The sequence below is a fragment of the Arthrobacter sp. NEB 688 genome, assembly GCF_013201035.1.
GTDB lineage: Bacteria > Actinomycetota > Actinomycetes > Actinomycetales > Dermatophilaceae > Phycicoccus.
In genome coordinates this window covers 2,262,927-2,320,597 of sequence record NZ_CP053707.1, presented here as the reverse complement: position 1 = coordinate 2,320,597, position 57,671 = coordinate 2,262,927, and the positions used below count along the sequence as shown (strand labels likewise).

Annotated in this window: 50 protein-coding genes (2 of these 50 cut by a window edge); 19 read left to right on the top strand and 31 right to left on the bottom strand. The window is 70.2% G+C overall.

All coding sequences use genetic code 11. The features are described 5' to 3' along the window. The 5 genes from HL663_RS10935 to HL663_RS10915 form a co-directional block, all read right to left on the bottom strand. A protein-coding gene (locus HL663_RS10935) for a WYL domain-containing protein (RefSeq protein ID WP_173028407.1) crosses the window boundary here: on the bottom strand, positions 1-28 show its start. The gene continues 941 nt to the left of window position 1, outside the view; only the first 28 of its 969 coding nucleotides appear in the window; it begins with the start codon at positions 26-28; the stop codon falls past the left edge of the window. Beyond that, on the bottom strand, positions 21-968 hold the full coding sequence (locus tag HL663_RS10930) for a helix-turn-helix transcriptional regulator (protein ID WP_173028406.1): 948 nt from the start codon (positions 966-968) through the stop codon (positions 21-23). Before HL663_RS10930 ends, HL663_RS10935 begins: the two co-directional genes overlap by 8 nt. A 104-nt stretch (positions 969-1,072) precedes the next feature. Then, a complete protein-coding gene (locus HL663_RS10925; protein ID WP_286176056.1) occupies positions 1,073-2,098 on the bottom strand; it encodes a PD-(D/E)XK nuclease family protein in 1,026 nt (341 codons plus the stop codon). Between the two features lie 65 nt (positions 2,099-2,163). After that, complete coding sequence (locus tag HL663_RS10920) at positions 2,164-7,521, bottom strand: DEAD/DEAH box helicase family protein (RefSeq protein WP_173028404.1); 5,358 nt, start codon at positions 7,519-7,521, stop codon at positions 2,164-2,166. A gap of 11 nt (positions 7,522-7,532) precedes the next feature. Next, positions 7,533-10,583, bottom strand: a complete 3,051-nt coding sequence (locus HL663_RS10915) for a hypothetical protein (protein WP_216842549.1) — start codon at positions 10,581-10,583, stop codon at positions 7,533-7,535. A 182-nt stretch (positions 10,584-10,765) separates the two neighbouring features. On the opposite strand from HL663_RS10915, the gene HL663_RS10910 reads away from it, so the two are divergent. Continuing rightward, positions 10,766-11,605, top strand: coding sequence for a protein NO VEIN domain-containing protein (locus HL663_RS10910; RefSeq protein WP_173028402.1), 840 nt, complete (start codon positions 10,766-10,768; stop codon positions 11,603-11,605). Between the two features lie 485 nt (positions 11,606-12,090). Here the strand turns inward: HL663_RS10910 and HL663_RS10905 are convergent, their stop codons facing one another. Both HL663_RS10905 and HL663_RS10900 read right to left on the bottom strand, forming a co-directional pair. Continuing rightward, the gene (locus HL663_RS10905; RefSeq protein WP_173028401.1) at positions 12,091-12,285 is read right to left on the bottom strand and encodes a hypothetical protein; all 195 of its coding nucleotides are present in this window, start codon (positions 12,283-12,285) and stop codon (positions 12,091-12,093) included. A gap of 69 nt (positions 12,286-12,354) precedes the next feature. After that, positions 12,355-12,654 (bottom strand): hypothetical protein, encoded by a 300-nt coding sequence (locus HL663_RS10900; protein WP_173028400.1) that lies wholly within the window; start codon positions 12,652-12,654, stop codon positions 12,355-12,357. A gap of 1,265 nt (positions 12,655-13,919) precedes the next feature. Here HL663_RS10900 and HL663_RS10895 point away from each other — a divergent pair. The 3 genes from HL663_RS10895 (at position 13,920) to HL663_RS10880 (ending at position 16,204) form a co-directional block, all read left to right on the top strand. Continuing rightward, entirely contained in the window at positions 13,920-14,228 is a 309-nt protein-coding gene (locus tag HL663_RS10895) for a hypothetical protein (protein WP_173028399.1), read from the top strand. Positions 14,229-14,959: 731 nt separating this feature from the next. Then, positions 14,960-15,199 carry an exonuclease domain-containing protein gene (locus HL663_RS10885; protein WP_173028397.1) on the top strand — a complete coding sequence of 80 codons (240 nt, stop codon included), beginning with the start codon at positions 14,960-14,962 and terminating at the stop codon, positions 15,197-15,199. A 75-nt stretch (positions 15,200-15,274) separates the two neighbouring features. Next, positions 15,275-16,204, top strand: coding sequence for a BRCT domain-containing protein (locus HL663_RS10880; RefSeq protein ID WP_173028396.1), 930 nt, complete (start codon positions 15,275-15,277; stop codon positions 16,202-16,204). Positions 16,205-16,599: 395 nt separating this feature from the next. Here the strand turns inward: HL663_RS10880 and HL663_RS10875 are convergent, their stop codons facing one another. Further along, a complete protein-coding gene (locus HL663_RS10875; protein WP_173028395.1) occupies positions 16,600-16,899 on the bottom strand; it encodes a hypothetical protein in 300 nt (99 codons plus the stop codon). Between the two features lie 28 nt (positions 16,900-16,927). On the opposite strand from HL663_RS10875, the gene HL663_RS10870 reads away from it, so the two are divergent. The 3 genes from HL663_RS10870 (at position 16,928) to HL663_RS10860 (ending at position 18,452) form a co-directional block, all read left to right on the top strand. Continuing rightward, on the top strand, positions 16,928-17,479 hold the full coding sequence (locus HL663_RS10870; protein ID WP_173028394.1) for a hypothetical protein: 552 nt from the start codon (positions 16,928-16,930) through the stop codon (positions 17,477-17,479). A gap of 75 nt (positions 17,480-17,554) precedes the next feature. After that, positions 17,555-17,938, top strand: a complete 384-nt coding sequence (locus HL663_RS10865; RefSeq protein WP_173028393.1) for a hypothetical protein — start codon at positions 17,555-17,557, stop codon at positions 17,936-17,938. A 343-nt stretch (positions 17,939-18,281) separates the two neighbouring features. Then, a complete protein-coding gene (locus HL663_RS10860; protein ID WP_173028392.1) occupies positions 18,282-18,452 on the top strand; it encodes a hypothetical protein in 171 nt (56 codons plus the stop codon). 59 nt (positions 18,453-18,511) lie between these two features. Here HL663_RS10860 and HL663_RS10855 read toward each other — a convergent pair whose 3' ends face one another. Then, complete coding sequence (locus tag HL663_RS10855; protein ID WP_173028391.1) at positions 18,512-19,486, bottom strand: WYL domain-containing protein; 975 nt, start codon at positions 19,484-19,486, stop codon at positions 18,512-18,514. Further along, positions 19,479-20,561 (bottom strand): helix-turn-helix transcriptional regulator, encoded by a 1,083-nt coding sequence (locus HL663_RS10850; protein WP_173028390.1) that lies wholly within the window; start codon positions 20,559-20,561, stop codon positions 19,479-19,481. The genes HL663_RS10855 and HL663_RS10850 overlap by 8 nt, the downstream gene beginning before the upstream one ends. A gap of 87 nt (positions 20,562-20,648) precedes the next feature. Between HL663_RS10850 and HL663_RS10845 the strand changes: the two genes are divergently transcribed. Next, positions 20,649-21,284, top strand: a complete 636-nt coding sequence (locus HL663_RS10845) for a DUF4230 domain-containing protein (RefSeq protein ID WP_173028389.1) — start codon at positions 20,649-20,651, stop codon at positions 21,282-21,284. Positions 21,285-21,307: 23 nt separating this feature from the next. Here HL663_RS10845 and HL663_RS10840 read toward each other — a convergent pair whose 3' ends face one another. The 5 genes from HL663_RS10840 to HL663_RS10820 all read right to left on the bottom strand — a co-directional run bounded on the left by HL663_RS10840 (position 21,308) and on the right by HL663_RS10820 (position 32,041). Continuing rightward, positions 21,308-22,369, bottom strand: a complete 1,062-nt coding sequence (locus HL663_RS10840) for a hypothetical protein (RefSeq protein ID WP_173026456.1) — start codon at positions 22,367-22,369, stop codon at positions 21,308-21,310. A gap of 186 nt (positions 22,370-22,555) precedes the next feature. After that, on the bottom strand, positions 22,556-23,839 hold the full coding sequence (locus HL663_RS10835; RefSeq protein WP_173028388.1) for a hypothetical protein: 1,284 nt from the start codon (positions 23,837-23,839) through the stop codon (positions 22,556-22,558). Next, positions 23,836-30,129 carry an anti-phage protein ProA gene (proA, locus tag HL663_RS10830; protein ID WP_173028387.1) on the bottom strand — a complete coding sequence of 2,098 codons (6,294 nt, stop codon included), beginning with the start codon at positions 30,127-30,129 and terminating at the stop codon, positions 23,836-23,838. Before proA ends, HL663_RS10835 begins: the two co-directional genes overlap by 4 nt. Positions 30,130-30,257: 128 nt before the next feature. Continuing rightward, positions 30,258-31,019, bottom strand: a complete 762-nt coding sequence (locus HL663_RS10825; RefSeq protein ID WP_286175555.1) for a DUF6994 family protein — start codon at positions 31,017-31,019, stop codon at positions 30,258-30,260. Positions 31,020-31,048: 29 nt separating this feature from the next. Further along, positions 31,049-32,041, bottom strand: a complete 993-nt coding sequence (locus tag HL663_RS10820; RefSeq protein WP_216842548.1) for a phospholipid scramblase-related protein — start codon at positions 32,039-32,041, stop codon at positions 31,049-31,051. A gap of 324 nt (positions 32,042-32,365) precedes the next feature. Here HL663_RS10820 and HL663_RS10815 point away from each other — a divergent pair, with 324 nt between their 5' ends. Next, a complete protein-coding gene (locus HL663_RS10815; protein ID WP_173028386.1) occupies positions 32,366-32,677 on the top strand; it encodes a hypothetical protein in 312 nt (103 codons plus the stop codon). A gap of 155 nt (positions 32,678-32,832) precedes the next feature. On the opposite strand, the gene HL663_RS10810 is transcribed toward HL663_RS10815, so the two are convergent. The 4 genes from HL663_RS10810 to HL663_RS10795 form a co-directional block, all read right to left on the bottom strand. Next, on the bottom strand, positions 32,833-33,624 hold the full coding sequence (locus tag HL663_RS10810) for a TY-Chap2 family putative peptide chaperone (protein ID WP_173028385.1): 792 nt from the start codon (positions 33,622-33,624) through the stop codon (positions 32,833-32,835). 945 nt (positions 33,625-34,569) lie between these two features. After that, positions 34,570-37,542, bottom strand: coding sequence for a vitamin B12-dependent ribonucleotide reductase (locus HL663_RS10805; protein WP_173028384.1), 2,973 nt, complete (start codon positions 37,540-37,542; stop codon positions 34,570-34,572). A 59-nt stretch (positions 37,543-37,601) separates the two neighbouring features. Next, positions 37,602-38,099: a transcriptional regulator NrdR gene (gene nrdR / locus HL663_RS10800; protein WP_173028383.1), complete on the bottom strand. Its 498-nt coding sequence runs from the start codon at positions 38,097-38,099 to the stop codon at positions 37,602-37,604. 294 nt (positions 38,100-38,393) lie between these two features. Further along, entirely contained in the window at positions 38,394-38,579 is a 186-nt protein-coding gene (locus HL663_RS10795) for a hypothetical protein (protein ID WP_173028382.1), read from the bottom strand. Between the two features lie 184 nt (positions 38,580-38,763). Here HL663_RS10795 and HL663_RS10790 point away from each other — a divergent pair, with 184 nt between their 5' ends. Beyond that, positions 38,764-38,928, top strand: a complete 165-nt coding sequence (locus HL663_RS10790; RefSeq protein WP_173028381.1) for a hypothetical protein — start codon at positions 38,764-38,766, stop codon at positions 38,926-38,928. 22 nt (positions 38,929-38,950) lie between these two features. Here the strand turns inward: HL663_RS10790 and HL663_RS10785 are convergent, their stop codons facing one another. Then, positions 38,951-39,802 carry a cobalamin-binding protein gene (locus tag HL663_RS10785; protein WP_173028380.1) on the bottom strand — a complete coding sequence of 284 codons (852 nt, stop codon included), beginning with the start codon at positions 39,800-39,802 and terminating at the stop codon, positions 38,951-38,953. A gap of 56 nt (positions 39,803-39,858) precedes the next feature. On the opposite strand from HL663_RS10785, the gene HL663_RS10780 reads away from it, so the two are divergent. Beyond that, the gene (locus HL663_RS10780; protein ID WP_173028379.1) at positions 39,859-40,449 is read left to right on the top strand and encodes a GNAT family N-acetyltransferase; all 591 of its coding nucleotides are present in this window, start codon (positions 39,859-39,861) and stop codon (positions 40,447-40,449) included. A gap of 655 nt (positions 40,450-41,104) precedes the next feature. On the opposite strand, the gene HL663_RS10775 is transcribed toward HL663_RS10780, so the two are convergent. After that, on the bottom strand, positions 41,105-41,536 hold the full coding sequence (locus HL663_RS10775) for a LysM peptidoglycan-binding domain-containing protein (protein ID WP_173028378.1): 432 nt from the start codon (positions 41,534-41,536) through the stop codon (positions 41,105-41,107). Between the two features lie 220 nt (positions 41,537-41,756). On the opposite strand from HL663_RS10775, the gene lexA reads away from it, so the two are divergent. Next, positions 41,757-42,470, top strand: coding sequence for a transcriptional repressor LexA (lexA, locus tag HL663_RS10770; protein ID WP_173028377.1), 714 nt, complete (start codon positions 41,757-41,759; stop codon positions 42,468-42,470). A gap of 12 nt (positions 42,471-42,482) precedes the next feature. Here the strand turns inward: lexA and HL663_RS10765 are convergent, their stop codons facing one another. Together HL663_RS10765 and HL663_RS10760 are read right to left on the bottom strand one after the other, a co-directional pair. Then, a complete protein-coding gene (locus tag HL663_RS10765; RefSeq protein WP_173028376.1) occupies positions 42,483-43,451 on the bottom strand; it encodes a succinylglutamate desuccinylase/aspartoacylase family protein in 969 nt (322 codons plus the stop codon). Next, positions 43,451-43,927: an ATP-dependent zinc protease family protein gene (locus HL663_RS10760; protein ID WP_173028375.1), complete on the bottom strand. Its 477-nt coding sequence runs from the start codon at positions 43,925-43,927 to the stop codon at positions 43,451-43,453. Before HL663_RS10760 ends, HL663_RS10765 begins: the two co-directional genes overlap by 1 nt. A gap of 23 nt (positions 43,928-43,950) precedes the next feature. Between HL663_RS10760 and HL663_RS10755 the strand changes: the two genes are divergently transcribed. After that, positions 43,951-45,150 carry a RimK family alpha-L-glutamate ligase gene (locus HL663_RS10755; RefSeq protein WP_173028374.1) on the top strand — a complete coding sequence of 400 codons (1,200 nt, stop codon included), beginning with the start codon at positions 43,951-43,953 and terminating at the stop codon, positions 45,148-45,150. Between the two features lie 9 nt (positions 45,151-45,159). Here the strand turns inward: HL663_RS10755 and HL663_RS10750 are convergent, their stop codons facing one another. Together HL663_RS10750 and HL663_RS10745 are read right to left on the bottom strand one after the other, a co-directional pair. Continuing rightward, positions 45,160-45,669 carry a GNAT family N-acetyltransferase gene (locus HL663_RS10750; RefSeq protein ID WP_173028373.1) on the bottom strand — a complete coding sequence of 170 codons (510 nt, stop codon included), beginning with the start codon at positions 45,667-45,669 and terminating at the stop codon, positions 45,160-45,162. After that, positions 45,666-46,640 carry an NAD-dependent protein deacetylase gene (locus tag HL663_RS10745; RefSeq protein WP_173028372.1) on the bottom strand — a complete coding sequence of 325 codons (975 nt, stop codon included), beginning with the start codon at positions 46,638-46,640 and terminating at the stop codon, positions 45,666-45,668. The genes HL663_RS10750 and HL663_RS10745 overlap by 4 nt, the downstream gene beginning before the upstream one ends. A 109-nt stretch (positions 46,641-46,749) precedes the next feature. Between HL663_RS10745 and HL663_RS10740 the strand changes: the two genes are divergently transcribed. After that, positions 46,750-47,703: a LysR family transcriptional regulator gene (locus HL663_RS10740; protein ID WP_173028371.1), complete on the top strand. Its 954-nt coding sequence runs from the start codon at positions 46,750-46,752 to the stop codon at positions 47,701-47,703. 7 nt (positions 47,704-47,710) lie between these two features. On the opposite strand, the gene HL663_RS10735 is transcribed toward HL663_RS10740, so the two are convergent. The 5 genes from HL663_RS10735 to HL663_RS10715 all read right to left on the bottom strand — a co-directional run bounded on the left by HL663_RS10735 (position 47,711) and on the right by HL663_RS10715 (position 53,190). After that, the gene (locus HL663_RS10735; protein ID WP_173028370.1) at positions 47,711-50,095 is read right to left on the bottom strand and encodes a ComEC/Rec2 family competence protein; all 2,385 of its coding nucleotides are present in this window, start codon (positions 50,093-50,095) and stop codon (positions 47,711-47,713) included. Next, entirely contained in the window at positions 50,092-50,994 is a 903-nt protein-coding gene (locus tag HL663_RS10730) for a ComEA family DNA-binding protein (protein WP_173028369.1), read from the bottom strand. Before HL663_RS10730 ends, HL663_RS10735 begins: the two co-directional genes overlap by 4 nt. Positions 50,995-51,094: 100 nt before the next feature. Next, positions 51,095-51,718: a glycerol-3-phosphate acyltransferase gene (locus tag HL663_RS10725; protein WP_173028368.1), complete on the bottom strand. Its 624-nt coding sequence runs from the start codon at positions 51,716-51,718 to the stop codon at positions 51,095-51,097. Continuing rightward, positions 51,715-52,578 carry a DegV family protein gene (locus HL663_RS10720; RefSeq protein WP_173028367.1) on the bottom strand — a complete coding sequence of 288 codons (864 nt, stop codon included), beginning with the start codon at positions 52,576-52,578 and terminating at the stop codon, positions 51,715-51,717. Before HL663_RS10720 ends, HL663_RS10725 begins: the two co-directional genes overlap by 4 nt. Positions 52,579-52,587: 9 nt before the next feature. Beyond that, complete coding sequence (locus tag HL663_RS10715; RefSeq protein WP_173028366.1) at positions 52,588-53,190, bottom strand: hypothetical protein; 603 nt, start codon at positions 53,188-53,190, stop codon at positions 52,588-52,590. 35 nt (positions 53,191-53,225) lie between these two features. Here HL663_RS10715 and HL663_RS10710 point away from each other — a divergent pair, with 35 nt between their 5' ends. Together HL663_RS10710 and HL663_RS10705 are read left to right on the top strand one after the other, a co-directional pair. Further along, on the top strand, positions 53,226-53,930 hold the full coding sequence (locus HL663_RS10710; RefSeq protein WP_173028365.1) for a response regulator transcription factor: 705 nt from the start codon (positions 53,226-53,228) through the stop codon (positions 53,928-53,930). Beyond that, entirely contained in the window at positions 53,930-55,222 is a 1,293-nt protein-coding gene (locus HL663_RS10705; protein WP_173028364.1) for a sensor histidine kinase, read from the top strand. The genes HL663_RS10710 and HL663_RS10705 overlap by 1 nt, the downstream gene beginning before the upstream one ends. A gap of 34 nt (positions 55,223-55,256) precedes the next feature. Here HL663_RS10705 and HL663_RS10700 read toward each other — a convergent pair whose 3' ends face one another. After that, complete coding sequence (locus tag HL663_RS10700) at positions 55,257-55,709, bottom strand: hypothetical protein (protein ID WP_173028363.1); 453 nt, start codon at positions 55,707-55,709, stop codon at positions 55,257-55,259. Between the two features lie 240 nt (positions 55,710-55,949). On the opposite strand from HL663_RS10700, the gene HL663_RS19140 reads away from it, so the two are divergent. The 3 genes in view from HL663_RS19140 to HL663_RS10685 are tightly spaced (each overlapping or abutting the next) and all read left to right on the top strand, a layout consistent with a single transcriptional unit that may run on beyond the window. Continuing rightward, positions 55,950-56,468, top strand: a complete 519-nt coding sequence (locus HL663_RS19140) for a hypothetical protein (RefSeq protein ID WP_216842547.1) — start codon at positions 55,950-55,952, stop codon at positions 56,466-56,468. Beyond that, positions 56,465-57,436 carry an FAD:protein FMN transferase gene (locus HL663_RS10690; RefSeq protein WP_216842546.1) on the top strand — a complete coding sequence of 324 codons (972 nt, stop codon included), beginning with the start codon at positions 56,465-56,467 and terminating at the stop codon, positions 57,434-57,436. The genes HL663_RS19140 and HL663_RS10690 overlap by 4 nt, the downstream gene beginning before the upstream one ends. Then, positions 57,433-57,671 carry the start of a ferric reductase-like transmembrane domain-containing protein gene (locus HL663_RS10685; RefSeq protein WP_173028362.1) on the top strand. The gene runs 367 nt beyond the window's last position, so the window shows 239 of its 606 coding nt (coding positions 1-239); it begins with the start codon at positions 57,433-57,435; its stop codon lies beyond the right edge, outside the window. The genes HL663_RS10690 and HL663_RS10685 overlap by 4 nt, the downstream gene beginning before the upstream one ends.

Here is a 57,671-nt window from a genome sequence, read left to right as displayed (position 1 = left end):
CGAGCTGCTGGACGAACGCCTCAACCACGGGCCACCGCCTCGAAGTGCGCGAGGACGTCGCGGCGCAGGTCGGCCGGCCCTAGGAGCCGCACGCGGGTGCCCATGGTGACGAGCCAGTCGGTGAGCGCCCGCCGGTTCGTGATCGTCACACGGAAGTGGTGCTTCCCGTCGGGCCGGTCCGCGACGTCGAGCGGCAGACGTAGCGTCTGCCGCACGTAGGGCAGGTGACCCGCGCCGACCTCCAGCTCGATGTCAGTCGGCGCGTGGATCCGCCACTGGTGCGGGTCGAGGGAGTCCTCCGGGTCCTCGATGTGCTCGGGAGCGCTGCCGGGGTCGTCGAGCGAGGGCTGCTCGATCTTCTCGATGCGGAACCACTTGACGGCTTCGTCGTGCTCGTCGCGTGCGCGGAGCAGCCATCGGCCACCGGCACTGTGCAGCCGCAAGGGCTGCACGCGCCGGAGCCGGCCGCCGTAGGTCATCTCGAGCACGCAGTGGGCGTCAACGGCTCTGCGGGCTAGCGCGAGCCCACCTGGAGGATCGGCGATCTCGGACGTGCCAGTTGCACTGTTCAGGGCCTCCTCGAGAACCGACTGCTCGCCGGGCGTCAGCCCGGCCCGGCTGGCGAGGTCATTAGGGAACAGGACGTAGCGTGCGTCCGACCCTTCCGGTGACACGTTCTCGATCTGCCAGCCAGCGTCGGTGAGCCGTCGAAGGTCTCGCTGCAGGCTTGCCATAGCGGACTTTGGGTTCCCCGCATCGTAGCCGGCGACATCGAGCAGCCGGGCGGCCTCGAGCCCCCTCGGTCCGTCTGATGCGGCGAGAGTCCGCAGCAGGCGCAGAAGGCGTGCGACTGGAGCCACCCGAGAGGAAGCCGGCACGGCTGCCACAGAGTTCCGCTCTACGGCGAGCTCGAACGCGGACACGTCGATGCCTTCGAGCATCAGAGCAGCAACGTCCAGGTCCGCCACGTGTCCTTGTCCCGCCACATCGTCAGGCACCCGTTCGCCCCTTGTCGCCTGTCTCTTCTCGCGTCTCTTGTACGGATTGTCTCTTCACACCAAGCGACGACACGCTAGAAGACTCGGACGCGGCTGTCCCACGTGGCGTGAAGCACTCGCGGTCCTACGGGTCGGCACCCCACGGCGACAACAGCCGCTCCCTGCCGGGCATCCAGCCCGTCGGGCCCCACTAGGCGACGCGGGACTGCTGGTTCCGCTTCGTCGCTCAAGAGCCACCCGTCCGGATCAACGTCGACGATCTCTCCGCGTACATCACCCCGAAACCTCCAGTCGCCCTCTGAAGCGTCCCAGTAGTCATGACACACGACGCGAAACGGACAACGCCCGCACGACTCGGGGCTCGGAGATCCGACGACCGCGGCATCCCTGACCGAGTTGTTGAAGTCCCGGACATCAGCCTTCACGCGCTCGATCGTCTCGGCCGTCTCCTCCAAGGTCACCTGGAACGAGCTCTCGTGGCCGCTGACGTCCTGGATGCATGCATGATCAGGCAGTCGTCCCAGGCACCTCTTCACGAGGTGCGCGTAAATGAGGAGCTGGCGGCGCTGGCTGCTCGTCATCTCTCCCTGGTGCACACCAGCCTTGAGATCGACTACCCACAACTCCGAGCCGCGAAGCTCCACACGATCCGGCGTTCCAAAAACTCCGCAATCAGGATCCTCCAAACCGTGCTCGACCCACGGCAGAGGCGGAGGACTCGCGTGCTGGGTCGAATGGCTCCGACCCGGCGTGGGTGACGCTAACGGTGCACTCCCAGGGATATCAGCCCTTTCGAGCTGCCGTCTGAGCTGCCGCAGCAGTCGCGTCTTGGTTCGGGCGTAACCGGGCCACAGACGAGGTTCCGGAATCTCTCGGCCGTCCCAAGCGTCGCTCAATCGTCGCTGATGCAGCGCGATCGACGTGCTCCATGTTCGCTCAAGCCAGTCTTGAAGGTCCTCACTAGTGTCGTACTGGCGACGTGCGACCGCCTCCGTCACCCCGTGTGCGGCCAGACCCAGAGCGCTGCGCGTCGACGGCCTGTCCCAGTCACGCACCTTGGTATCCCGTCGAAAGGCCGCGCGCTTGAGGCACTGGTCCATCGCGCTGAGAAAGGTCGGTGACACCCGGTCAATCGGCTCGATGTCGGGGTCCGGCCACGCAACGGTCACATCAGCCTCCGAACGACGGCGAGCGGCCGGCGCACGGCCGTGAAGACGTCCTCGACGTGGACTTCGCCAAAGCCCAGGTCGTTCTCCAGCTCGTCCACAGCCGCTGCCTGGTCCTCTGTCCAGTAGTCCGCCTCGACGTCCCAGAGAGGATGTCCGAGCAGCACCGCGGCCTTCCGATCGCGTCGAGCAACGTACACCTGGCCGTCCTGGGTCGTGTCCCCTGCTAGGTCGAGAAACTCAGATTCCGTCAAGGCCCGTGCCACTGCAGCCGCCGGCGCCAGCCACCGCTCGAGAGAGATGGGCTGGTCGTTGACGAGGTCCAGCATGTCGAGCGCCAGTCGCCAGTCGAGAGCGCCGTGCAGGCGCCGGTTGTCGTAGGACCGAAGGCAGTCAGGACACGAGCTCGTGCATTGGACGTGCCGTGCGTCCGTGTACTCGTCCGCCAGCTCCTTGCTGAGCCGCTTGACGAACTCCTCGAAGGTGGCAGCCTGACCGATCTCACTGGCGTACCCCGCTCCGTTGTCTAGCGAGTCAGCGATGAACACGGACATGGAACCGTCGGGCAACGGGTGGAGACCCGAGATCAGTTCCTGCGGATCCACATCCAGGAGTCTCTTCGCCCCCCGTCGGAGAACCTCCGCGAGCGACCAGTAGGCGGCTCGCCCTGCCGGCACGTGCGATGCAGACCGGGACAGGAAGCCTCTCGGAAGACGTGCCGTCTGGAGACGGATGGTCAGGACATCAGTTGTCCGAATCTCGCCGATGGCGATCTCTTCCTCGGCGCGGGCCGCCGGCGGCCAGCTCTTGAGATCGGGGAACAGTGCTTCGTCGGTGACGATCCAGGACCCGTCGAACTGACGAGCGATGGGGAACAGCCGTCCTCGGTTGTCGTTCACTTGGATGAGACTCGCCTGGTCGTAGGCCGAGATCCGGCACCCAAGCACCGGCGACTCGCTCGTCGGCTCCGAACCGACAGACAGCATGGGCGCGCCCGCCGTGGGTGATGCGTCGTTTTCATCGTCGTAGTCGCGCGACTGGTAGGTCGTCCGGAATCCCAGGGGCTGGTGCAACGGGATGGCTGCCAGCGCGCCACCACAGATTTCGCAAACCTCGGAGGGCGGGTCAAGGCGAGCCGCCCCACACGCGCCACATTGGCCCACGTTCTTGCGCGGACCCAACGGGTCACGGGGTTGAGGCCTGCCGAACCCTCGAACGTCCCACGCAGCGAACCCGGCGACCGTGTGGATGCTGCCGTCGCGAACGACCTGCGCTCCTGGGGCGAACATCGAGACGGCCATGTCGAGCGACCGGTCGGACACAGACGCTGCATTCAGGTCAGACCGGCTTCTCGGTCGGCTCCCCATGAGCTGACGAACGCGCGTCGGGAAGCCAAACATGGGCAGGATGCCAACGGTAGCCAGCAGCTCGCTCAGCTCTGGGGTATCCCCGCCGTCATTCTCCACGGCAGCATCGATAGCGGCAACGAGCTCGTCCCCCGTCGATAGGTGGAGCTGTCTAAGGTCCGCATCGTCGAGGCCAGTGAAGACGGTGAAGCGGCGGACGGTCGCCATGCGGCCCGCCTCGTCTGCCAGCCATGCCGCGACGTCGTTGCGTCGCTCCGCCCACTCTTGCGTCCGACCGAACGTCCCGTGGATGCTGTCGCTTGTCCAGTCCGGAGCGGGCGTCAGGGACGCAAAAGCCCGACGAAGCAGCTCGGCCACGATGACGCGCTGGGGGATGCGGCGTCGCCGAAGGTCCAAGAACGGCTGCGGTGGTTCGTCGCCCGTCATCCGGCGTGGGGTGGTGAAGTAGTCGTCGTCGTGCGTCCGGTCTCGGCAGACGGTGACTGCGTACGAGAATGCCTGACCCGCACGACCGGCCCGTCCCACCCGTTGCTGGTAGTTGAAGCGCTGAGGCGGCATGTTGGCCATCAACGTCGACCGGAGCGACCCGATATCCACTCCTACTTCCATCGTGGTCGTCACGCTCAGGACATCAAGAGGCGTCGTGGTCCGGTTCTCCTCGGGCGAAGGAAGCAGAACTCCCTTGAAGACGCGAGCTCGCCGTCTCTGCTCTGCGAGCGGCTTGGTCTGTCCAGTGAGCTCCGCGACGGCGAGGCGGCGAGGTGTCTGGCTCGCCAGCCACCCGTAGTAGTCGCTCGAGTCATGGTCGACCGGAACCATCGTCAGCCGATCAGAATGGCAGTACCGGTTGGCACAGATGCCCGCAGAAGGGTGGAGGTGGCGGAACGAGCAGTTCTGGCAGTCCCAGGTGTGCTCCCCCGCCTTAACGAAAGTCAGGGGTGAGACGAGGTTGCTGATGTTGATCAGCCACTTGCTGACGATGCCCGCACCTTCGAGCGCGCCCTGGACCCAGACGACCAGGTCATCGACCTCTGCCGTGTGCCTCTTCGCGACGTTGGTCAGGTACTGGCGGATGACCTTGGGCGGCCTGAGGCTTTCGTCGCAGTCACCTCCCGACCACCGCCGTGCGATTCCAAGGATCCGAAGGACCGACTGCAGCACCTCGGCGTTGGCTGACGCGCTCAGCGGTCCTCTCGTGGCGTCGATCTTCGCCGCCGCCACGTGGGCCAGCGCCACAGATTCAATGTCGCGCCCTGCTCGATCGAAGAGCGCTTCGGCCATGCTCTCGGTGAGGCGCTCCTTCTGCCGGTCTGCCTCCTGGTCTCGCACCGCGGTCGGCAGGGCCGTCCAGTCGCCTGACGTGGACGGCAGGAATGCCGTCCACCATGGGCTCCCGTCCGAGTTCTTTGCGCCGGAGGGACCCGGCCCAGCCGGCGGGATGCCGCGGCTCACCAACTCTCCGAGCGTCTGCTGACGGAGGTCGACCCACGAGATGGAGCTGTCAGGTGCCGACCCGAAGGAGGCCGCAAGAGACTGGACCTCCTCGTCGTCCAGCTCGACGAAGCGCCGCTTCTGGACGAGGTCCAGCGCACCAGGGTGCTCCGCCTTGAACTGTTCGGCCACCACCTGTTCGCTCATCGACAGCGACTCACCCCGGGCGTGCCTGCTGACGATGTCCTCGACATCGGGTTCTGCTTCATCCATCACCTGGCGAACTACCTGTCGGACCACGTCGCGGTAGTGGTTCTTGGCCACGCCGGCTGCCGTCCGGGCAGCGTCATCCCGACTGTCGGTGAAGACGATGGTCCGAGAGTCTTGCGGCGTGCTCCCCATGCTTCTGATGAGCTGCGACAGGTACAGCTGGGTTGACTGCGCGGTCCCCGATGTGTGAGCACGAATCGGGCTTCGGACGAACCCGTCGTAGAACTTCGCGGACTCGTTGTAGTAGGCGGTCCCGCACCTCGGGCACCGGTCGGGCAGAGCGGGGATGGAGTGCGGACTGTCGTCCGGAAGGGCACTTGCCTGCAGCACCCACCCGTTGGAGTCTTGCCCGCCTCGACTGATCCATCCCAGGCTTGGCTCCAATCGTGCTGGCACAAAGCCAAAAGTCACGGACCTCGGCGAGGCTGGCCTGCCCTTGACCGCAATCTGGTCTCGGTCCTTGTTCTTGGGCAGACCGCGTGCCCAGGAAGGATCGGCTTCGGCGGGTCGCTCCCCGGGCCAGAACCAGACGTACTTTCCGTGCTCGCGTCGGAAGACTGGCAAAGCCTCGAGTGCAGGGATGTCGACAGCCGATGGACCGACGACAACGCCGCCGCCTTCCTCATCGGACAGCTCACCGACGACGAACCCTCCCAGGCTGGCATCGCCGCACTCGAAGCAGTAGAGAAGCTCCAGCACGCGGCATCCGCAGTGCGGACAGGTGTCGACCGGAATGGCATAGAGCGTCCCCATGGTGCGGCTCGCACGGTGCTCAGGTGGCACGCCGCTGCACTCCCGGTTGCTGCACGCCCAGAACCCCCGGACGGTGCGGACGAACTGGTGGGCTCGGAGAGGGATGCCCCCTCTCGCGTCGCCTTCCGAGATCTCGCGCAGAACACCGCGCAATCCTTCGAGGTCCTCGTCGGGTTCGCCAAAGAGCCGTTCGGCAACGACGCTAGCCTCCGTCGCCCTGACTCGTTGCTCGACGTCGTCGACGCACGCTACGGCCACCGCCCGAGACAGCTCGGCCGGGTCTACCCCCAGCTCGCCGCGTTGGGCGTCAGTCCGGCTGAGACGCACTGGATCACCTAGCGACCGCGGTTCCCCAGATGTCACGAAGAAGGAGTCACGCCCGACGCCAAAGAACTCCTCCAGGAACGAAAGACCAGAGCCATCCGCTGTGAGCGAGGCGCTCGTCGCGATGATGCGCAGTTTGGGCGACCCAGGCTCCAACCTGAGGCGGCTCAGGAGGTTGCGCACCACCATGGCGACCTCGCTACCCTGCGTGCCGCGGTACAGGTGCAGCTCGTCCACGACGAGTGTGAAGACGCTGCCGTCGCGCTGCAGCCAGTCTCGCGTCTTGGCGAAAAGGCTCTCCTCGTGGTGCCGCATGAGCATCGCGTTCAACATCGAGTAGTTCGTGACCAGGATGTCCGGAGGCGTGTCGACCATGTCCCACCGCACGAGCAGCTCATGCATACGAGGGTCAGGGAACTCGGCGAGGTCGTCTTCGGATGCACCACCGTCTCGAAGCTTGGTGAACTCGCGGTCGATGTTCCGCATCTCGGTCGCGACCTCGACGATGGAGTTGCTCTTCGGCTTCGGCCGCGAGGTCTGGCCGAGCGTGACGCCGGTGTAGCGACCGAACCAGAGCGGCTTGGTCGGCTGGGCGAGTCCGATGCGTCGGACCGCTCGGCGAAGGCGTGTCATCTGGTCTTCGACGAGCGCGTTGGTCGGGTAGAGCACAAGTGCTCGTACCGCTGCCTCGCGAGTCTCGCCCGTACGCGGCGAGTGCCACGAGTCGTCCGCGCCCGTTGCCCATGCGTGCCGCACAGCAGGTTGGTCATCCCACGAGTGCGACTCCTCCACGAGCCGCAGCAGCGTCGGGAGCCAGAAGCTTTCCGTCTTGCCCGAGCCGGTACCGGAGGTGACGACGACGTTGCGTTCGCCCGCGTCACCGGGCCGGAAGTGATGACGCACGGCGTCGGCCTGGTGAGACCGCAGGCGGATGGCTTCCCCCTCCGGCGTGAACGAACCGAACAAGGCATCACCCACAGTTCGCGCCGCTTCGTCGGAGACCTTCGCCTCTCTCGTCACGTCCAGGAGCTGGGTATCAGCGTCATAGGGCAACACCGGCTCCAGCAGGCACTCGCTGAGCAGACGTCCGGGCTCCTCGAGGAGCTGGCGGCGTTCGGCGCGAAGCCGGGCATCCCGCAGCCAGAAGGCAGTGTCGAAGTAGCGGAGGTAGGCGTCCCGGAGCTCGTCTCGCAACGTCAGCGGAGTGGTCACAGGTTCTTCTTTCAGCTAGTAAGTAGCCCGGCGAGGGACTCGGCGGTGCGACGAGGCACGTCGGTGTAGGCGAGGGTGCGGGTTCCCGTGGAGACGAGAGGGGACGACCCGCCGCAGAGGGTCGCGACGCGGCCGTAGAGGCCGGGAAGGTCAGAGCCCAGGGGAACGAACAACATCTCTCGAGCCGGGGAGTAGGCGGCCAGCGGCCGCCCAGCGGCGGACGCGGCGATGTGCTTCACCAGCTGTACAGAGCCTTGCCGTCCCTCACGACGGATGGCGCCCTCATGGTCAACCCACAGGGAGATGGTGCGGAAGGACTGCTCGACCCGGTACGCGCCAGGCCCCGCTACTCCTGGCACCGGCACCCACCGGGCGCTACCGAGGTCGAACTTCTGTGCCTTCGAGTGCATCGGAATGGCGCGCAGGGGAAGTGCTTCTGTGACCTGGCTCAGGGGTGGCAGAGCAGCCAACAGGCGGGCGGCTGCATCACGCGCTACGAAACAGTCCCCGATGGCTAGTGCGATCTCCTCCATCAGGTCAGCAGACAAGCCTTCCACCGACCATCTGCTCAACAGCTTGGTCTGTGTGCTGCACTCGACACGCAGGGCGCCCCCCGCTTCCTCCACCAGTGCCCGAAGGCGGGAACGAGAGGCCGCGGACCAGGCACCCGTGAGCAGGAACGAGCCGTCGGCAAGCTCGGCAAACTGGGTGGGAGTGATCTCCCACTCAAGGGGCAGAAGGTTGAGGTCACGCTTGACGTCGACGTGTCCGAGGCCTTCGAGGGTGCGTAGCAGGTCGTCCACGAAGAGGCTTGAGCCTTCGGCCTGCGTGGCCACCCGTTCGAAAGAGCCCATGCTGCCACCACCGACGTGAATCAGTGCGTCGAGGCAGGTGTCGAGGGCGACAGCCGTCTCCCTCGGAGCCGGGAGACGCGTCAGGTCCAGGTCGAGGGATGTCTTCTGCTGCTTTCGCTTCTGCTTCCTGGGGTTCCCAGGGAAGCTCTTCACGAGGCCGCAGGTCCTGCACACTCCTTGGATCTGACCACTCGTCTTGCCGCCCATGTACGGCGGCAGCTCGAGGTAGTGCCGCCCTGTCACGAGACAGGAGCGAGGATCCGCGACTCCCATGACCACCGGCCTGACGTTGGTGGCCTTCTGTGAAGGCCTGGTCAGCCAGGTGGGGGCGCCTGGCAGCGCGCGAGGCTCGATGCGCACCTGTGGCTCGCCAAGCAGCCGTGGGCCGTCGACCAGGAGATCCGACGCCTCTGACATGTCTACGGCGCTCAACGCAGCGATCGCGGCGCCGTCGAGCTCGTAGACCAGCCGCGGTGATGTCGTCCAGCTGACCAGATCGGGAGTGTCCCCTGACCGGAGCCGGAGCGTGGTCTGAGCCAGCGTGGTGCCGTCGGCGGCAAGAGTGACTTCGTAGTCGCCGTCCGCGAGACCCTCGTCGCTGAGGTCGACGACGATCGCCGGCTGGTCGGCCGTCCAGCTTCGACTACTCCCAGGCCCCCGCTCATCGAGCGGCGCCAGGGCTATCTCGAGGCGCGACGCCTCGGAGACCGCTGCACGGATCTCGGGAGGCTGCTGACTCGACCATTTCCGGACTCTCCCAGGCATCTTGAGCCCGCCGGCGAACGACATCTGAGCAGACATCAGGGGCACCAGGGGGTTGAGGTCGGCGTGCTTCACCTCACTCGGCACAGCAAACATCTCAACGCCGTCGATCAGGAGCCATCCGGTCGGCAGTCCGGGCAGCGCGTCGACCCCCTCTCTGGACTCCGCCGCGAAGATGTCACCGTGCCGGCCATGCGAGCTCAGCAGCTCCTTCACCAGCTCGACGACCTTGGGCTCGTCCTTGACCAAGACCATCGCGTCCTCGGTCAGCTGGATCTTCTCCACCTCGACAAAGACGCCCAGGAGGTCGTCCCGATGCAGAGGGAGAACCCGGCGCGGTCTCCGTGCCGCTGTCTGGTGGCGTGACGGCTCGGACAGGCTGACTGCTGCACCAACCAGCGACTCGGCATCAAAGCGACTCATAGGCGCGGGGCGCATTCGCGCCCCCGCTGACGGGAGCACCGCGACACGGGGCTTGCCCTCTGCAGACTCGATCGTCAGGTGCTCGACCGTGACTGGTGTGGGGAACCTGGCTGCAAACGAAAGCTCGAGCCGCCGCCCTCCGAGACCACGTCGGAGGAGCACCGTGAGTCGCAGCTCACCAGCTCGGGATGAGGCTCCTTCCTCATCGTCCTTCTCGTACGAGCCGTCCCAGTGCGAGAGCTCGACACTTGCGATGCCCGCGATCCGCTCGCGGGCTTTGCCCTTCCAGAGACGACTCAAGTTCCTGGAGACGGGGCTTGGAGTCTGGCCGATCCAGATGTCGAGCAGCCGCTCCAGATCGGACGACACCGCCTCTGACCGAGGAGCGAAGCCGAAGAGGCGGAAGAACTGTGGCAGCTTTCGGCGATCAGCCGTTCGCACCAATGCCTGAGACTGCGGAAGCCCGACATATCGGTGCCCGAGAGAGTAGGCGGTCGGGAGGCCGCACAGACCTTCATTGAGCTCGAGGTACTCGTTGAGCGCGCGCCACACCACCTCGCTGTGCTGGGTGAAGGCGTTCTGGAAGCTCCTCGAGCGCGTGGCCGGCACGTTGAGCAGCGCCTCGAGGCGAGGGCGGTACGCGTTTGCTGCGTAGACATCGCTGGCTCCCATCTGCTCGGCGGCCACCGTGAACACCCCGAGGAGCGGCATCACCGGAGGGGGAGCCTCCATGCGGGACTTGGTGGCTCGCGCCTGGCGGGCCCGCGCACGCCACATATCGAGGGACCGACGGTGGGCTGCGAACGCTCGGTCGTCCTCGAGCCAGAGGGACTCCCGGACAACATCGATCAACGCCGCGGTCGGGTCACCGGCGACCCCGATGCGGCTCGCAGCGGACTGGAGGACGGCTTGGTCGACATCGACATAAGCGGGGTGAAAGGCCGAGTCGCCACTGAACCACGTCTCCGCCAGCGCGAAGTTCCAGGCGTCGTAGCGCACCCACGGGCTGTTTGAGTCGTCCACTTCATTCCCCTCGCGATGCCGCGCTCCTGCGCTGGCGCTCCCCGGTTGACCAACGAAGGGCACGGTAACCGTTGCCTCCAACACACACGCGTGAAACGAGCACGACACTGTTCGCCACAGCCCGTCTATTGCACTTGTGCGAACCTGCCTCGAACCGTTCGAGACCGTGACACACTGCCCGCGTGGCGCAGGGGTGGGCAGAGAGCGAAGTCGAGCGAACACTCGACGTCTACTTCGCAATGCTGCGACGTGAGCTGCGGGACGAGACCTTCCCGAAGGTGGACTACTACCGGCCACTCAGCCGGGAGATCGGGCGCAGCGAGTCCGCCGTCCAGTACAAGTTCAGCAACGTCTCCGCTGTGCTCGCCGAGCTGGGCGCCACTTTCGTGGAGGGCTTCAAGCCACTCTCGAATGTCCAAGACCTTCTGCGGCAACGCACGAGCGAACGGTTTGACAACGACCCTGATCTTCGTCAGCTGCTCATGAGGTCGGCCTCGCGTGAACCAAGCAAGATGTTGCGACAGCTTGGGAGCCCAGTCGATGTCCCGGATGATCTGGTCGTACCTGATCGCGCCGCGGCCTTTCGCTCTGGCGTGAGAATTGACTACAACGCGCTCGAGGCGAGCAACGCGGCCCGCGGGTTGGCTGGCGAGCTTCTCGTGCTGGACCGCGAGCGCCGCGTCCTGACGGAACGGGGGCGCCGAGACCTCGCGAGGAAGGTACGGCACTCTTCAGTAGAGGACGGCGACGGTCTCGGGTTTGACATTCGCTCCTTCACGCCCGATGGCGAAGAGCGATTCCTGGAAGTCAAGACGACCGTCCGGTCTGCACGGCAGCCGTTCTACGTCAGCGCGAACGAGGTGGAGTTCTCCACGGAAGCAACCGACCAGTTCACCCTGGTCAGGGTGTTTCATCTGGAACGGCACCCAGGCTTCTACGAGATGCGCGGTTCGCTTCGGGAGTCTGCCGAGCTTCGCCCCGACTCCTACGTCGCTTGGCCGCGGCGCCGGGTCGCGAGCTGACCGACACGCAGCGATCACGAAGAGCGTCGGACCGATCAACTGGGCCTGCCCATTACTGTGTCAGATCGTGGCCGCGGCGTCACAGTCCCGCACGTCGCCGTGGTCGCTGGTCGGGAGCGCCCTGAGAAGGTCGGCGCTTTGACCCGTGCAGTAACACGATCAACCGAGAACGCTTCAGGGATGGCCTTCGCCGTGGCCAGCGCGACTGGCGCCACGCTAGTCACCGCTCAGCCACGAGCCTTCCAGTTGCAGGACCCCACGAGCGTAGGTGCGATGACCGAGCCGTGGTGCGGCTCGACGAGCTCCCGCCGTTCGCGGACCCGGTCCATCACCTCGGTGGGGTGGTCGTCCAGACCCTCGACGTTCGCCTCAGGCTGAAAGACCATGTTCCGAGGCACCGCGAGCGCTCCCCAGAGACGCACCGTCATCCCCGTGGGCACCTTGCTCTAGGCCTGTGCCGCGGCCGCCCCGAGCGCGATCTGGCATCAGCCCTTGGTCATGCGCTGGTCGTCGACCCGCGAGCGGACCTGCTCGGAGTTCTTGACATCCCCAATGACGAGCCAGGTTCCGATCGGGCGACCTTCTGCTCCAGCCTCCGTCTCGTCCTCCACCACACGGAAGGGCGGGGCGACAGTGGCGAAGTCGGGCTTGACGGGGGTCGCGCTAGCGACGGACTCCATCCCGGGAACGAGATGGCGAGGCCGGTGACCATGGTGGCGACGCGTTCGTGGGTCGACTTTGGGTTGCGCTCACTGACGCATGCTTTCGGTGGCACCGACCGTCACCTTGCCATCTGCCCGGCGGACGGCCTCCGGCCGAGCCAACGACAGACGGCCGACCGCCGGCGTGCGAAGCTTGGAGACGAACTTCTCGTTCCGCAGGAGTGTCTCGAACGTCATCGCGCGCATCCAGCACGCTTCCGGGATGCCGGCGGAGGTATCAGGGCGCTCGAGCTTTGCGGCCAGGCCACGGCGGGTGACTCCGGTGAGGAGCGGGGTCGGTGTGGCGGAAGCGCTGGCATGCGGCGTGCGCCGACGCCGCCAGGGCACTGCTGCCGCCTCCCGTGCTGAGCCCACCCCTGCACAATCGCCCCCTTCTCCGAGCCTCCGACGGACGCACCTAGTGCGTCGCGGTCTGCCGTGAGCTACGTAGCAAGAACATCCAAAGGACTTCCCTCCCGACACGGCCGAAGAACTGTTGGAGGTCTGGTTATGGTGGGCGCCACATTTGGTATCGCGCGGAAGGGTTGTGGTCGCTAGTGTCGGATTCGGCGCTGGAGTCTTTCTACTGGCAACTCGACGCGATCTGGAACGCGCATGGCGATGACGGGGTTGGCAAAAGCGCTGCGTTCGAACCCCTGATCGCGAGCTACCTGCGCACCGCCCCGGCGTTCGCACAGCACGGAGTCCCCAAAGGACTTCGGGTCCACCAAGAGGGTGATGCCGACGTCGCCCACATCCCGCACGGGTTGTGCGAATGGCGTCGCCCGCCCTCGGCGGGCGGGTCGTCACCGCAGGGGCCTCGTCGCAGCGGTGCCTGGGCCAGAGCCATCCGGTGCACAGCAGAGGACCTGAGATGAGTGACACCCCATGGAGCCATGACTCCGATGAGGAAGCCTTCGGGGACTCAGGGCCATGGGTCCGTCACCTGCCGCGCGCCTGGTGGATGGCGGCCTCCGCCGCTGGGGCGACGTTGAAGCCGCCGCCGGATCCGACCGACGCGTTCGTGCGGCGTGGAGGCACCTCTAACCAGAGCCTGTACGGGGATCTGATCGCATACTGGTCCCCCCTCCTGCATCTGTGCCACTTCGGCCTGGGCTGGACTCGCCCTGACCTTGGTCTGGGTCGGTGGCTCGCGATGGGCGCTCCGACCGATGACCCGGTCCTTGCTGCCATCGCGAGATGGTGGACCCCGGACCGCCTGGGTGCCTTTCTTGCCTGGGCCACAATCGCGCGCCCCTTCACTCACGTCGCCGCACGCATGGTCGGTCTCTCACGGATTGGAGACACCGAGGCGACGCCCCTCCAGGATCGCTTCACGAGCCGCCGCTCGGCGCAATGGTCCGCTGTTTGGGGAACAGACGGGGACCCCCTCCACCTCCTCGACCACGTCGCGATTGCCCTCGGGGCAGAGTCAGGACGAGGGGCCACAGTGGTTCGCACTGACAGCCTCAGCGACGGCGCCGGCGTCGCCCACCGGGCTCTAGTGGCCTCGTCGTATGGAGGTTGGTACCGCGCCCTGATGGAACAGGAACCCGCGGCAGTCTCTGGCCGCTCTGTCCGCACCGATGTGGTCGGCCCTCCGGTCGGTTGGCTTGGCGAGTATCGGCAATCCCGCACGACCGGGCTCCAGTTCCGCGGACGCCATCGCTACCATCAGCTGGGCAACTGACGTGACGTTTGGCGGCCTCTATCCCGCCCTGACCCCGCTGGCTGGATGGCGCCTGAACGGTGACGAGCTGGGGCCGATGCGTGACACCCACGACGCCCGCCTGGAGGTCGCTCAGGCGGTCTTCGCCGAGGACGCCGACCTCGAGGTGACGCTCGAACGACGAAGCGGAAGCACCTTCGAGCGTCAAGCCCGATCGTTCCTCGCGACTGAGGCGGTGGAGCTGGATGTCTGAGAACCAGACGATCACAAGCCTTCGCGCGATCCGGAGACGGGTTGTCGACGGGGCCGCGTTGGTCCGCTGTGACGGCTCTCGGCGCGACCTCACAAACTATCGACTCGGGCACGATGTGCCGGGATGGCACGTGACGGGTGAGTGTCACGTGGGAGACGTGCTCGTGGACACCACAGGTACTGGCCGAAGCAGGCGGATCACTGCGGTTACCCCCGTTTCCGAGGTGACTAACGCTGGCGCCATCTGGATTGCCGGCGAGGACACACCTCTGCTCCCAGCCATGTCGTGGGATGACGTGACAGGTAGCCACAACGGATCGCGCCCATGGCGCAGGCTAGAGGACGCTCCCGCAATAGCCTTTGTCGATGACCTCATCGATGCTGTCGGCAGTAGGCCCCGCATCTCTGTGGCGGAAGGTCGAAAGCGGATAGCCTTGTGCCGGAGCCGCTCACGGCAACTTCGAGACGAGGCTCTGGACGTCTATATGGGAACGTGTGAGGCGTGCGGCCTACAACCTCGAATGGTGTTCGGCCCAGACGGTGATCGGGCGATCGACGTCCACCACAAGGACCCATTGAGTGTTTCTGGCGAGGTGAGGACGTCATTGGAGGAAATCTCTGTGGTGTGTGCCGCCTGCCACCGTCTCCTTCACATCGAGAACCCTCCGCTCGAGGCTTCGTCCATCGCCGGTCGGATCGACCACCACCGCGCCACGAAAGGGCTTCGTTAGCATGACTGGTTACACCGTCATTGACGTCGAAACGACAGGGCTCTCCCCCGAGAAGGGTGACAGGGTGGTCAAGATCGGCGTCGTCTATGTCTCGGACAATGGCGAGGTCCAGGATAATTGGTCGACGCTAGTCAACCCACAGCGGGACGTCGGACCGACCCGGATCCACGGGCTCACCGCGACCGACGTCGCCGGCGCACCGACGTTCAACGACGTGGCGCCCTACGTTCTTCGAGCCTAGCTCGGTCGCACCACGGTTGCTCATAACGCCACCTTCGACCTGCGCTTCCTCGCTGCTGAGATGCAGCGGTCGGGGGTGCCGCTCCAGGCACTTCCGCTGTCCGGCCTCTGCACGATGCAGTGGTCGACTGCCTACCTGGACGCCCCGAGCCGTCGCCTCATCGACTGTTGCCGCGCAAGCGGCATCCCGTTGACCGCGGCGCACTCCGCGGGCGCCGACGCGATGGCAACCGCCCTCTTGCTGGGTCACTACCTGCGACAGTCCGCCTTTCGTCCGCCGTGGGCCGAGACCCTGTCAACAACACGCGCCTACGCGTGGCCGAGCTTCACCGGCGAGTACCCCGAGCTACGCATGGCTCGCCGATCGGAGACCCGCGCGGCCCGGCAGGACGAGTGGCTCGATCGCATCGTCTCGCGGATGCCACGCGCCGCCGATGTTCGCGTCGACTCGTATCTCGCTGTCCTCGAGATGTCGATGCTCGACGGGTTCCTCGCTGAGCACGAGAAGGAACAGCTCGTCGACGCAGCCACAGCGGCCGGCCTCACTCGCGGACAGGTTCTGGACCTGCACGCGGACTACCTGCGCGCGATGGCCAAGGTCGCCCTGGAGGATCACGTCGTCACCGCCGACGAGCGTCTGGATCTTGAGAAGTGGGCATCGATGCTCGGCCTTCGCAGCACTGACGTCGACACCGCCCTGCAAGTAGCCCACCAAGAGGGGCTCGGCCGCCACACGTCCTCGTCCCCGGTGGCTCTCACGACCAGCGGCATCCGGCTCGAGCCCGGCGACCGCGTTGTCTTCACCGGTGAGATGGTCCGTGACCGCTCAGAGTGGGAGTCACTCGCTCGGCGCCATGGCCTCGAACCCGGCGGCGTGACGAAGAAAACCAAGGTCGTCATCGCCGCGGACCCAAACTCTTTCAGCGGCAAAGCGGGCAAGGCACGCTCGTACGGAATCCCCATCATCACCGAGACTGCCTTCGAGCGGTTACTCAAGCAGGTCTGATCCGAACGGACTCCTCATGGTGCTGGGCAGCGAATTCCTCCTCACGGAGCTCCGCGACCTGTTGGCGGGCCGCCTCGTCGTGCCCCCCATCGAGCGCGATTACGTCCAGCAGCGAGCGCAGGTCCCCAGCTGCTCGACTCTCTCTACCGCGGATATCCCATCGGCACTCCCCTGATCTGGAACACGTCGATCGAGGTGCCGCTCAGGCAGGCGACATCAAGCAGCCCGGCGCGCTCCTCGACGGGCAACAGGGGCTCGCGTCGCTCGCGAAGGTCATCGACCCGACCGCCGTCATCGGCGGCAAGCTCGACGTGAGGTTCGATGTCGACTCGGAAGAGTTCATCAACCCCAGCAGCGTCCAGGCACGGAGCGTGGGCCTAATGCGCGTCCTCGAGCTACTGGCAGACGGTGTGCAGATCAGCGCTGTGCTTCGCGAGGCAGGCATCGAGCACGACGATCCGAGCTGGGACCTGTACTGCGAGCGCGCCCGTCGCGTCCACGCCATTTGGGACTACCTTGTCCCGGTCGTCACCGTCGACTCGGACGACTACGAGGTCGTCGCTGAGATCTTCGCCCGGGTGAACCAAGGAGGGCGACGGCTGTCGATGGGTGATCTCGTCTACAGCGCGATCGCCGCATGCTGGCCCGAGGAGCTCGACACGATCGAGGCCTTCAACGACCAGCTGGCGGAGCATAATCTCGCCCTCGACCGCGAAGCCGTCGGTGTCCGGGGACGACCGCAAGGTCGCCTGGGCGATGACCGAGAAGGCACTGCGTCTCGCCGTCGACTTCCTCAAGGGCGAGTGTGGGATCCCGCGCTCAGCGGTCCTCACCTCGCCGAACGTCGTCGTCCTGCCGGCTTACCTGTTGCACCTCCGAGGTGGCAACCTCAGCGCCGCGGACTCTGACTCCCGGTGCCGCTGCGTCTACACGGCGGTGGCCTTCAGTCGCTACTCCAACCAAGTAGAAGGAAAGCTCGACACCGAGGCGCGACTGGTCCGTGAGAAGGCTGGCGATCCGCTGTGGAACGACCTGCTCACCCGGGCCTCCGGTGCACGCCCCGTCGGCACGAAGATCACGGCCAACGAGGTTGCGTCTCGGACCTACTCATCAGCGGGGTTCAACTTGCTCTACATCGCCGCCCTGCGCCGTCAGGCTCGAGACTGGAAGAGCAACACAACACTGCGCGCGGCGCCGATGACCCTGACCTCGAAGATCGAGTACCACCACGTGTTCCCGAAGGCGCGTTGCAGAGCCGCTTCGGGCGTGAGCTGACAAACAACATCGCAAACCTCGCCTTTCTCAGGAACAGCTAACCGGTTGATTGGACAGAAACCGCCGTCCGACTGCTTGCTCAGCATCACCACCGATCGACTCGACGAGCAGTGGATACCCGTGCACGCCAAACTCAAGGAGCTCGACCGGTTCGAGGACTTTCTCACCGCGCGACAGGAGATGGTCGCCGAAGCGCTCAACGAATTCATGGGCCTCGATCAGGCTGGCGAGATCGCCCACCTCGAAGCCGAAGCCTACGAATCTGAGGACGACGAAGTCTTGGGCAGCGAAGCCGGGAGCGAGAAGCGGTATGCAGGTCCGCGGCGAAATGTCGCCCGTCACATCCATGAGTGCTTCACGGGCGGGCCGGCGGGGACGGTCGCGGAAGTCGTCGCCATGCCGCCCGCGCAGTACGCCGCCGGTGAGATCGGCCTCGGCGCCCTCGCGTCGCGGATGTAGAGCAACCCACCCTCGGGCATCGAGATTATCGCCGGCCGTTCGCCTCTGACGATACGTTCCATCGGAACAAGGTTGGACGGCGAAGGGCCTGCGCAGACCACCTCCGCTTTTGCCCGCTCAGAGGACACTCTTCAGGTCGCACAGCGACCAGACGAGAACCCTCTCGATGACCCTCCGGCTCCCTCCAAGAACGGTGCCCAGTCGTCCCTCGCCGACGCCACGCCCGTTTCCATGCAGCCATGGTCAACCTCTACAAGCGGACTCACGAAGAGACGGGCTACAACCCAACCCTCTTCATCCAGATGATCGCCGGACGAGGCGGTCTTGAGGCGGCCAGCATCTGTTGCGGGCGACGTCACCGTCGTCCGGCTTCTCGGTTCTCTGGGAGAAAGGCCGCCTCGACCTGACGGCGGAGGCGTTGATCATCCGCGGTGAATTCGTCGACCTGTTCAGCGAGGACGACATCAAGAGGGCTGCTCAGCGCCTGGCGTACCACGGCTTCTTCGACCGCTGACTCGCTACTCCTAGGGGCCGGTTGGCTCGCGGGGGGGACCTCGTGGTGCGCCGGGAGCGCTACGACATCCTTCTTGAGTGGTGAGAAGAAAGGACCTGCGCCAGCTGGCGCCCGGCGTCCATGAAATCTCTACTCACGACCATCGCGCGCGGCCCAGCAGTGACCAGCGCGGCGGCGACGCGTTCGCGCACGGGCTCGAGGAACCACGCCCTGATCTCGACGTCGGTCTCGTCCCGTCGGATCTCTTCGATCCTCTCGGCCAGGCGCTCGAGCACCCATACCTCCTCGGGGGGAAGCACGAAGTCGACCGGCGTCGTGCGGCGCTGGCGGACGAGCATCGCCACCAGGTCTTCCGGCAGCTCGAACGTCTCGTCGAGGAGCGTCGCGTCGAGCATCCCGGTGAGCAGGTACGTCCTCAGCCGGCCGTCGACGTCGGGTGGTCCGGCGTCGACCTCCCACCCCCTCCGGGTCCGGACGACGCGGTAGGGCTCGACGACGCGCTCGGTGGTACCGGGCCGCCAGGCGCGGGCGTACCTGATCGCGACACGCCGGCGGTCCGTGGCCGCCCGGTGCCAGGCCGCCGGGCCGTCCGGCAGCGCGTCGGCGCCGAGGCCTGCATCGGGCACGTCGTCGATGACTCGGCCGAGCTTCTCGAGGGCACCCTCCAGCAGCGAGTTCTCGGGGTTCAGGTGCAGCTCGTCGCGCGCAATCCGATACGTGTGCGCCCATGTCGCGACGGGGCTGTACCGGAAGGCGAGGTCGTTCGTCACGATGTCGCTGGTCAGCCTGACCATCGGGGCTACGGCCGGGTCCGACTCGCGGCCCGCCTCGTCGACGAACTCCAGAGGTGGCACCCACCCGCGTCGGTCCGGCGGCTCGTCAGTCATGAAGTAGGAGACGAGCAGCTCTCGGACCTTGGCCTCCGTCAAGCCGACCTCATCAGCCAGCAACGACATCCGGACGGCCTCGTGGTATGACAGCGCCTCGAGGACCGCCGGCAGCTCCGCGAGATGACGGACGAATCGCTCAACCACGCGCCACCGCCTCGAGACGCGCCAGGAACTCCTGCCGGACGTCCTCCGGACCCGCGAGCAGCACCCGCTCCCCCATCGTCACGAGCCAGTCCGTCAGGGCTCGGCGGTTGGTCACTCGGACGGTGATTCGGACACGGTCACCGCCCGGCGTCTCCGACACCGACAGTCCCAGGCTGCGCCGCACGAAGGGAACGTGCTCCTCGGCCACGAGTATCTGCACATCCTGCGGCGCGTCGGCACGCCAGTGGTGCGGGTTGAGGGAGTCCGCCGGGTCGTCGACGACCGCCTCCGCCGTTCCCGGCTCGTCGAGCGACACCACCTCGATCTTGTGCAGCAGGAACCACTTCACGACCTGGTCGTGCTCGTCCCGCGCGCGCAGGAGCCATCGACCCGGCGGGTGCGTGAGCCGGATGGGGTGAACCCTGCGCAGCGTGTCGTTGTAGGTCATCTCGACCATGCACCGCCGGTCGATCGCGCGCCGGACCGCGCCGTAGGCGGGCGGGACGTCGTCGCCGGTCTCGCCCTGGCTTTGTGCTCCGTGAGCAGCGAGCGCCTCCTCCAGCACCGACTGCTCGCCGGCGGTGAGGCCGGCGCGAGAGGCGAGGTCGTTCGGGTGGAGGACGTATCGCCCGGTGCTGCCCTCGGCCGCCATGTTGTCGATGCGCCAGCCGGCGTCTTCCAGCCGTCGCACGTCGCGCTGGAGGCTGGCCATCGCCGACTTCGGGGAGCCGGCGTCGTACCCCGCCAGCTCCAGCAGGTAAGGGCCATCCAGGCCGCGCGAGCCGGCCGCCGCGAGCGCCCTGAGCAGGCGGAGGAGCCGCGCGACCGCGGGCTCCTTGCGCGCGGGCACGTGCGTCGCCCCGCTCGGTTCGGCGGAGCCGGGGGCACGGACGGATTCGTCGGGAAGGCTCTCGAGCAGCAGCTCCAGGGTCGAGGCAGACGCCGTTTCCGAGCGCCCGAGGCGAGGAGCGTCGCCTGCTCGACCGTCCTCTTCGTCCACCACTACCTCAGAACCCCCGCTGTGCATGGACACTTCATACCTGATCAGGGCGTTCGGCCGGGACAGACGCTCCATCACGGCATGGTGACGCATCGACCTGCCGTCGCAACCACTCGCCGGAACGCGCCATACCGTGTTGTCACCCTCGGGTACCTTCCGTCCATGCGCTTCTGGGGGTTCGTCGCTCGACTCGTCGCGACCGTGGTCGTCCTGACAACCGTGGTCGGCGGAGCAGTGTTCGGGCTCAGCCGCTCACCGTGGTGGGACTCCGTCAATCCCTTCGCCACCGAGGAGACCGACCGCACCGGTCCGTCCGTGCTCAAGTCACTGAACGACATCAGCGAGTTCCATCCCGCGTACGCCCACTACGAGACGGTGGTCGACCTTGAGGACGACACCGACAACCTGCCGTCCTGGGTGAGCGGCGGTCGGGTCATCTACGTCGGAAAGGGTGACGTCGATGCCGTCGTCGACTTCGGTCGCCTCGACCAGAGCAGCGTCGTCGTCTCGCAGGACCGGCAGTCCGTCACGGTCACGCTCCCGCTCCCCCGCATCGACGAGCCGGCCCTCGACCTGAAGACCAGCTACGTGGCCGACCGCAGCGCAGGCTTCGTCTCGCGGTTCCAGGACTCCGACCTGGAGGCACGAGCGCAGCGCAAGGCCGTCGAGCGGATGCGGCGTGCCGCCCAGGGTGAGGGGATGCTCGTCGACCGCGCGAAGGAGAACACGACCGCGATGCTGCGCGGGCTGCTCGGCTCGGCCGGCTTCAGCCAGGTGACCGTGACGTTCGAACGCTGAGGGCGCAGCTCCGCGTGCAAGGGCTAGCGGCCATCGACCCAGTCATCGAATCCGGGGGCTGGGGCGAGGCGAGTCACCATCCGCCAGCGACGATGCGTTGCAGTGTCGGTCAACCGCCGAGTCACAGAGTCGACAGCGCGCACAGCTTTCGCCCGGTTCGCCATCCCGTCCTTGCCGTGAGCGTCAGTAGCGCCCAGCTCATCTCGCAGAGCTTCGAGATGCCCGAGCACTTCGCTCGTCAGCTCAGGACGCAGCTCGCAGAGGACCTCGAGTTTGGCTAGCTCGTGGATCATCGCTTCGGGCGACTTGATGGCCAACGAGGTGGCCACGTATCGAGAGCCCATGTAACCGGCCTTCGACACCACCGTCACGACCAGAGCCCCACCAGCCATCCCAAAGCCGCCCGCCGCGAGGCTGCCACCACCGAGGAACGCCAAGCCCGCGCTGGTTGCAGCCGCGCCGGAAAGACCCATGGCGCCTCCAATGGCTGTCCCGACTGCGGTCGCCACGCCACTCGACACCACGGTGAGCGCCACCGAGCCTCCGACGAGACCGAGCCTCAGGGCGGGGCTCAGAGCATCAGTGGATATCCGTCGCAGGCTCTGCCGGAAGCGCTTGGCGAGGCCCTCAACGTCACCGTTGCTTTCTGTGGGGTCGAGAAGCCGCAGGGCCTCGCCATGCAGGCTTTCCGCGTTCACCGCCCATTTCGTCCCCCGGGGCAACGATGTGCTGGCCACCAGCTCGAGTCTCAAGAGACCGTATCGCTCTGCATCCCGGGCAGGGGAGCCCGATAACGCAGCCGAGATAGCAGCCGGCACCTGACTGCCGTCGGCTTCGGTGACCGCGTCCAGCCACTGCGGCGCCTCCACCTCGTGACCCCACTCTGCGGTGGCCTTCTGGAAGTCGCGGAGGTTGGTCCGTTTGCTTCCCTGCTGCTTGAGGCTGGTCGTCTCAGTCAGGTCGCGCGCAAACACGAACATCTGCAGCGCTCTCAAGGTGGCCAGATCCGCGACGTCGAATTTCACGTCCGACAACTTCATGTTGATCCCCGCTATCTCGGTGCCGTTGACGGAGCGTACTGACATCCGACGTGCGCGTCAGCAATTCTCGAGTCCCGACGCTGAGAACTGCTTCTGGGAAAGCGCCCGACCTTTCCGACCGTGGGGAGCAACCGATGATCACATCCGACGTCGAAGTGTCAGCGCGGCCACTGACCGCGCGACTCGCCGTGCTTCAGACCTGGGCCACGAAACCTCGGCGCTGACGACCCGTCAGTTGTCGGAGGGCGTCACGGGCAGTTCGGCAGCAGTTGACGTCTCCGATGGGTCGTCTCGTCGACGACGAATGCTCCGCACCATGTCGCCGCCCACTCGACCCGACGCCGAACGGAGCCGTCCGCCGGCCAGTTCACCGAGGGCTCGTGCGTCACCCACGCGCAATGCCCCGGTGCTCACCGCGCGATCGCGGAGATCGCCCGCGGCTTCGATCCATCGTCGTTCGTTGACGGGCCCAGCTCCTCCCTCGATCCCAAGCACCCGATGAGCCTCGCGAAGTGAGCCGATCACGATGTTGCTCGATCGCACGACAGACCTGGACGAGCGAGGGTTGGTCAACACCTTCGCGTTGGCCACAGTTGCGGCGGCGTCGATCCGGGCCAGTAGCCGGACAGTGGTCTCCGCGATGGCGTCGCGTCGGTGGTCCCGCGCGACGTGCACCCCGATGCGGTGCTGCTGGAGCGTCTCCGGCTCGTCGTCGAGGACGCGGTCGAGCTCGAGGATCGCAACGGCGTCCTGCAGCTGGAAGCACTTGGCCAGGACAACGAGCCATTCGGCCGCTTGGACCTCCGCGCTCCGTGCCACGTCGGCCAGGTCGTCGACCTTTCGCGTCCTTTCCAGCTTCTCTGCCATAGCGTCCAGCTGTCGGAGAGCGTAGGCCTGGGTCTGAGCGATGGTTTGGCCTGTCGCCTGTACCTTCGACCAGGTCACGTCGCTCACCCTTCCCACCTGCTCCCGGATGGTCATCGCCTCGCGCAGAACGAAGTCGACACCGATCATCCCGGCGACCACGGTGTCCTTCTGCGCCCGCAGTATGTCGTCGACCTTGGCGTCGATCGCCGCGAGGTAGTCGGTGATCTCGTCCATCGTCTGCTGCATGGCGAGCTGGGCCATGATCCCCGCCGCGCCGGCCAGCACCGCCGGGTTGCTCAGCATCGACCGCGCGCCGGGGCTCTTGACGAACTCGAGGATGTGCTTGTTCTTGCCATTCTGATTCAGGATCGCGCGCGCGACACCGTCGCTGGACCCTTTCATGGCGTCCAGCGTCTTGAGCTGATCGGCCGACTCCTTCGACAGCTTGATCCAACGCCCGGACTGCGCCGCCAGCTCTGACCCGACCTGCGCCGACACCGAGCCCAACCGCAACACCCCGCTCAGCCGTGGGAGGTCCAGATCGCGTGACGCGAGCTGCCGCTCCTCGAGGAACCGGTCGATGGCCTGCGCGTCCCCGATGAGAGCAACGCCGTCACCGTCCTCGATCACTTCGATCTCGTCAGTCACTTCTCGGTCACCTCGACCTGCTCGGCATCCGAGATGCTGTACATGACGTCACCGATCACAGCGACCTTCGTCAGGTACGACCACATGTCGCTGATGTCACGGTCGTGCGCCGCGACCTTCCACCGCGAACCATCGTCCAGCACCACCACGCGTCCCTCACCCTTCACTCGGTCGATGCCTTCGACGACCGGGGCGGCCAAGTTGAACATGTCAAGCCCCCACTCGGCGATGGCCAATCGCTGGCTGTCGGAGAGACGATCCCAGTCCATGCGCGCACGCCATTCTGCGGTCACGACGTTCGTATAGTCCGGGGTGCTCTCGCTCATTCCTCGCTCCTCGCCTGATCGAAGCCTCGGGGTGCATTCACTGTGCGCCCGGCGTCGCCGCGACGACGTAGTCGCCCTCCCGACGCAGCCGTCCGGCCGTGAGCGCAAGCTCCAGGGCAGCGCTGAGGCGCGCGCCGTGACCCCGGGCGTCATGCGCACCAGCCCGAACTCCGCCAGCCCCGTCCGCATCACGTCCTGCTCGGACATACCACCGCTCCCCCTCGCCAGGGTCGACATGGCGTTGGCGATCTCGAGCAGGCTGATGTGCTCGATGGGGCGCTGGGCGTCCGGGTCCCGGCGGTGGTCATCCCACGTGTGTGGGTCCAGACCACCCGGCCACAGGACGTCTCCCTCCGGTCCGCGCCGCAGGTCGCTCGGCACCTGCGCGAGCAGTGAGGCGATGCGTTTGGCGTTGAGCCGTGTGAGCTCGAAACAGGTTGCGGCCAGGCGCGCTGCGCGCTCCTCGTGGACCGGCCCCTCCGCCTCCACGACGTCGAGGATGGCGTCACGGACCTGCGTCCGCGCGGACCGCGACCACTCGAGAGCGTTCAGCTGGTCCCTGGACCCACGCCACCCGGCCTCGAAGGGCCGGAACAGCGTGCCGCCGACCACGCCCGAACGCTGCGACGACGGGGCGGCAAGGGCTGGCGCGGCCCCGATGGACCTGAGCGCAGCGTCCATCGTCTCCGTCGGTCGGACGTCGAAAGGCGCGGGGGCGGTCGACCGGCCCTCCACCACCGGGGCGGTGTCAGCGAGGTGTGGCGCGTCATCGGCCGCGTGCACGGTCGAGCCACTGTTCGCGACCGGTGCCTGTAGCTGCTCCTCGAGCCGGTCGAGGGCACCTTGCGGGTCGTCCAGCCATGCCGGCAACCACAGACGAGCGACGACCGGCCACCGCATCATCCCGCCCAGGACGTCCGAGGGCAGCCCGTCACGATCCCCCACCGTGCGTCGGGTGGCCCACTCGGGGCCGTCGAGCAGGACCGCGGCCACCGGCTGCTCGGGCGACTCCGGAGGAGCCACGACGAGGTCGACGCGGAAGTCCGACAGACCGACGTCGGTGCGCACGACCCATCCGCGGTCACGGAGGGCATCGGCCACCTGTTCCCGGTGGCGGTCCGGGGCACGCGTGCGGGACACACGCCTCGCCAGCGTCTCGGCACCGAGCGCGGCGAGGTCGAGGTAGGCCCGCAGGTGCTTGATCCCGACGGAGCTCGTCTCCTCGGCTCGCAGCTGGCTCGGCTCGAAGGAGCTGTAGACCACCACCTGACGGCGCGCGCGCGTGACGGCCACGTTGAGCCGGCGTTCCCCGCCACCCCGGTTGAGCGGCCCGAAGTTGAGCGGGAGCACGCCCTTGTCGTTGACCCCGAAGGCCGTCGAGAAGAGGATGACGTCACGCTCGTCGCCCTGGACGTTCTCGAGGTTCTTGACGAACAGCCCTTCCGACTCGCGGTCGTCGAGCGCCTCCGCCATCCGCTGGTCCACGTCGTCGCGGATCAACGCCTCGATGTAGGCCCGCTGCTGCTGGTTGAAGGTCACCACCCCGACCGACGGCGTGTCTCCCCCGGTCGCCGCGTCGAAACGACGACGAAGGTCGGCGACGATCGCCTCGGCCTCGACCGGGTTGGTGCGCATCAGCTTCCCGCGTGCGGACCGGTGGAACTCGCCCAGGACGCGGACGAGTGCCACGCCGTAGCCACCCACCCCCGCGTCGGCGGCCCCGTGCCGTGGGGCGGGGAACGACGAGAGCCGCCCTTCGTAGTAGTGCGTGTTGCTGAACGAGATCAGCGACTCGTCCTGGCTCCGGTAGTGCCACGAGAGCCAGTGCTGCGGAACCCCGGCCTGGACCGCCTCGGTGAGGATGCTCTCCTGGTCCTCGACGACGAGGTCGACCTCCGCCTCCTCGGAGTCGACGTCCAGGCTCGCCTCCGCGAACGAGGTGGGCGGCATCTGCTTCGAGTCCCCGACGACCACGACGGACGTGGCTCGCCCCATCGCCCCGATCGCGTCCGCGACGCGGATCTGTGAGGCCTCGTCGAACACCACCAGGTCGAAGATCCCGGCCTTCGGCGGGAAGAACCTCGCGAGCGAGTCGGGGCTGACGAGGACGCACGGCGTCAGCTGGGTGACCAGGTCGCCGTACTGCTCCATGAGTGCGCGGACCCCGAGGCCGCGACGGGTCTTCGTCAGCTCTCGGCGCAGCAGGCCGATACGGCCGAGTTGCCCCTCCGCGTCGAACCCGCGGTTCGACGCCACCTGAGTAGGCAGCGCGTCGCGGAGGATCTCCTGGACCCCGTGCAGACCGTGCCGGAAGCGCTGGATGCTCTTCTCGTGGCTCGCGCCGTCGAAGGCGTCCAGCCCCGACGCCAGACGACGCTCGAGGACGGAGGCCTCGGCCACGCCGCGCTCGAACGCGTCCGCGGCGTCGTCGGCGTTCAGGTGGCCCGCGAGGATCGCCGTCTTCGCCTCCCCCATCCCCTGCTCGTCCAGCAGGGCGAGCGCGCGGCGGAGCTCGAGCCACCTCACGAGGGACCCGAGTCGCGGGTCGCCCGAGGCGCGCATCGACGCTGTCTGCTCCCACCGAACCAGCGCTCCGACGTCGCCCCGCCAACGTTCAACCGACGCCGCACCGGCACCGGTCGCGGCGAACAGCTCGCGCAGGGCGACGGACAGCCCTTCGAGGTCGTCGGCCGCCTCGACGGGGATGCTCGACGTAGAGGCCATCATCGTTCGCAGGGCGGCGGTGAAGCCCGTGGGGTCAGCCCGCTCTTCGACGACCGAGCCGGCCCACTCGAGCCAGTCGAGCTGCGCGGCTACGACGCGCTCCCCCTCGGGCGTCAGCGGGTTCCACCGCTCCGGGACGGACACGCCGTCGAGGTCGCGCGACCGCGAGCCCAGGTGGTTGACCGCCCCGTGCAGCTGGACCAGCGCCCCCGTGAGGGTCGGCAGCTCCTTGAGCTCGACCGAGTGCCCCGGGCGGAGACCGGGCTCGAGCTGCGCGAGCACCGCGCGCAGTCGCTTCTTGCGGCCCCACCAGCCCGACGAGGCAGCCTGCTGGGCCATCGCGTGAATGTCGGCCAGCGGCAGGTCCAGCGCAGCCGGGGTGGCCTGGTCGAGCCCCGGGTGCGCGGCGGCGACGAACGCGTGGATCTCCTGGCGCATCGAGGTGCTGCGGGCGCGCCAGTCGGAGGACCGCGTTCGGTCGAGGGTCTGCAGCGTGACACCGGGCGACCTCAGGAGGCCGACCGTCGCGTCGAGCTGCTCGAGGTTGGCGACGGAGTCGAGCACCTCGCGGAGTGCCGCCACCTGCCTCAGCCGCTCGAGGTGGGCATCGGCGCGTTGCGCAGGACGGGCGACGCTCTCCACACCTGCCGCGTCGAGCTGGTCGATCGTCACGAACGCCCACGGGTGGCGCTCGCTCGGTCTCGCCGGGTCGGCGATCTCGGGCAGGGTGCGCAGCAAGGAGCGAACGGCGTCCACCCGAGTGGTCGCGTCGTCGCCCAACAGGCGGGGAGGGACGACCATCGACGGGACGTCGGAGCGAAGGGTGAGGAGCTGGGTCGTGGCCGAGTACAACGACAGGCCGGCGCCGTTGACCTCGTGCAGCCTGGTCGCGTACCTCGAGAGCTGCCGCGCCGCGCTCGTCGTCTCGTCGGTGCGCGCCTTCAGGCCCTGCTCGTCGACGCCGACCGAGTGCTCGATGGCCGAGAGCAGCTGTTCACGCACGGCCACGGGCTTGCTGCCCTTGTCGTGGAGGTCCAGCGCGAACGGACCCATGCCCACCCGGTCGAGCCGGTCCTTGACCACATCCAGAGCGGCACGCTTCTCGGCGACGAAGAGGACGCGCCGGCCGTCGGCCATCGCTCGCGCCAGCATGTTCGTGATCGTCTGCGACTTGCCGGTACCGGGCGGGCCCTCGAGCACGAACGTGCGACCGGAGAGCGCGTCCGCCACGGCGGTGAGCTGGGACGCGTCCGCCGGGATCGGGCACTGGGCGGCCAGGGCATCGAGGTCGGCGCTGCCGGCCTGCACGTCACGCGAGTCGGGGAACGGCTCGGCCGGCCGGTGGGTGAGGTGCTCGACAAGTCCGTTCTTGCCGAACTCCTCCCAGTTCTCGTCCAGGTCCTTCCACAGCCGGAACTTCGCGAACTGCAGGATCGCCAGATCGGCGCTGGCCTCGACGCGGAAGTCCAGACCCTTCTCCGCGATGGACCTCCGCACGGACATGAACACGGCGTCCAGGTCGATGCCCGAGCTGTCGGTGGCCGGTTCGGTGAGTCCGGGCAGGCTGAGCCCGACCGACTGCTTGAGCTTCTCGAGGAGGCAGAAGTTGGGCGTGCTCTGGCCGGCCTCGTCGATCTCGACGCGGTACAGGGACTGGCGCCCGCGGGTCACGAGCGTGACCGGGACGAGGACCAGCGGCGATCGGAGTGCCTTCCCGTCGAGCGTCCAGGACAGGGTGCCGAGGGCGAGGTAGAGGTTGTTCGCCCCGGACTCCTCGACGATCGTCCGGGCCCGGTACGCGAGGCTGCGCAGCCGGGACTGGTAGGCCTGCTCGGAGACGTCGCAGTACACGGCCGCGTTCCGCCCCTCGATGAGAGCCGCCCGCGCGTCCTCGGGCAGATCCCGGCCGTACCGGACGCCACGAGCCTTCACGATGTCGTCCATCCGGTCCGCCGGCAGCAGCGAGACGGGTCGCTGGGCGCTCAGCAGGTCCTCCATCGTCCCCAGCGATGCGGAAGGGACGGACAGGTTGACGGTGTGCCGCGGTGTGAAGTTGATCAGCTTGTTGCGCAGCGAGAGGTCGAGAAGGGCGTTCTTCCACTGGACAACTCGCGGAGGAAGGTTCGAGGCGCTCGCCGTGGTCTGGGCCTGACGCCCCCCCTGGATCACGAGGGGTGGCCGGCTGTGCTCGGTCGGCCTGTATTCGACGACCACCGACCGCCCCTGCTCGTCGGTGGCGCGCGCGGGGATGGGGAAGACGTCGTTGTGCCTCGCCAGGTACACGTCGACGGCGTGAACGTCGTCTAGGTCTCCACGGAGGTGCGAGCGGTACGGCGATGCCGAGGCCGCCTCGAAGCCGACGTCGTGCTGCCGGTCGGTGAAGGCGGTGGTCTCGACCAGCTTCATGACTCCCAGGTCGACGAAGTTCACCAGCTCCCTGGGGTCGGACGTGACGATGCCGCCTCCGTCGACCTCCTCGAGCCAGTAGCCGCAGAACGCGTGGCCGGGCACGACCCACAGCAGCGGGCGGATGCCGCACTGCTCCAGGCAGGCGGCGTACAGGACCGTGGTGTCCAGGCAGGTCCCGACGGAGTCGCCGAGGACCTCGGCGGGCGTGCGCACCTTCTGCCCCCGCACGCCCCACCCGGCGGCGGGCTCCGCGTACCGGACCCGGCGTGCCTGCAGGGACTCGTAGAGGGCCTTCGCGATCTCGACCACGCGGTCCGGGCCGGACTGGTAGCCCTCCAGCGAGGGGCTTCCCGTGGCGACCCGCAGCCGCTCGCTGGTGTCCTTGAGCAGCTCGGTGACCTCCGGGCTGTTGGGCATGACGTGGGCTGCCAGGAGCTCGAGGAAGAGACGCTCGGGCTCAGCCTTCATCCAGTGCGTGGCGGGCAGGACGTCGACCGGTGCCGACGTCTCGGCGAGGACCTCCCCATCGACCCGGACGACGGCCTCGACCCGGCCCCGGCGCAGGTCGGTGACCCGGTACATCGCCGGGCCGTCCAGCCGGACCCCGAGGTCGTCGAGCACGACCTCACCATCGGTGGGGACGTCGATGAGGACCTCGAAGTCCTGGCTGAGAGCTCCCGTGTCGTCACTGATGGTGACGGCGACAGTGGCACCACGCAGCTCCGGCCCACGGTTGACGATCCCGGAGCGCCTGACCACAGACATCCGGTTGTGCGCCAGGGCGTAGCTGATGATCGGGAGGCAGTCGATGCGGAGGTCGACGTCGGGCACGGGCGGTCCTCGGAGGTGGAGCGGAGATGTCGGGCAGCGAGAAGCGCCCTACGTGCGTCCCCCGTGCTGGCCACAACCTAGCCGACACCCCCGACACGCGTCTGCGCATCCCCGCGCGTCGGCGCAGGTCAGGAGGGAAGAACGCCCGACCCGTCCTGGTCGAAGGCCTGTCGCGCCCAGGCGTCGATGCGCGCGTTGCGTGCCTCGACGAACGCGACACTGTGGTCGCGGTAGCTGCGATAGGCGTCCACGTCCTGCGGGATGGCCGGCGAGGCGAACTCGTGGAAAGGCGTGAAGAACTTCACGACGCCGGTCCGCTCCTCCAGCAGGTCCTGCAGGAGGAAGAACTCGACGTAGCCGTCGAAGGACCCGAACAGTGCGAAGAAGTCGGCGTAGCGCTGCAGCGCCGGGCCGAGCGGGGTGTCGATGTCACCGTCGTAGAAGCGACGGATGCACTCGAGCGTGAGGTCCATGCGGTCGGCGATCCGTCGGTTCAGCCCGCGGGCGGTGTTGATCGTCCACTTGCGCTCGATCTGGTTGCCCGGGAAGACCATGAACGCGCCGATCGTGTACGCGACGTCCCGGAAGGCCTCGAGCTCCCCGTCATCCAGTTGATCGAGCACCGGCGCGGCCACCAGCCAGCTCTTGAAGCTGGGGACGACCGAGTCGCTCCCCAGGAAGAACTCGCCGAGCTCCGAGTCGTGATGGAGGTAGGCGCGGGACCTGGTGGTGGCGAGCTCGAACGGCCGGCCGTCCGGCAGCGGCTTGCTCCACAGCATGCGGTGGTAGCGCCGCAACGTCGCGCTGTGGGAGTCGGGGTCCTTGCGCGCAGGGGTGTCCGAGCGCACGTCGAACGACGTGTCGATCATCTCGTCGTCCGACTCCCTCATTTGAAGTCCTCCAGTCGTGGACGGCCGACTCACTTGTAGCGCCGCGTTCGTCCCTTGCCGGTCGTGGGCGCATCCTGCTTCAAGGCGGTGTCGATGGCAAGGGCCGCAGCGACGACGAGGCTGCGCAGAGGGTCCTCGAGAGGGCGATGCATCTGCACGACGTAGTTGTCGGCCTTCGTGAACCGCTCCTTCGCCCAGCCCGCCCACGTCTTGGTGATGCGGGCGATCTCGTGGCCCGCACTGTCGTTGATGGCGAAGTCCCACTCCCGACGGTTGTCGGGGACGATCATGCCGAGGTCATGACCGGCGGACACCAGTGCGAAGCGGACTCCCTTGAAGACGCCGACGTTCCTCTGGACGATCTCGCCCGTGACGCCGTTGGCCCCGAGCACGGTCATCGTCGACTTGAAGACCTTGCTGGGCCGCCGCAGGGCCAACACCACCCGACCCTCGGCATCGACGACGTTGAAGCGGTACGTGCCGTTGCTCGACCCACCGGTAGCCCTTCGCCGCAGGTTCCGGTCCACCTCGTGGACGGCACCGATGCGCCGGCCATACTCGTCGAACACGGCGTACTCGGCACGCCGCTCGAAGAGCTTCGCTTTCTGGTTGACGACGAGCACCGACGTGGTCAGCATGGGTGACTCCGGACCCGGGATGGCCTGAGGTACACCTGCGGTGTGGAGCTGCTGCTGGACACGGTGGTCGGCGACAGGGGCGAGAGCCGCCTGGGGGCGATGAGGTACCGGAGGGTCCTCCATCTCACGGCCGCGGAAGGACACGCGCTCTGTCCACCTCTGGCCGTCCCAGAGACGGTGGTCGAACCGCCCGAAAGGGTCCGGGTGCCATCCCTGGGGAAACGTCGGCGCAGTCGGGGTGCGCACCGGCGGAGTCAGGGCCGCGGAGTCGACCGCCCGGGCGCCGCGCGTCGACACGTGCTCGGTCCAGGCCCCGTCCCAGTACCGCATCTCGAAGCGGCGGAACGGGTCCGGGAACCAACCCGGCGACGTCTGCGTGGACACCGCGCGAGGTTACCTCGCCGCGCCTGTGCCGGGGCGCCGCCGTCTGCGGGTGCGACGAGACGCCGGGCGCGTGTTGGACCCCGATGCTCTGCTGCTCTCATGCGTCTTCACAAGCCGACCGTCGTCAGCGCACTCGCCGTCAGTCTCCTGCTGTCCGCCTGCAGCAGCGCCCCGAGCCCAGAGCCCGTACCCGCGATCAGTGCGGCCACCTCCAGCGCGGCGCCGGCCCCCGCAGACACCGCATCCGGCCCGACCGGCCCTTCGTCTCCTCCGGAGGCGGCCGACGTCGCCCGCGGTCTCGAGCAGCCCTCCACGACGGAGGTCGTGGTCCTGACCGAGGACAACGACCCGAACGACCTGATCGGCCGGCCCAACGGCTACGTCAGCGCGGCGGTGATCTACGACTCCAACGCCACCTGTGGCGACCTCGGTGTCGAGTGCGGAGCCACCGTCGAGGTCTGGCCGGACGAGGCTGCCGCCAAGACCCGCTCCGACTACATCCAAGGCATCCTGAAGGCGTCGCCGATGCTGGGCAGCGAGTTCCACACCCTCGACGGCCCGGTCCTCCTCCGCGTCGATGGCAAGCAGCTCAAGCCGTCCGTGGCCGAGAAGTACGCAGCAGCGCTGAACCGCTGACACGCACAGACCGAGAGCAGATCGGACGACCTCTCGACCCTCGGCGCGGAGCCCACGTGTCGATCGCCCTTTGACCACTGTCGTTTGCACGATGTCGAGGCGAAAAGGGGCGTCAGGAATAGCGCCTGCCTTCCAACGGTCGGCGCACTGATACGTCAGTGGAGGCGGAGGCCGGCGCGCTGCGCGACAGCGCCGGTGACTGCCAACACCCCCGCGGCACCACCCTGCTGTCTGTAAGCCTTCATCATGTCGATGACCTCAGCCCGACCACCCGCAATCCAAGCCACGGCGGCTGTCTGCTCGAAGGCGATGACCGGACGTTGCTGGTGTAGGACGAACCAGAAGCGGTAGCCGCTCTGACCCAAGGGGTCCTCTGCACGCACGTCCGTTGCACTGCTGTCCACAGCAGGGAAACGCGCGAAGTGCGGCGATGGACCACTCCAGTCGTCGTCGTAGAAGCCCGGTTCAACCGTGACCCCAACATCGGTGGTGGCCGCCGCCGAGAGGAGACAGGCGATGACGCGCCAAGTCAGCGTCGGCCCCGTGGCCGCCGGCGTGCGCGGCAGAGCGGGCAAGCCGGCGGCTCGTTCCAGCTCGAGGGCGAACGACGCTTCTTGGCAACGAGGGGCGAGCGCCTGCTGCCACGTGTAGTGGATGGAACGAGGCTCACGGGCGTCGCCGAGGGCGTCGAAGCGCCGCATCACGTTGATGCGTCCGACCCGGTTCAGGCGAACATCTCCGCCGTCACTGCGCAGGGCGGGATCGCGGAGCCAAAGGACATCGCTCTGGCCCCCACCGGGTCGGCCGTGGAAGATCCGAAGGCGATGAGGATGACGGCGGGCCAGTCGAGCGGCGAGTGCCCACGATGCGGCGTCGAGCAAGCGGCAACCGATTGGGTTGTCGGCGCCGTGCAGCTCCCCGGCATGTCCCGTGTTGAGGTCGTTCACCTCGGGAGTAAAGCAGAACCGCCGAACGCCAGGGCGCCGACGTGGCCCCCCAGAAGGCCCCGTCGCCCTGATGCTTCAAGTTGATGTGGCAAGCATCGACGACGGCTTCATGTCCCTCGCGTCCCGCCTTCGGCATCTCGCGACATATCGGGTGAGTCAGCCGGGTCCGGATCGCCACGAGCGATCGTCGGGCCGAGCCATGTGATTCCGGGAGGAGCCAGGCTCTCGGAACTTCTGAACGAGCCGTCCACCCGCACCTATAAGCACAACCTGACGCGAATCCGCCCTCAGGGTGCTCGACTCAGCGTTGATAAAGAGTTCGCAACTCCACCACGGACTCTCTGACGAGCGCTTGAGCCTCGTAGAACATGCCCCGATCCAAGAGCTGCGTCACAGCCAGATGTATGGCTGCAGCACTGAGGACCGAGTCCTTCGCCGAGCCCTGCCGGACAAGTTTTCGACCGTCCCCCCAGATCGCCTTCCCCACAGTACGCGCTTGGGGAAGGAGAGCACGGAACTCAGCCTCAGTGGGTGCCTGTGCCATGGGCTCCAGCACTTCAAGCATCTTCCACGCATTGCGCGCATTCGCAATGATTCCCATGGCTATCCCCGCTCCCGGCGTTTCAAGTCGTCAGCGAACGTTGTACCACGCGATCCGGTTTGCGGAAACGAAACGCTCATCTATCCCTTGGGCGTGAACTGCCATTCACTGTGCACCGGGCGTCGTTCGCGCCGAGGGCCGCCGTTCCGCTTGTGACTCAATGCGATCGGGAACTCAATCAGCACAAGTTCTTTCCTGACAGCCTCCCGACGCAGTGCGCCGAAATTGAAGCCATTGCGATCACGCGGGTGCCGTGTTTTCGAGGTTCGCGCGTTGAGCCTTGGGACCAACGAAGGCCCGGGCGGAGTGGTCTCCGCCCGGGCCCTCGTCGTGTGGCTGGTGCGTCAGCTGCAGCCGCTGGTGGAGCCGCAGCCCTCGCAGACGTAGCAGGAGCCGGCGGGGCGCATCTTCGTGCCGCAGGTCATGCACATCGGGGCGTCGGCGGCCTTGGAGTTGCCGAACGCCGCGAGGAGGTCGGCCGAGGAGTGGATCTCCGAGGAGACCTCACGCGCCGAGGCCGCACCCGAGCCCGAGGCGACGGTCGCCGCGGAGGTCGCGTCGGCCGAGTGCTCGGTGGCCGGGGCCGGAGCGGACGTGGTGGCGGCCGCGGGCTCCTCGTGCTTCTTCGACGAGGCGCCGATGCCGACCGAGAGGGACTCGATCTCCTCGACGAGCTCCTCGTCGGACTCGCCGGACTCCGGTGCGTACGAACCGGTCTCGAGCTGGCGAGCGCGCTCCTCCGCGGTGTGGATGCCCATGTACGAGCGGGTGTCGAAGTCCAGGTGGTCCAGGGCCAGCCGGCGGAACACGTAGTCCATGAGCGACTGCGCCATCCGCACGTCCGGGTCGTCCGTCATGCCGGCCGGCTCGAAGCGCATGTTCGTGAACTTCTCGACGAACGTCTCCAGCGGCACGCCGTACTGCAGCGCGACCGAGGTGACGATCGAGAAGGCGTCCATGACTCCGGCGAGCGTGGAGCCCTGCTTGCCGAACTTGAGGAACACCTCACCGAGGCGCCCGTCCTCGTACGTGCCGGCGGTGAGGTAGCCCTCGGCCCCGCCCACGGCGAACGACGTCGTCTGCGAGCTGCGGCGCTTCGGCAGGCGCTCACGCGTCGGCCGGTAGACGACCTTCTCGACGATCTCGGTCGTGGCGGCGGCGACGGCAGCAGAGGCCTTGTCAGCGGCAGCGTCCTTGGCGGTCGAGCCACCGTCGGACAGCGGCTGACCGACCTTGCAGTTGTCGCGGTAGACGGCCAGCGCCTTGAGGCCCATCTTCCAGCCCTGGACGTAGACCTCCTCGATCTCCTCGACGGTCGCCGTCTCCGGCAGGTTCACCGTCTTCGAGATCGCGCCGGAGAGGAACGGCTGCGTGGCGGCCATCATCCGGACGTGGCCCATCGGGGAGATGGCGCGCGCACCCATCGCGGTGTCGAAGACCTCGTAGTGCTCGGTCTTCAGGCCGGGGGCGTCGATGACGTGACCCTTGTCGGCGATGTACTCGACGATCGCCTCGACGGTCTCCTCGGTGTAGCCGAGCTTGCGCAGCGCGCGCGGGATCGTCAGGTTGACGATCTGCATCGAGCCACCGCCGACGAGCTTCTTGAACTTGACGAGCGAGAAGTCCGGCTCGATGCCGGTCGTGTCGCAGTCCATCATGAAGCCGATGGTCCCGGTCGGCGCGAGCACGGAGGCCTGCGCGTTGCGGTAGCCGTTCTTCTCGCCGAGCTTGACGACGTCGTCCCAGGCCTTGGTGGCGACCCGGTGGATGTCCTTGTCCATCGTCGAGAGGGTGCGGACCGCGTCGTTGGCGGCGGCGTGCTTGCGCATGACGCGGTTGTGCGCGTCGGCGTTGCGGGCGTAGCCGGCGTACGGGCCGACGACCGCGGCCATCTCGGCGGAGCGCTTGTAGGCGGCGCCGGTGAGCAGCGAGGTGATGGTCGCGGCGATCGCCCGGCCACCGTCGGAGTCGTACCCGTGGCCGGTGGCCATGAGCAGCGCGCCGAGGTTGGCGTAGCCGATGCCCAGCTGACGGTAGTCGCGCGTGGTCTTGCCGATCGGCTCGGTCGGGAAGTCCGCGAAGCAGATCGAGATGTCCATCGCCGTGATGACGAGCTCGACGACCTTCTGGAAGGTGACGGCGTCGAAGGTGTCGTCGTCCTTGAGGAACTTCAGGAGGTTGAGCGAGGCGAGGTTGCACGAGGAGTTGTCGAGCGACATGTACTCCGAGCACGGGTTGGACGCGGTGATGCGGCCGGTCTCGGGGTTGGTGTGCCAGTCGTTGATCGTGTCGTCGTACTGGATGCCCGGGTCGGCGCACTCCCACGCGGCCGTGGCGATCTTGCCCATCAGCTCGCGGGCGTCGACGGTCTCGATGACCGAGCCGTCCATCCGGGAGGTGAGGCCGAACTCGGTGCCGTCCTGGACGGCGCGCATGAAGGCGTCGTTGACGCGGACCGAGTTGTTCGCGTTCTGGTACTGGACGGAGGTGATGTCCTTGCCGCCGAGGTCCATGTCGAAGCCGGCGTCGCGCAGCGCGCGGATCTTGTCCTCCTCGCGCGCCTTGGTCTCGACGAACTCGACGATGTCCGGGTGGTCGACGTCGAGGACGACCATCTTGGCCGCGCGGCGGGTGGCGCCACCGGACTTGATGGTGCCCGCGGACGCGTCGGCGCCGCGCATGAAGGAGACCGGGCCGGAGGCGGTGCCGCCGGAGGAGAGGAGCTCCTTGGACGAGCGGATGCGCGAGAGGTTCAGGCCCGCGCCCGAGCCGCCCTTGAAGATGAAGCCCTCCTCCTTGTACCAGTTGAGGATGGAGTCCATCGAGTCGTCGACCGAGAGGATGAAGCAGGCGCTGACCTGCTGCGGGCTCTTGGTGCCGACGTTGAACCAGACCGGCGAGTTGAAGCTGAACACCTGGTGCAGCAGGGCGTAGGTCAGCTCGTGCTCGAAGATCTCGGCGTCCTCGGCGTTCGAGAAGTAGTCGAAGTCCTTGCCCGCCTTGACGTAGGTGAGGACGACGCGGTCGATGAGCTGCTTGAGCCCGGTCTCGCGCTCGGGGGTGCCGACCGCGCCGCGGAAGTACTTCGTCGTGACGATGGTGGAGGCGTTGACGCTCCAGAAGTCGGGGTACTCGACCCCGCGCTGCTCGAAGATCGTCGCGCCGGTCTTCCAGTTCTGCTGGACGACGTCGCGCTTCTCCCAGGTCACCTCGTCGTAGGGGTGCACGCCCGGGGTGGTGTAGATCCGCTCGATCTTCACCCCCTTGCCCTTGGCGGCCTTGCGGGCACCTGCACGTGCTCCGGCGACATCGGTCATGCCTCTTCCCTTCGTTCTGCCCCCTCTGGCGGGGGCGGTGGTGACCTGGTGGTGCTGTTCTACTGCTGGGGTGTGACAGGCGCGGTGGCCTGCGGTTCCTGGGCGGTCGCCTCGCGTTCGGCGCGCAGGAGGGTGATGGCCGACTCGAAGTCCTCGAGGGACTCGAAGGCCTGGTAGACGGAGGCGAAGCGCAGGTAGGCGACCTCGTCGAGCTCGCGCAGCGGCCCGAGGACGGCCAGGCCGACCTCGTGCGCGTCGATCTCGGCCGAGCCCGCGCTGCGGATCGACTCCTCCACCTTCTGGGCGAGGACGGCGAGGTCGTCCTCGGTGACCGGGCGGCCCTGGCAGGCCTTGCGGACACCGACGAGGACCTTCGCCCGGCTGAACGGCTCGGTGGTGCCGGAGCGCTTGACGACGCTCAGGCTGGCGGTCTCGACGGTGGTGAACCGGCGGCCGCACTCCGGGCACTGACGACGGCGGCGGATGGCCGTGCCGTCGTCGGTCGTGCGGGAGTCCATGACCCGGGAGTCGGTGTGCCGGCAGAACGGACAGTGCATGACGGCGGACCTCCCCCTGTGGACGAAACGGTGGACTCGAGTGTGAACAACCTGTGGAGAACCCGCATTTCGTGTGCACAAGATGTGGACGAACTACAGCGGTGTAACCACTAGATGTTGTGGCCATCGTGCCACCCGTGTGACCCGCGACGCAACAGGGGGAGGCCGAAGATCGTCCGTTCGGCCATCTGCGCAGGTCAGCGGGGGTGCAACCCCTTCAGGAGGGCCGGACGGCGGCGTGTCGCACCACCACCGGTGGACGCATCCGCCGGCCGAGGCACCAGATCTGGGGGTCTACTCCCCCGGAGCCGTGCTCTGGTGGACCAGGGCCGCGGTGAGCGCCCCGTGCCAGTCCCCGCGCCCGAGGCTGCCCCGCGCCCCGGCCCCGCAGCCGCACTCCCAGTGCCACCGGCCGAGGGCGTCGCAGCCGACGACCGGGTGGTGGGTGCGGCGGGCGGTCCGCCGGCGCGAGGTGCTCATGGACCTCAGGAGGACCCGCCGCCGCCGCTGATACGAGCATCGTCCGTTCGGCCAGCACTGCGCCGCCGAACACCCGGCACGGGCCGTCTTTGCCATTCCTTGACCAAACCCTGATGCGACTCTGGTCAATGTCAGGGAAAAGTCGGGGGCAACGCGTCTGGGAGGACACGTGATGGGTTACACCATGGAAGGTCCTCTGGGCCGCTACACCGAAGGGGCCTCGCGCCGCGAGCCCGGGCTCGGGCCCGCCTCGCCGCTGCTCGACCTCCTCCTCGTCGGCTTCGCCGCCCTGGGCCGCCGCGCCCAGGCGATGCACGACGACGAGGACCACCGCCTGCGCCGGCACTGACCCCCGCCGCTCCCCCGCCCGCTCACCCGAGGGGATGGAGGAAGGCCGCCAGCTCCTCGACGCCGTCGACGAGCCGCGGCCCCGGTCGCGCCCACAGCCCGTCGGCGTCGACCGCGTGCACGGCGACCCCGTCTGGCAGCACCCCGGCGGCCAGGAGCGCGTCGGCCTGGCGCTGCGCCCCGGCGCGGTCGTAGCCGCACGGCGCGACGACGACCACCTCGGGGGACGACGCGGCCAGGTCCTCCCAGCCGATGGCCACCGAGCGCTCCCCCGCCGCCCCGAGCACGTTCTCGCCGCCGGCGAGATCGACCATCTCGGGGATCCAGTGCCCCGGCGCGAACGGCGGGTCGGTCCACTCGAGGACCGCGACCCGCGGGCGCGCCCGCCCGGCCACCCGCTCGCGCACCGCGTCGAGGCGCCGCCGCAGGTCGGCGACGAGCGCCGCCGCCTCGGCCGGTCGTCCGACCGCCTCCCCCACGGCGCTGACGGAGGCCAGCACCTCCTCGAGGGTGTGCGGGTCGACGGTGAGCACCTCGGCGCGGCAGCCGAGGTGGCGCAGCGCCGCGTCGACGGTGGAGACGTCGAGGGCGCACACCGCGCAGAGGTCCTGCGTGACGACGAGGTCGGCGTCGAGGTCGGCCAGGGCGCCGGCGTCGAGGTGGTAGAGGTCCTCGCCGCGCTCGACCGCCGCGCACACGGCCGCGTCGATCTCGCCCGGCTCCAGCCCCTCGGGCAGGGCCGACGTCGAGACGACCCGGCGCGCACGGGCCTGCGCGGGGAAGTCGCACTCGAAGGTGACCCCGACGACCTCGTCGCCCGCGCCGAGCGCGAAGAGGATCTCGGTGGCCGAGGGGATCAGGCTGACGATGCGCACGCCCCGACCCTACGGAGGCGGTGGCGCGCTGTCGGTCGTCGGTGCTTGGCTGCGGCATGACCACCTGGGAGACCCACCCCGTCACGCCGGACCGGTTCGAGGACTTCGCCGACGTCGTCAACCCGAACCGGCGCGCCACGCACTGCTGGTGCCTCTCGCACCGGCTGCGACAGCGCGAGATCGACGAGCTCGGCGAGGGCAGCCGCGAGCAGGCCGCCCGTCGCCTCTGCGCGCGCGAGGTCCCGCCCGGGGTCGTCACCTACCGCGACGGCGTCCCGGTCGGCTGGTGCAACATCGGCGCCCGCAGCGACATCCCTCGCCTCGTGCACTCGACGAAGATCCACCCGGTCGACGACGTGCCGGTGTGGAGCATCGTCTGCCTCGTCGTGCGCGGCGGCCACCGGCGCCAGGGCGTGACGTCCCACCTCATCGAGGGGGCCGTGGCGTGGGCGGCCGCGCAGGGGGCGCCGGCGGTCGAGGCCCACCCGGTCGACCCCGGCGAGGGGCGGATGGACCTGACGATGGCCTTCGTCGGCACGCGAAAGATGTTCGAGCGGGCCGGCTTCGAGGAGGTCGGCGTCACCGACGCGGTGGCCAGCAGGATGCCGCGGCTCGTCCTGCGCCGCACGCTCCCCGGCGGCGGGTGAACGCACTGGTCCCCCCACCCCTGACCCGGTCGGGGGTCAGGGGTGAGGGGACCTGCGTACCCCAGCGGCGCGGGGCCGTGGCCTCCCGGGGAGGCGACGGCCGGGGCCGCTTCGCTCTCGTCGTCGGTTCGGTGGAGAGCCAGCGACGACGAGGGTGCGGCCCGGGGACCCTCTGTGTATCCCCGGGCCGCACGTCTCATTCCCCGGGGCTCTGGCTGTGGTGCACGAGTGCCGCCGTGTAGGCGCCGTGCCAGCCTCCCGAGGTGTCGGACCCGCGGGCGCCGCATCCGCACGACCAGTGCCACCGGCCCTGGCCGCCGCACTGGACGACCGGGTGGTGGGAGTGGCGGGAGGAGCTGCGCCGACGTGTCCGCATGCCCTGAAGTCTGTTGGTGCACAGCCCTGTCGCGCAGGGCAGGACGGCGCCGGCGGGCCGATGGGCCCGCGAGGTCCGACAGGTCGGCGGATGCTCCCTCCCCCGTTCGGCCGAGTGTGGCGCGGTTGACACCGACCGCCCGCAGGACCCACCCGCACGAGCGGGGCGGACAGCACGGAGGGCGTCGCCTTCCCTGCACGGGAGACGACGCCCTCCGGCGTCCGAGTCGGGTCGAGGGACTCGGGGATCGTGACGCGCCCGGGGGCGCGTGCGCGGGGCTCAGCCCGCGGGGATGACCAGCTGCTGGCCGGCGCGCACCTGGGCGGTGCTCAGGTCGTTGGCGAGCTGGATGGCGACGATGCCGTCGCTGATCGACATCGAGGGAAGCTCGGTGGCCGCGATCTCGGAGAGGGTCTGGCCACCGGTGACCGAGACGGTGTGCGCCGGCTCGGCCGCGCCGGCCCCGCCGAGACCCCGCAGGCCGAGGACGGTGGCGAGGGCGAGCGTCGCCATCACGAGCAGCACGAGGCGGCCGCGGCGCGTGATGCGCAGCGCGGGCTCGGCGACCGCGGCGGCGCGGCCGCCCTGGCCGGCGCCGTCGATGACGACCAGCCGCGGGCGGCGGGGAGCCACCGGGTGGGTGCTGCCGAGGTCGGTGGGGTGCCAGGCGATCGCGCTCATCATGTCCTCCATCCCGGCGGCCAGGGCCACCGTCGAACCGGTGTTCGATAGAACGTCTGTACGAGTTATAGCACGCGTGTTCGAGGCGGACAAGACACGCGTCGAACACCTGTTTGAGTTCGGGGCCGCCCGCTCGTAGGATGTCCGCATGCAGGTCAGACTGCACGGCACCACCGACAAGCCGTCTGACCTGCACAAACACCGGTCAGGACACCCCGTCGTACGGGGTGGCCTCAGCAAAGGGGTCGAGATGGCACGTCCGAGGAACGCCGACATCCACGAGATGCCCGACCGCGGCGACGGCGGGGACCTCACCCACCGCCAGCGCAAGATCCTCGAGGTCATCCGCAACGCCGTCGACCGGCACGGGTACCCGCCGAGCATGCGCGAGATCGGCGAGGCCGTCGGCCTCACCTCCCCCAGCTCGGTCGCCCACCAGCTCTCCGCGCTCGAGCGCAAGGGCTTCCTGCGGCGCGACCCCAACCGCCCGCGCGCCATCGAGGTCGTCTCCCCCGACCGCCAGGGCAGCGGCTACCGCCGGCCCGAGCAGGACGAGGGCGACGTGACCGGCATCGGCGACTCCCGCCCCGAGGCCTCCTACGTGCCGGTCCTCGGCCAGATCGCCGCCGGTGTCCCGATCACCGCCGAGGAGGTCGTCGAGGACGTCTTCCCGCTGCCCAAGCAGATCGTCGGCGAGGGCAGCCTGTTCCTCCTCAAGGTCGTCGGCGAGTCGATGGTCGACGCCGCCATCTGCGACGGCGACTGGGTCGTCGTGCGCCAGCAGCCGACCGCCGAGAACGGCGACATCGTCGCGGCGATGCTCGACAACGAGGCGACCGTCAAGACCTTCAAGCGGCGCGACGGCAAGGTCTGGCTCATGCCGCACAACCCGGCCTTCGAGCCGATCGACGGCGACCACGCGACGATCCTCGGCAAGGTCACCGCGGTCCTGCGCCGCGTCTGACCCCGCCCGGCGTCAGTCCTCGACCTCGGCGATGTGCACGACGGCGTCGCCGGAGTTGACCAGGGGCGCCTCGGTGCGCCCGACGACGATCCCGGAGCGGTCGGCGTGCACGAGGCGCACCCGCTTGCCGAGCGAGTCGAAGAGGCCGCCCAGGCGCGCGCCGCGCTCGACCCGCTCCCCCAGCCCGACCTCGAGGTGCAGCATCCCGGTGCCGCGGGCGCGGACCCACCCGCTGCGGAACGACACCGCCGACGGCGCCGGCGGGTCCTCGGCCACCGGGTCGGTCATCCCGAGCGCGGCGAGGACCCGGCGCACGCCGAGCACGCCGGCGTCGACCGCCCAGCGGTCCATCCGCCACGCCTCGCCCGCCTCGTAGAGCAGCACCGTCGCGCCCCGCTCGCGTGCGGCGTACCGCAGCGAGCCGTCGCGCAGCCGCGCGTTGAGCATCACGGGCGCCGCGAAGGCCTCGGCCAGGGCACGGGTGCGCGGGTCCTCGAGATCGGCCCGCACCTGCGGCAGGTTCGTGCGCCGGTCCGAGCCGGTGTGCAGGTCGATGCCGACCTCGCACTTGTCGACGACCTCGGTCATGAACAGGTGCGCGATGCGGCCGGCGAGCGAGCCGCGCGGCGAGCCCGGGAAGGACCGGTTGAGGTCGCGCCGGTCCGGCAGGTAGCGCTGGCCGGCCGAGAAGCCGAGGACGTTGACGATGGGGACGGCGATCAGGGTGCCGCAGAACGTCTTCGGGTCGAGCCCGGCGACGACCTGCCGCACGACCTCGACCCCGACGGCCTCGTCGCCGTGGATGGCGGCGTCGACCCAGACGGTCGGCCCCTCCTCGCGCCCGTGGACGACGCGTACGGGCAGCTCGACGTCGGCGCCCGTGACGAGCCGCGTGATCGGCAGCGACACCGACTGCGTCCGGCCGGCCCGCACGCGGACGTGGCCGATCTCGAACGAGGGGCGCGGGGTGCGCCGGGGCATCAGGCCCTCCCCCGGTTGCGCCGGCGCATCGCGAGCGGCGGCCGGCCCCCGAGGTAGGAGCGCCCGGGGTCGACGGCGAAGCCCTGGCGCAGCGCCTCGCGGCCGACGAGCATCCGGAAGCCCATCTCGTCGCGGTTGGCCAGCGTCATCTCGGCCGCGACCGTGCGGCCCATGAGGACGAGGTCCATCGCGACGACGAGGCGCTCCTCGGAGTGGCCGGAGGACGAGCGCACCTCGCGCACGTCGAGCACCGGGCACTCGCACCGCACCGCGTCGGCGTCCGAGCGCTGCCACGGCTGGAGGCGGAAGCGGGCCCACCGCTCGCCGTCGCGCTCGAGGTCCTCGAGGTCGAAGGCGTGGATCGACGAGGACCGCGCGCCGGTGTCGAGCTTGGCCTTGACCCACGGCACGCCGATCGTCGGGAGGCTCACCCACTCACGCCAGCCTGCGAGGGTGTAGGAATGGCTGTCCGTCATCCGTCCTCTCCCGCCGGGAAACCATGAAGCTCGCGATCCTCTCCCGCGCGCCTCGCTCGTACAGTACGCAGCGCCTGCGCACCGCCGCCCAGGACCGTGGCCACCAGGTCAAGGTCCTCAACACCCTCCGCTTCGGCATCGACCTGTCCGGGGACGAGCCCGACCTGCAGTTCCGGGGCAAGCGGCTGTCGACCTACGACGCGATCCTGCCGCGGATCGGCAACTCCATCACCTACTTCGGCACCGCCGTCGTGCGGCAGTTCGAGCAGATGGACGTCTACACGCCGAACACCTCGTGGGGCATCGCCAACTCGCGCGACAAGCTGCGCGCGACGCAGATCCTCTCGCGGCACAACATCGGGATGCCGCCGACGACCTTCGTCCGCGACCGGGCCGACGTCATCCCCGCCATCGAGCGGGTCGGCGGCGCGCCGGTCGTCATCAAGCTGCTCGAGGGCACCCAGGGCATCGGGGTCATCCTCGCCCCGGAGATGAAGACCGCCGAGGCGATCATCGAGACGCTGCAGTCGACGAAGCAGAACGTGCTCATCCAGCGCTTCGTCAAGGAGAGCAAGGGCCGCGACATCCGCGCGCTCGTCGTCGGCGACCGCGTCGTCGCCGCGATGCGCCGGGTCGCCAAGGGCGACGAGTTCCGGTCCAACGTGCACCGCGGCGGGTCGGTCGAGCCGGTCGAGCTCGACCCCGAGTTCGAGCGCGCGGCCGTCCGCTCGGCCCAGATCATGGGCCTGCGGGTCGCCGGTGTCGACATGCTCGAGAGCGACGAGGGACCGCAGGTCATGGAGGTCAACTCCTCCCCCGGCCTCGAGGGCATCGAGACGGCGACCAAGCTCGACGTCGCCGGCGCGATCATCGACCACATCGACAACCAGGTCGCCTTCCCCGAGATCGACGTGCGCCAGCGCCTCACCGTCTCGACGGGCTACGGCGTCGCCGAGATCGCGGTGCACGAAGCGTCCGACCTCGTGGGTAAGTCGCTGGGCGACAGCGGTCTTCGCGAGCGCGACATCACCGCGCTCACGCTGCACCGCGGGACGATGGTCATCCCGAACCCCAACACCCACCACGTGCTGGAGTCCGGCGACCGGATGCTCTGCTTCGGCAAGCTCGAGGAGATGCGCTCGATGATCCCGAGCCGTCGCCGCCGCACGCGCAAGGTCAAGCGCCTGCCGAAGGAGCCGATCCACGACGCGCGCCCCGAGTGAGGTCGGGCGTCAGCGCCCGTCGGGGTGCGGGCGCTGCCAGAACGCGGTGTCGACGCGGCGCCCGAGCTTGAACCCGACCTCGCGCAGCGTGCCGACGTGCTCGAACCCGTGGGCGCGGTGCAGCGCCGCGCTCGCGGGGTTCGGCTGGGCGATGACGGCGACGCACGTGTGCACGCCGTCGGCGTCGACCCGGCGCAGCAGCTCGTCGTAGAGACGCTTCCCGAGGCCCTTCCCGCGGGCGGCCTCGGCGAGGTAGACCGACACCTCGCGGGTGCCGTCGTAGGCGGCGCGGGGGCGGTAGGTGCCGGAGTAGGCGTAGCCGAGGACGCCGCCGTCGGGCGCGACCGCGACGAGCACGTGGTCGCCGGGGCGGGTCGAGGCGACGTGGCCGGCGTAGTGGTCGTCGGGGCGGGTCTCGAGGTCGAAGGTCGACACGGTGTGCCGGACGGCCTCGTTGTAGATGGCGACCATCCCGCGCAGGTCATCGGCTGTGGCGGAACGGATCTCGGGCTCGGTCACGCGGCGGCGCCACCGCGCACGAGCTGCTCGAGCGTCGGCGCGAGGGGCGCGTCGACCCGCAGGGCCATGTGCTCGTCGCCGCGGGTCGGCCCCCGCGTGACCGCCGCCACCGGGATGCCCCTGCGCGCGGCGTGACGGACGAAGCGCAGCCCCGACATCACGGCGAGCGAGGAGCCGAGGACGAGCAGCGCGGGCGCGGCGTCGGTGAGGGCGAAGCAGGCGTCGACCCGCTCGCGCGGCACCGAGCCGCCGAAGAACACGACGTCGGGCTTGAGGGTGTCGGCGCCGCAGACGAGGCAGAGCGGCAGCCGGAACCCGGCGACGGCGTCCTCGGGCAGCACGACGTCGCCGTCGGGGCGGATCTGGCTGCTCACCTGCGAGCCGTCCGGCGCCTCGCCGCGCACCCGCTCCTCGAAGCCGGGGTTGGCCGCGGACATCCGGGCCTGGAGCTCCTCGCGGCCGGTGCGGTCGCCGCAGGTGAGGCACACGACCTCGGCGAGGGTGCCGTGCAGCTCGGTGACGTCGCTCGACCCGGCCGCCTGGTGCAGGCCGTCGACGTTCTGGGTGATGACCGCCCCGAGCAGCCCGGCCTCCTGGAGCGCGGCGACGGCGTGGTGGCCCCGGTTGGGCTCGGCCCGCGAGAAGCGCTGCCAGCCGACGTACGAGCGGGCCCAGTAGCGCTGCCGGTTCTCGCTCGAGGCGCAGAACTCGCCGTGCTGCATCGGCATGACCCGGCGGGTGCCGTCGTGCCCGCGGTAGTCGGGGATGCCGGAGTCGGTCGACATCCCGGCCCCGGACAGCACGAGGGTCCCGGGGTGAGCGCGCAGGAGGCCGGCCAGCCGGTCGACCGCGGCGGGGTCGCTCGCCTCGGGCGGCAGCGGCCGGGTGGCCCAGTCGGGGGTGCGGCCGACCTCGTCGCGACCGGCGAGCCGCAGCGTCGCGACGGGCGGCGGGGTGGGGCGGTCCGGCATGGAGGCAGTATCCCCCGCGGCGCCGACACCCGCCGGGGCCGGCTCCCGCGCGATGACGCCGTGTTGCGAGTTCCGCGACGTCGATAACGCCGGCTTATAGGATGGGCCGATGATCGACGCCGCCGGCCTCCGCGTCATGCGGGCCATCTCCGAGCAGGGCAGCTTCACCGCCGCCGCCGCCTCGCTGGGCTACACCCAGCCGGCCATCTCGCAGATGGTCCGCCGGCTCGAGCAGCGCACCGGCACCGTGCTCGTCGAGCGCGTCGGCCGCAACGTCCGCCTCACCGAGGCCGGCCGCGTCCTCGCGCGCCACGCCGGGCCGGTGCTCGCCGCGCTCGACGCCGCGGAGGAGGAGGTCGCCGCGATCGCCGGGCTGCGCAGCGGCCGGGTGCGGCTCATGGCCTTCCCGTCGGCCTCGGCGACGCTCGTGCCGCGGGCGCTCTCGCTCGTCAAGAAGCGCTTCCCCGACGTGCACATCACCTTCACCGAGGCCGAGCCGCCCGAGAGCATCGCCGCGCTGCGCGCCGGCGAGTGCGACCTGGCCATCGCCTTCGCCTACGAGGGCACCGACGTCGCCCGCGGCGAGGAGGACCTCGACGCGTTCGTCATCACCCCGCTGCTCGAGGACGAGGTGCGCCTCGCGATGCCGCGCAGCCACCCGGCGTCGACCCAGCCGACGGCACACCTGGCCGAGCTCGCCACGGACCCGTGGATCGCGGGCTGCCCGCGCTGCCGGGGGCACCTCGTGCAGCTCGCCGACGCGGCGGGCTTCCGCCCGGACGTCGCCTACGAGACCGAGGACTACGTCGCGGTCATGGGCCTGGTCGCCGAGGGGCTCGGCGTCGCGCTCATCCCCGACCTCATCCTGCGCACGGTGCACCACGACGAGGTCGTGGCCCTGCCGATGGAGCCGGCCTCGCGCCGCACGATCACCGCGCTGACGACCCCCGACCTCGGCCGGGTGCCGGCCGTCAGGGCCACGCTCGAGGCGCTCATCGAGAGCGCCGGGTCGCAGTCGACCGCGCCGACGACCCGCCAGCCGGAGCCCACCTTCTCGATCTGAGGCCGCCTCAGCGGGAGGTGACGACCCGCAGCCCGTCGCGCCGCTGCACGAGCGCGACGTCACCGCGCTGGTCGGTGCGGTAGGTCGCAGACCCGAGACGGCGGAGCAGCGCGAGGTGCGCCGGGGCCGGGTGCCCGTAGTCGTTGTCGGCGCCGACGCTGATGACCGCGACGGGGGCGCGCACGGCGGCCATGAGGTCGGCGTCGAGGTTGGCCGACCCGTGGTGCGGGGTCTTGACGAGCTCGAAGCCGCGGGCGGTGGCCGCCATCGCCGGGTCGCGGCGCAGGCGCAGCAGGAGGTCGTGGGCGGCCTCGCGCTCGACGTCGCCGAGGAGCAGGGCGTCGACGTCACCGGTCCGGGCCGCGAGGACGACGCTGCCGTTGTTGGGCACCGACCCCTCGGCGATCCGCCGCCACGGGCTCCAGACGACGGCGTCGACCTCACCGACGGTCAGCCGGTCCCCCGCGTGGAGGACCGCGACGGGGATGCCCGCAGCGGCCGCCGTCCGCCCGACGAGCGCGGCGGCGGCGGCAGGCTCGGCGACCGGGCCGACGAGCACCTGCCGGACGGTGCGGCCGCGCAGGGCGCCGGCCAGACCGTCGACGTGGTCGGCGTGGAAGTGCGTGAGGACGAGGGCGTCGAGGGTCGTGACCCCGAGCCGGTCGAGGCAGCCGTCGACGAGGGCCGGGTCGGGCCCGACGTCGACGAGCACCCCGCGGCCGGGGCCGCTGCGCAGGACGACGGCGTCCCCCTGGCCGACGTCGCAGACCACGACCCGCCAGCCGTCGGGCGGCCACGTGACGACCCGCGTCGGCAGGAGCGACGCGACCGCGAGGACGACGACCCCGAACGCGGCCACCGGCCGGCGCGCGACCCCGGCGACGAGCGCCCGCCCCGTGAGGACGACGAGCAGGAGCAGCCCGGCGAGCAGCAGCGCCCCGGGCGCGCCGTCCGGCCAGGGCAGCGTCCCGCCCGGCACCTCGGCCGCCACCCGCGCGACCCGGGCGATGCCGGTCGTGGGCACGACGCCGACCCACGCGACGAGCTCGGCGCCCCGCGCCCAGACCAGCGACACGAGCGCGGCCGTGACGCCGGCGACGGTCGCCGGCGGCACGAGCGGCGCCGCGAGGAGGTTGGCGAGCACCCCGATGACGCTGACCGAGCCCTGGAGCAGGACGACGACCGGCGCGGTCATCACCTGCGCGGCGAGCGGCACGGCGAGGGCCGGCCCGAGCGGCGCGACGCGGCGGGGCAGGTGGCGGCCGACCGCCTCGCCCCACGGCCGGGTGAAGAGGAGCAGCCCGAGGGTCGCGAGCGTCGAGAGGACGAAGCCGTACGAGCGGGCCAGCCACGGGTCGAGCACGAGCACGACGACCACCGCTCCGCCGAGCACGGGCAGCCCGGCCGAGCGCCGTGAGCGGCTCAGCCCGAGCAGCCCGATGGCGCCCATCGCCGCCGCGCGCACGACGCTCGGCTCGGGACGGGCGAGGACGACGAAGCCGGCGAGCGCCAGCCCGGCGAGCACCGGGCGCAGCCGGCGCGGGACCCCGACGACGGCGCACAGGCCGAGGACCAGCCCGGTGACGACCGCGACGTTGCTGCCGGAGACCGCGGTCAGGTGGGTCATCCCGGTCGCCCGCATCGCCTCGGTGAGGTCCTGCGGGGTGCGGCTCGTGTCGCCGATGACGAGGCCGGGCAGCAGGCCACGCGCGTCCGCGGGGGCGTCGTCGACGGCGTGCCGCAACCCGTTGCGCAGCCGCTCGGCGCCCCGGGCGACGGCCCCCGGCGGGGCGAGCGACAGGGGGCGGCCGGACACCGCGAGGCTGGCGACGCGGTCGTCGGCGGTCTCCATCGGGCCCAGCCGGCCGCGGACCCGCACCGTCTCGTGCCACCGCGGGCCGGCGAGGACCTCGCCCCCGACGAGGAGGACGGGAGCGGCCGCGGTGACGGTGCGCCCCCGCCCGGTCAGCCGCTGCACGGTGCCGGCCCGGACGAGGCGGACGGCCCCGTCGCGTGAGGCGACCCGCACCGGCTCACCCGTGACGAGCACGTCCGCGGTGACGACGGCCCGCTCGGCCGCGAGCGCGCGCACCCCGCCCCGCTCGCGCGAGAGCATTCCCGCGAGCGCCGCGACCTGGAGGAGCGCGACGAGGACGACCGCGAGGGTGACCGGCCAGCGCCAGGCGGCCGCCCGGCTGCCGTCCCGCCGGCCGCCGCGAACCCAGGCCTGCAGCGCGGCGGCGGCCACCAGGACCGACCCGACGACGACCAGCCGTGCGCCCCAACCGAACCCGAGCGTCGCGGCGGCGACGACCCACGCGATCACCGCGGGACCGAGCAGGCGCAGGTCGCCCGGCTCGGCCGCGCGCTTCCCGGCGGCCGCGGACGTCACGGCACGACGAGCGGCCGGAGCTGCTCGAGCAGCCGGTCGCCGATGCCGCTGACCTCGGTGAGCTCGTCGACGCTCGTGAACCGCCCGTGCGCCGTGCGCCAGTCGACGATGCGCTGGGCGAGCACGGGCCCGATGCCGGGCAGGCCGTCGAGCGCGCCGACGTCGGCGGTGCTCAGCGACACCGGCGTGGCGGGACCGGCCGACGCCCCACCGCCGCCGCTGCCACTGCCACTGCCGCCCGGGGCGGTGGGCGGCGTCGTCGGTACCTCCCCCGGCGCCGGGACCCGCACCTGCTCGCCGTCGACGAGCACTCGCGCCAGGTTGAGCGCCGCGAGGTCGGCGCCGCCGCTCACACCCCCGGCGGCCCGCACCGCGTCGGCCACGCGGGAGCCGGCCGGCAGCGTCCGCACCCCCGGGCGCCGGACCCGCCCGACGACGTGGACGACGACCTGCGCCGACGGCGACGGCGAGACGGACGGCGACGCGGCAGGACCGGAGGAGGCCGGAGCGGAGTCCGTCGGCACCCCCACGTCGACGGCGCCCGCCGACACCCCGACCGGTCCGGCCCGCGCGCCCCCGCCCGGTGCCACGACGTCGCCGTCGGAGGAGGCGCTCGCCACCCGCAGCCCGAGGACGAGGGCCGCGAGCACGGCGAGGACGACCACCCCGAGCACGGCCGAGCGCCCCGGCTGCCAGCGCGCCCCCGCCACCGTCGCGGGCAGGCGTACCCGTGGCCGGTCCGGCACCCACTCCTCGGGCTCCGACACCTCCTCCGGCTCGTCGTCCGGCACGTCCACTCCCTGCGCCGGCTCGGGCACCCATCCCGCCGAGCGCGAGCGGGAGCGCAGCCAGGCGCTCGCCCGGGGGGAGAGGGCCGTGGGGTCGGGTCGCTCGCGCATCCCCCGACGCTAGGCAGCCGCGCGCCGCCCGGCACCGGCCCTCCGACGATCTGTGGACGACGACCGCCGCCCGGGCGACCTGTGGACGACCAAGCCCTGGTCAGCCGGTCGCGCCACCCCGCAGCCGACCCCACGCCGCCCGGATGTTGCGCGCGTGCCGGGCGAGGACGAGCACCGACACGAGCACCAGCCACACGCCCTCGTCGCGGCCCAGCCCGGGCACGCCGCCGGCGCCGAGCGCCCCGACGACCCCGAGCACCGCGAGGAACCCCGTGGCGACGACCGACGCCTCCCCCACCTTGCGCAGCCCGGTCAGCGCCAGCGCGAACACCACGAGCGCCGCCAGGGCCACCCACGGGGCGACGGCGAGGATGCCGCCGAGCGCGCAGGCCACCCCCTTGCCTCCGCGCCCCTTGAGGAAGGGGCTGAAGACGTGCCCCAGCACGACGCCGCTCGCGACGACGAGCGCCGGCAGGGTGCCGAGCCACAGGAGCACGACGAGCGTCGGGACGAAGGCCTTGAGGACGTCGAGCACGAGCACGAGCGCGCCCCACCGGCGGCCGAGCACGCGCCCGGCGTTCGTCGCCCCCGGGTTGCCGGAGCCGGCGTGCCGCAGGTCGGCACCCAGGGCCCGGGCCACGACGGTCGCGACGTTGGCCGAGCCGATCAGGAAGCCGAGGGCCGCGAGCGCGACGAGCAGCAGCGGCCCGGCGAGCAGCGTCATCGGGCGACGCGGGGCACGACGGCGACGGCGAGGGTGCCGGGCCCGACGTGCGCCCCGACGACGGCCCCGAGCTCGACGACGCGCACGGCGGCGGTGGGCATCCGGCCGCGCAGGCGCTCGGCGAGGCTCTCGGCCCGCTCGGCGGAGTCGAGGTGGTGCACGGCGAGGTCGATGCCGGGTGCCCCTGCGGCGAGGGCGGACTCGGCGGCCTCGACGGCGATCTCCTCGAGGCGGGCGATGGCCCGGCTCGAGGTACGAACCCTCTCGAGCGGGACGATGTGCCCGTCGCGCAGGCCGAGGATCGGCTTGATGGAGAGCGCCGACCCCAGGAGCGCCCCGGCCCGCCCGATGCGTCCGCCACGGCGCAGGTACTCGAGGGTGTCGACGTAGAAGACGACGCTCGCGCCCTCGCACGTGCGCTGCACGACGTCGGTGACCTCGTCGAGCGTCGCGCCGTCGAGCGCGGCCCGGGCGCCGGCCAGCACGGCCTCGCCCATGACCATCCCGAGCGCGCGGGAGTCGACGACGCGCACCGGGATGGGCGAGACCCCGGCCGCGAGCCCGGCGCCGGCGACGGTGCTCGACAGCTCGCCGGAGAGGTGGACCGACACGATGCCGTCCGCCCCGTCGCGCGCCGACGCCTCGTAGGCCTGCGCGAAGGCGGCCGGCGCGGGCCGCGAGGTCGAGACCGGGGTGAAGGAGTGCAGGGCGGCCGCGACCTCGTCGGACCGCACGTCGACCCCCTCGCGGTGCTCGTGCCCGCCGATGACGACGTGGAGCGGCACGACCCGCACCGGGAGCCCCTCGAGGTCGCCCGGCGAGAGGTACGCGGTGGAGTCGGTGACGATCGCGGTGGTCACGTGCGCAGGCTAGTGCGAACGACGGGTGGGGGCACCGTCGACGCAGACGACGCTCAGCTCGACCTCGTCGTCGTCGTCCGACTCGCTCTCCCCCGGCTCGCCCTCCGAGCCCTCACCACCGGCCCGCGCGAAGTGCACCTCGAGCCGGCCGCGCTCGACCTCGTCCTCGAAGCGCCAGCCGTCGCGGGCGGTGATCGACTCGCGCCGGATGCTCGAGCCGGTGCACGACGCGACGACGGTGCCGCCGATCGTCGTGAACGACGCGGTGCGGGTCTGGGCCGAGGGCGTCGACGGCGGGCGGGTCGTCCGCGTCGGGCCGGACGTGCGGGTCGGTGACGACGTGGGCCCCTCCGGCGACGCGGACGGATCCGGCGGCTCGGGGTCCTCCGACCCGTCGGGTGACGGCGACGCGGAACCGGCTGTGCGGGTGGGCCGCCCGGAGCCGGTGCCCGACGGCTCCGGCGCACTCGTGGCCATCGTGCGCAGCGCGGAGGCCTGGCCGACCTCGTCCCCCGCGCGCGAGACGACGGCGAACGTCACGCCCCCGACGACGAGGACGACGAGGAGCCAGCCCGTGACCATCGCCACCAGCTGGCGTCGTGTGGTGCCCACGCGCGTCACCCCGTCCCTGCTCTACCGTGCTCACTGTGGCACACGTGCTCGTCATCGAGGACGACCCCTCGATCCGCTCCTCGCTCCTCCGGTCGCTCACCGACCGCGGGCACGCCGTCTCGAGCTCCCGCACCGGGCTCGACGGCCTCCAGCAGGCCCTCGCCGAGGACTACGACGTCGTGCTGCTCGACCTCGGGCTGCCCGACCTCGACGGCCACAGCCTCCTGACGATGCTGCGCGCCGTCCGCCGCACCCCGGTCATCGTCGTCACCGCCCGCGACGACGACCCGTCCGTCGTGCGCGCCCTCGACGCCGGCGCCGACGACTACGTCGTCAAGCCGTTCGGGATGGACCAGCTCGACGCGCGGATGCGGGCCGTCCTGCGGCGCAGCGGGCCCGACGCCGGCGAGGCGGTCCTCGAGGTCGGCGGGCTGACCATCGACCCGGCCTCGCGCGAGGTGACCCTCGACGGCACGGCGCTCGAGCTGTCGCGGCGCGAGTTCGACCTCCTGCACTACCTCGCGCAGCACGCCGGCGAGGTCGTGAGCAAGCGCGACGTCCTCGCGGACGTCTGGAACCAGCCCTACGGCGGCGGCGAGCGCACCGTCGACGTGCACCTGTCGTGGCTGCGGCGCAAGCTCGGCGAGAGCGCGGCTCATCCCGGGTACCTCCACAGCGTGCGCGGCGTCGGCATCCGGCTCGCGCCGCCCGCGGACGCCGTGCCGGCCGACGAGGGCTGATGACCCGACGCATCGCGTGGCTCGTGGCCGCCACGACGTCGGCCGTCGTCGTGGCGTTCGTCGTGCCGCTGTGCTTCCTCGTGGCGAACATCGCCTCGGACCGTGCGACGACCCGGGCGCGCGAGCAGGCGCAGAGCGTCGCCCGGCTCGTCGCGACGCTGGCCGACCCGGCGACGCTCGAGCGCACCGTCGCCGACGTCTCGGCGCAGGGGCCGCGGGTCGTCGTCGTCGAGCCCGACGGGGCCCTCGTCGGCGAGAGCTCGCTGGCCCCCGGGACGACCCTGGCCTCGGTCGAGCGGGCGCGGCAGCAGAAGGCGGCCTTCACGGTCGCGCGCGACGGCGGGCTCGACGCCCTCGCCCCCGTCGCGACCGCCGGCGGGCTGGACGTCGTCGTCGCGAGCGTCACCGGCGACGAGCTGCGCGCCGGCGTGTCCGAGGCGTGGCTGACGATCGGCGCCCTCGGGGTCGCGCTCGTCGCCCTGTCGGTCGCGGCGGCCTGGAACCTCGGCCGCCGGGTCAGCGTGCCCGTCGTCGAGGTCGCCGAGGTCGCGCACCGGCTGCGCGAGGGCGACGCGAGCGCCCGCGCGGTGCCCGGCGGGCCGCCCGAGACCGCCGAGCTCGGTCGGGCGCTCAACGCGCTGGCCGACCGCATCCACGACCTCGTCGACGCCGAGCGCGAGGTCGTCGCCGACCTCGGTCACCGGCTGCGCACGCCGGTCACCGCGCTGCGGCTCGACACCGACCTCGTCTCCGACCCCGAGGTCGCCGAGCGCCTGCGCGAGCACGTCGCCCACCTGCAGCGCAGCATCGACGACGTCGTGCGCGAGGCGCGGCGCTCGGTGACCACCGAGCTCGACGCGAGGACCTCGCCGCACCCGGTCGTCGCCGCGCGGGTGGCGTTCTGGGAGCCGCTCGCCGAGGACCAGGACCGCCGGCTCGAGCTGGTCGGCACGTCGTCGGCGCCGCCGGTGCGGATGGCCGACGCCGACCTCGCCGAGCTCGTCGACACCTTGCTGGACAACGTCTTCGCGCACACCCCGGAGGGCAGCGACGTGCGGGTGTCGGTGACGCGCGAGGGCGCCGACCGGGTCGTCGTCACCGTCGAGGACGCCGGCCCGGGGATGCCGCTGCCGTGGCGCGGCCGGGGGCACAGCGAGGGCGGCTCGACCGGGCTCGGCCTGGCCATCGTGCACCGGCTCGCCGAGCAGGCCGGCGGCGCCGTCGACCTCGGGCGCTCCGCCCTCGGCGGCCTGCGCGTGACGGTGGCCCTGCCCACCGCCGAGCGCGCCTGACGCGCCCGTCCTCCCCGTCGGGGAGGACGCGGGCTCAGTCGTCGTGCTCGCCGCCGTGGTCCTCGTCGCCGTGGTCCTCGTCGTCGTGCTCGTCGTCGCCGTGGTCCTCGCCCTCGTCCTCGTCGCCGTCGTCGGCGGCCGTGGGGCCGGTCGTCGGCGCCTGGGTCGTCGCGGGGCGCCGGGTCGGGCCGGTCGTCGGGGCGCTCGTGCGCAGTGCGACGGTCCGGGCGGGGGCGGCCGCGGGGACGGCGGCGGGCAGGGTGACCGTCGGGCCGGGCACGTGCGTCACGCAGACGCCGTGCTCGAGCTTCGCGGGCTTGCGGCAGCCGGCGAGGTGCGTGACGGTCGGCGTGGGGACCGGCGCGGAGGACGGCGCGACCTTGACGGACGCGGCGACCTGGCCCGACGGCGCCGTGGCGGCGTACACGCCGACGGCGAGGAGCCCGCCGACGAGGGTGCCGGTGGCGATGGTGGTCGAGAGGGACACGAGGGGACCTCCGGGGCAGGGGTGCGGAGCGCAGCCGGTGCTGCGCCTCCATCGTCGCGCGGCCCGCGTCAAGCCCGGGTCGTCCGGGGGATAAGAGGGGGTTAAGGGAGGAGGCCGGGCATCGGCCGGTCGGCCACATGACCCTCCCTTAACACCGGGATGACCCCCGCTTGCGGCGGGCTGCGGGATCGTGGAGGCAGCGAGCACCCCTGCCCCTGCCGACGACCCCAGGAGACCCCGGTGAAACCCCTGCTCAGCCGTGGACAACGTGACCGGTCCCGCGCCCTCCTCACGCTCTTCAGCGGAGCGCTCGCGACGGCCGCGGTCGCGGCGACCGGCGCCGCGACGGCCGCCGTCGCCCGCGAGAGCGCCGCCACCGACGCGGTCAAGGCGCAGCACCAGGCCGAGGCCGACGCCAAGGCCGCGCAGGAGTACCACGACCAGCTGGTCGCCTGGGCCAAGGACCACCCGGTCGTCGTCCAGAAGCAGCGCAAGCACAAGACGGTCGTCGGGAAGAAGACCATCGTCCGGGCCGCGGCCACCGGCAGCGCCGGGGTCGGCGGCGGGTGGAGCGCCCCCTCGGGCGGCGGCTCCTCCTCCGGCGGTGGCGGCAGCTCCTCCGGCGGTGGCTCGTCGTCGGGCGGCGGCTCGTCCTCCGGTGGCGGTGGTGGCTCCTCCTCGGGCGGTGGGTCCTCCGCGCCCGCTCCCGCACCGGCTCCCCCCCCGCCCCCGCCCCCGCCGCCGAGCACCGGGTCGTGACCACGGTGGAGGCACCGGACGCCCTGCGGCTCCACCCGGAGCACGGGGCGGCCTCCTGGCGCGCCATCGGCACCTACGTCGACGTCCGCACGACGCCGGCCGCCCTCGAGGCGGTCGTCGAGCTCGTGGCCGGGGTCATCGACGAGGTCGACGAGACCTGCAGCCGCTTCCGGGCCGACAGCGACCTCTCGCTGGCCAACGCGAGCCCGGGCCGTCCGGTGCCCGCCTCCCCCGTGCTCCTCGGCGCCGTCCGCGTCGCCCTCGAGGCGGCTCGCGGCACCGACGGCCTCGTCGACCCGACGCTCGGCGAGGTGCTCGTCGGCGCCGGCTACGACCGCACGTTCGCGCTCGTCCCGGGCGAGGCCCCCGGGCCCGCCACCCTCCCGACGCGGCCCGGCTCGTGGCGCGACGTCGTCGTCGGCGAGACCACCCTCACCGTGCCCCCCGGCGCCTCGCTCGACCTCGGCGCCACCGGCAAGGCCTGGGCCGCCGACCTCGCCGCGCTCACCGTCGTCGACGAGCTCGAGGTGCCCGTGCTCGTGAGCGTCGGTGGCGACGTGCGCCTGCACTCCCCCGACCCGTCCACGATGCCCGCGCAGCCGATCCGCCTCGGGCACAACCTCGCCGACCTCGACGCCGGGGGCGACACCCTGACCGTCCACGTCGGCGCGGGGGGCGTCGCCACCTCGAGCGTCTCGGCCCGCTGCTGGCGCCGCGGCGGCCGGCAGTGGCACCACATCGTCGACCCGCGCACGGGCGCCCCCGCAGGCGGGCCGTGGCGCACCGTCACCGCCCTCGGGCACACCGCGTGCGCCGCGAACACCGCCTCGACCGCGTCCGTCGTCCTCGGGGACGACGCCGAGGCCTGGCTCACCGACCACGCGGTCGCCGCCCGGCTCGTCGCCCACGACGGCTCCGTCACCACCACGCCCGCCTGGCGGGCCGCCCACCTGGAGGACCCCCGATGACCTCGCCGCTGCTCTGGTACCTCAACCGCGGGACCGGGATCGTGCTCGTCGTCGTCTTCACCCTGACCGTCCTGCTCGGCGTGCTCGCGACCGGCCGCGGGGTCTCGCGCTGGTGGCCGCGCTTCGTGACCCAGGGGCTGCACCGCGGGCTCGCCGCCGTCTCCGTCCTGCTGCTCCTCGCGCACGCCGTCGTCGCGGTCGTCGACGAGTTCGTCGACATCCGGTGGTGGCAGGC

What these genes read in the sequence shown, in the direction of transcription:
- nrdR (WP_173028383.1), bottom strand. Translation starts at nt 38,099, where the DNA reads ATGCACTGTCCGTTCTGCCGGCACACCGACTCCCGGGTCATGGACTCC.
- HL663_RS10905 (WP_173028401.1), bottom strand. Translation starts at nt 12,285, where the DNA reads ATGGAGTCCGTCGCTAGCGCGACCCCCGTCAAGCCCGACTTCGCCACT.
- HL663_RS10760 (WP_173028375.1), bottom strand. Translation starts at nt 43,927, where the DNA reads ATGACGGACAGCCATTCCTACACCCTCGCAGGCTGGCGTGAGTGGGTG.
- HL663_RS10740 (WP_173028371.1), top strand. Translation starts at nt 46,750, where the DNA reads ATGATCGACGCCGCCGGCCTCCGCGTCATGCGGGCCATCTCCGAGCAG.
- HL663_RS10725 (WP_173028368.1), bottom strand. Translation starts at nt 51,718, where the DNA reads ATGACGCTGCTCGCCGGGCCGCTGCTGCTCGTCGCGCTCGCGGCCCTC.
- HL663_RS10745 (WP_173028372.1), bottom strand. Translation starts at nt 46,640, where the DNA reads ATGCCGGACCGCCCCACCCCGCCGCCCGTCGCGACGCTGCGGCTCGCC.
- HL663_RS10850 (WP_173028390.1), bottom strand. Translation starts at nt 20,561, where the DNA reads ATGGAGCGTCTGTCCCGGCCGAACGCCCTGATCAGGTATGAAGTGTCC.
- HL663_RS10780 (WP_173028379.1), top strand. Translation starts at nt 39,859, where the DNA reads ATGACCACCTGGGAGACCCACCCCGTCACGCCGGACCGGTTCGAGGAC.
- HL663_RS10730 (WP_173028369.1), bottom strand. Translation starts at nt 50,994, where the DNA reads ATGCGCGAGCGACCCGACCCCACGGCCCTCTCCCCCCGGGCGAGCGCC.
- HL663_RS10795 (WP_173028382.1), bottom strand. Translation starts at nt 38,579, where the DNA reads ATGAGCACCTCGCGCCGGCGGACCGCCCGCCGCACCCACCACCCGGTC.
- lexA (WP_173028377.1), top strand. Translation starts at nt 41,757, where the DNA reads ATGGCACGTCCGAGGAACGCCGACATCCACGAGATGCCCGACCGCGGC.
- HL663_RS10845 (WP_173028389.1), top strand. Translation starts at nt 20,649, where the DNA reads ATGCGCTTCTGGGGGTTCGTCGCTCGACTCGTCGCGACCGTGGTCGTC.
- HL663_RS10705 (WP_173028364.1), top strand. Translation starts at nt 53,930, where the DNA reads ATGACCCGACGCATCGCGTGGCTCGTGGCCGCCACGACGTCGGCCGTC.
- HL663_RS10755 (WP_173028374.1), top strand. Translation starts at nt 43,951, where the DNA reads ATGAAGCTCGCGATCCTCTCCCGCGCGCCTCGCTCGTACAGTACGCAG.
- HL663_RS10805 (WP_173028384.1), bottom strand. Translation starts at nt 37,542, where the DNA reads ATGACCGATGTCGCCGGAGCACGTGCAGGTGCCCGCAAGGCCGCCAAG.
- HL663_RS10885 (WP_173028397.1), top strand. Translation starts at nt 14,960, where the DNA reads ATGACTGGTTACACCGTCATTGACGTCGAAACGACAGGGCTCTCCCCC.
- HL663_RS10925 (WP_286176056.1), bottom strand. Translation starts at nt 2,098, where the DNA reads ATGGACCAGTGCCTCAAGCGCGCGGCCTTTCGACGGGATACCAAGGTG.
- HL663_RS10765 (WP_173028376.1), bottom strand. Translation starts at nt 43,451, where the DNA reads ATGCCCCGGCGCACCCCGCGCCCCTCGTTCGAGATCGGCCACGTCCGC.
- HL663_RS10790 (WP_173028381.1), top strand. Translation starts at nt 38,764, where the DNA reads ATGGAAGGTCCTCTGGGCCGCTACACCGAAGGGGCCTCGCGCCGCGAG.
- HL663_RS10875 (WP_173028395.1), bottom strand. Translation starts at nt 16,899, where the DNA reads ATGCTCCGCCAGCTGGTCGTTGAAGGCCTCGATCGTGTCGAGCTCCTC.
- HL663_RS10840 (WP_173026456.1), bottom strand. Translation starts at nt 22,369, where the DNA reads ATGTCAGTACGCTCCGTCAACGGCACCGAGATAGCGGGGATCAACATG.
- HL663_RS10825 (WP_286175555.1), bottom strand. Translation starts at nt 31,019, where the DNA reads ATGAGGGAGTCGGACGACGAGATGATCGACACGTCGTTCGACGTGCGC.